The 55751-nt window shown below is 71.3% G+C and carries 54 protein-coding genes, 9 tRNA genes and 1 other RNA gene (2 of these 64 cut by a window edge); 29 read left to right on the forward strand and 35 right to left on the reverse strand.

The features are described from left to right. The 8 genes from IO24_RS0121465 to IO24_RS0121500 form a co-directional block, all read right to left on the reverse strand. Nucleotides 1-378 carry the beginning of an RNA polymerase sigma factor SigF gene (locus IO24_RS0121465; RefSeq protein WP_031137786.1) on the reverse strand. 525 nt of this gene lie to the left of the window's left edge, so the window shows 378 of its 903 coding nt (coding positions 1-378); its start codon is at nt 376-378; its stop codon lies off the left edge, out of view. A gap of 267 nt (nt 379-645) precedes the next feature. After that, nucleotides 646-1563, reverse strand: coding sequence for an RNA polymerase sigma factor SigF (locus tag IO24_RS0121470; protein WP_078899448.1), 918 nt, complete (start codon nt 1561-1563; stop codon nt 646-648). A 191-nt stretch (nt 1564-1754) separates the two neighbouring features. After that, on the reverse strand, nt 1755-2048 hold the full coding sequence (locus IO24_RS0121475) for a Dabb family protein (RefSeq protein ID WP_031137788.1): 294 nt from the start codon (nt 2046-2048) through the stop codon (nt 1755-1757). Continuing rightward, nucleotides 2048-2224 (reverse strand): hypothetical protein, encoded by a 177-nt coding sequence (locus IO24_RS44530; protein WP_031105388.1) that lies wholly within the window; start codon nt 2222-2224, stop codon nt 2048-2050. The genes IO24_RS0121475 and IO24_RS44530 overlap by 1 nt, the downstream gene beginning before the upstream one ends. A gap of 132 nt (nt 2225-2356) precedes the next feature. Continuing rightward, nucleotides 2357-2441: transfer RNA gene (locus tag IO24_RS0121485), tRNA-Ser, on the reverse strand. A gap of 45 nt (nt 2442-2486) precedes the next feature. Continuing rightward, nucleotides 2487-2918: a tRNA adenosine(34) deaminase TadA gene (gene tadA, locus IO24_RS0121490; RefSeq protein WP_031137789.1), complete on the reverse strand. Its 432-nt coding sequence runs from the start codon at nt 2916-2918 to the stop codon at nt 2487-2489. A gap of 56 nt (nt 2919-2974) precedes the next feature. Next, on the reverse strand, nt 2975-3520 hold the full coding sequence (locus IO24_RS0121495; protein WP_031137790.1) for a tRNA adenosine deaminase-associated protein: 546 nt from the start codon (nt 3518-3520) through the stop codon (nt 2975-2977). Between the two features lie 276 nt (nt 3521-3796). Continuing rightward, nucleotides 3797-4030, reverse strand: coding sequence for a hypothetical protein (locus tag IO24_RS0121500; protein WP_031137791.1), 234 nt, complete (start codon nt 4028-4030; stop codon nt 3797-3799). A gap of 132 nt (nt 4031-4162) precedes the next feature. On the opposite strand from IO24_RS0121500, the gene upp reads away from it, so the two are divergent. Then, nucleotides 4163-4798 carry a uracil phosphoribosyltransferase gene (gene upp, locus IO24_RS0121505; protein WP_031137792.1) on the forward strand — a complete coding sequence of 212 codons (636 nt, stop codon included), beginning with the start codon at nt 4163-4165 and terminating at the stop codon, nt 4796-4798. A 284-nt stretch (nt 4799-5082) separates the two neighbouring features. On the opposite strand, the gene IO24_RS0121510 is transcribed toward upp, so the two are convergent. Together IO24_RS0121510 and IO24_RS0121515 are read right to left on the reverse strand one after the other, a co-directional pair. Beyond that, complete coding sequence (locus IO24_RS0121510; protein ID WP_031137793.1) at nt 5083-5700, reverse strand: LytR C-terminal domain-containing protein; 618 nt, start codon at nt 5698-5700, stop codon at nt 5083-5085. Between the two features lie 121 nt (nt 5701-5821). Next, nucleotides 5822-6118, reverse strand: coding sequence for a type II toxin-antitoxin system VapB family antitoxin (locus IO24_RS0121515; RefSeq protein WP_003999914.1), 297 nt, complete (start codon nt 6116-6118; stop codon nt 5822-5824). A gap of 106 nt (nt 6119-6224) precedes the next feature. Here IO24_RS0121515 and IO24_RS0121520 point away from each other — a divergent pair, with 106 nt between their 5' ends. Then, the gene (locus IO24_RS0121520; RefSeq protein WP_031137794.1) at nt 6225-7826 is read left to right on the forward strand and encodes a helicase HerA-like domain-containing protein; all 1602 of its coding nucleotides are present in this window, start codon (nt 6225-6227) and stop codon (nt 7824-7826) included. A 109-nt stretch (nt 7827-7935) separates the two neighbouring features. Here the strand turns inward: IO24_RS0121520 and IO24_RS45725 are convergent, their stop codons facing one another. From IO24_RS45725 to IO24_RS0121535, 4 genes are all read right to left on the reverse strand, one after another. After that, on the reverse strand, nt 7936-8085 hold the full coding sequence (locus tag IO24_RS45725; RefSeq protein ID WP_167551630.1) for a hypothetical protein: 150 nt from the start codon (nt 8083-8085) through the stop codon (nt 7936-7938). A 73-nt stretch (nt 8086-8158) separates the two neighbouring features. After that, nucleotides 8159-8497: a hypothetical protein gene (locus IO24_RS0121525; RefSeq protein WP_167551631.1), complete on the reverse strand. Its 339-nt coding sequence runs from the start codon at nt 8495-8497 to the stop codon at nt 8159-8161. An 864-nt stretch (nt 8498-9361) separates the two neighbouring features. After that, nucleotides 9362-9955, reverse strand: a complete 594-nt coding sequence (locus IO24_RS0121530; RefSeq protein WP_031137796.1) for an HhH-GPD-type base excision DNA repair protein — start codon at nt 9953-9955, stop codon at nt 9362-9364. 58 nt (nt 9956-10013) lie between these two features. Beyond that, the gene (locus tag IO24_RS0121535; protein WP_031137797.1) at nt 10014-10736 is read right to left on the reverse strand and encodes a siderophore-interacting protein; all 723 of its coding nucleotides are present in this window, start codon (nt 10734-10736) and stop codon (nt 10014-10016) included. A 78-nt stretch (nt 10737-10814) separates the two neighbouring features. Between IO24_RS0121535 and IO24_RS0121540 the strand changes: the two genes are divergently transcribed. The 4 genes from IO24_RS0121540 to IO24_RS0121555 all read left to right on the forward strand — a co-directional run bounded on the left by IO24_RS0121540 (nt 10815) and on the right by IO24_RS0121555 (nt 15922). Next, the gene (locus tag IO24_RS0121540) at nt 10815-12902 is read left to right on the forward strand and encodes a penicillin acylase family protein (RefSeq protein ID WP_031137798.1); all 2088 of its coding nucleotides are present in this window, start codon (nt 10815-10817) and stop codon (nt 12900-12902) included. Continuing rightward, nucleotides 12895-13503: a GNAT family N-acetyltransferase gene (locus tag IO24_RS0121545; RefSeq protein WP_031137799.1), complete on the forward strand. Its 609-nt coding sequence runs from the start codon at nt 12895-12897 to the stop codon at nt 13501-13503. Before IO24_RS0121540 ends, IO24_RS0121545 begins: the two co-directional genes overlap by 8 nt. Further along, on the forward strand, nt 13500-13976 hold the full coding sequence (locus IO24_RS0121550) for a cupin domain-containing protein (protein ID WP_031137800.1): 477 nt from the start codon (nt 13500-13502) through the stop codon (nt 13974-13976). Before IO24_RS0121545 ends, IO24_RS0121550 begins: the two co-directional genes overlap by 4 nt. A 122-nt stretch (nt 13977-14098) precedes the next feature. Next, on the forward strand, nt 14099-15922 hold the full coding sequence (locus IO24_RS0121555) for a copper resistance CopC/CopD family protein (RefSeq protein ID WP_031137801.1): 1824 nt from the start codon (nt 14099-14101) through the stop codon (nt 15920-15922). Here IO24_RS0121555 and IO24_RS0121560 read toward each other — a convergent pair. Next, a complete protein-coding gene (locus tag IO24_RS0121560; protein ID WP_037668109.1) occupies nt 15822-16808 on the reverse strand; it encodes a DUF72 domain-containing protein in 987 nt (328 codons plus the stop codon). The genes IO24_RS0121555 and IO24_RS0121560 overlap by 101 nt on opposite strands. A gap of 148 nt (nt 16809-16956) precedes the next feature. On the opposite strand from IO24_RS0121560, the gene IO24_RS0121565 reads away from it, so the two are divergent. From IO24_RS0121565 to IO24_RS0121575, 3 genes are read left to right on the forward strand one after another with little or no spacing between them, the layout of a single operon-like run. Further along, nucleotides 16957-19437: a SpoIIE family protein phosphatase gene (locus tag IO24_RS0121565; RefSeq protein ID WP_031137803.1), complete on the forward strand. Its 2481-nt coding sequence runs from the start codon at nt 16957-16959 to the stop codon at nt 19435-19437. Nucleotides 19438-19450: 13 nt separating this feature from the next. Then, nucleotides 19451-19903 carry a DUF4383 domain-containing protein gene (locus IO24_RS0121570; protein ID WP_031137804.1) on the forward strand — a complete coding sequence of 151 codons (453 nt, stop codon included), beginning with the start codon at nt 19451-19453 and terminating at the stop codon, nt 19901-19903. Between the two features lie 17 nt (nt 19904-19920). Further along, nucleotides 19921-20406, forward strand: coding sequence for an MSMEG_6728 family protein (locus IO24_RS0121575; protein WP_031137805.1), 486 nt, complete (start codon nt 19921-19923; stop codon nt 20404-20406). 15 nt (nt 20407-20421) lie between these two features. Here IO24_RS0121575 and IO24_RS0121580 read toward each other — a convergent pair whose 3' ends face one another. Together IO24_RS0121580 and IO24_RS0121585 are read right to left on the reverse strand one after the other, a co-directional pair. Beyond that, nucleotides 20422-20580 (reverse strand): hypothetical protein, encoded by a 159-nt coding sequence (locus IO24_RS0121580; RefSeq protein ID WP_234335316.1) that lies wholly within the window; start codon nt 20578-20580, stop codon nt 20422-20424. Between the two features lie 93 nt (nt 20581-20673). Next, nucleotides 20674-20895, reverse strand: coding sequence for a hypothetical protein (locus IO24_RS0121585; RefSeq protein WP_031110278.1), 222 nt, complete (start codon nt 20893-20895; stop codon nt 20674-20676). Between the two features lie 123 nt (nt 20896-21018). Here IO24_RS0121585 and IO24_RS0121590 point away from each other — a divergent pair, with 123 nt between their 5' ends. From IO24_RS0121590 to IO24_RS0121600, 3 genes are all read left to right on the forward strand, one after another. Then, a complete protein-coding gene (locus IO24_RS0121590; RefSeq protein WP_031137807.1) occupies nt 21019-21252 on the forward strand; it encodes a hypothetical protein in 234 nt (77 codons plus the stop codon). Between the two features lie 44 nt (nt 21253-21296). After that, complete coding sequence (locus IO24_RS0121595) at nt 21297-21521, forward strand: ubiquitin-like domain-containing protein (RefSeq protein WP_031137808.1); 225 nt, start codon at nt 21297-21299, stop codon at nt 21519-21521. Between the two features lie 66 nt (nt 21522-21587). Continuing rightward, nucleotides 21588-21923, forward strand: a complete 336-nt coding sequence (locus tag IO24_RS0121600) for an amphi-Trp domain-containing protein (RefSeq protein WP_031137809.1) — start codon at nt 21588-21590, stop codon at nt 21921-21923. Between the two features lie 123 nt (nt 21924-22046). Here IO24_RS0121600 and IO24_RS0121605 read toward each other — a convergent pair. Further along, a tRNA-Ser gene (locus IO24_RS0121605) sits at nt 22047-22134 on the reverse strand. Between the two features lie 73 nt (nt 22135-22207). On the opposite strand from IO24_RS0121605, the gene ffs reads away from it, so the two are divergent. From ffs to IO24_RS0121630, 6 genes are all read left to right on the forward strand, one after another. Further along, nucleotides 22208-22302, forward strand: an RNA gene (gene ffs, locus IO24_RS42475) — signal recognition particle sRNA small type. Nucleotides 22303-22365: 63 nt separating this feature from the next. Beyond that, nucleotides 22366-24795, forward strand: a complete 2430-nt coding sequence (locus tag IO24_RS0121610) for a DNA polymerase III subunit gamma and tau (RefSeq protein ID WP_031137810.1) — start codon at nt 22366-22368, stop codon at nt 24793-24795. Between the two features lie 128 nt (nt 24796-24923). Next, nucleotides 24924-26174 carry a phosphoribosylamine--glycine ligase gene (purD, locus tag IO24_RS0121615; RefSeq protein ID WP_031137811.1) on the forward strand — a complete coding sequence of 417 codons (1251 nt, stop codon included), beginning with the start codon at nt 24924-24926 and terminating at the stop codon, nt 26172-26174. Between the two features lie 316 nt (nt 26175-26490). Continuing rightward, on the forward strand, nt 26491-28308 hold the full coding sequence (locus IO24_RS0121620) for a M48 family metalloprotease (RefSeq protein WP_031137812.1): 1818 nt from the start codon (nt 26491-26493) through the stop codon (nt 28306-28308). 218 nt (nt 28309-28526) lie between these two features. Beyond that, on the forward strand, nt 28527-30002 hold the full coding sequence (locus tag IO24_RS0121625; RefSeq protein ID WP_031137813.1) for a N,N-dimethylformamidase beta subunit family domain-containing protein: 1476 nt from the start codon (nt 28527-28529) through the stop codon (nt 30000-30002). A 122-nt stretch (nt 30003-30124) separates the two neighbouring features. Next, the gene (locus tag IO24_RS0121630) at nt 30125-31024 is read left to right on the forward strand and encodes a phosphoribosylaminoimidazolesuccinocarboxamide synthase (protein ID WP_031137814.1); all 900 of its coding nucleotides are present in this window, start codon (nt 30125-30127) and stop codon (nt 31022-31024) included. Between the two features lie 42 nt (nt 31025-31066). Here IO24_RS0121630 and IO24_RS0121635 read toward each other — a convergent pair. From IO24_RS0121635 to IO24_RS0121670, 8 genes are all read right to left on the reverse strand, one after another. Then, nucleotides 31067-31142, reverse strand: a tRNA-Gly gene (locus IO24_RS0121635). A 22-nt stretch (nt 31143-31164) separates the two neighbouring features. Continuing rightward, nucleotides 31165-31785, reverse strand: coding sequence for a response regulator transcription factor (locus tag IO24_RS0121640; RefSeq protein ID WP_031137815.1), 621 nt, complete (start codon nt 31783-31785; stop codon nt 31165-31167). Next, nucleotides 31782-33065, reverse strand: coding sequence for a sensor histidine kinase (locus IO24_RS0121645; RefSeq protein WP_031137816.1), 1284 nt, complete (start codon nt 33063-33065; stop codon nt 31782-31784). The genes IO24_RS0121640 and IO24_RS0121645 overlap by 4 nt, the downstream gene beginning before the upstream one ends. A gap of 22 nt (nt 33066-33087) precedes the next feature. Further along, nucleotides 33088-33891: an ABC transporter permease gene (locus tag IO24_RS0121650; protein WP_031137817.1), complete on the reverse strand. Its 804-nt coding sequence runs from the start codon at nt 33889-33891 to the stop codon at nt 33088-33090. Beyond that, complete coding sequence (locus IO24_RS0121655; protein WP_031137818.1) at nt 33888-34859, reverse strand: ABC transporter ATP-binding protein; 972 nt, start codon at nt 34857-34859, stop codon at nt 33888-33890. Before IO24_RS0121655 ends, IO24_RS0121650 begins: the two co-directional genes overlap by 4 nt. Before the next feature lie 132 nt (nt 34860-34991). Next, a tRNA-Gly gene (locus IO24_RS0121660) sits at nt 34992-35064 on the reverse strand. Between the two features lie 118 nt (nt 35065-35182). Beyond that, nucleotides 35183-35254 (reverse strand) — tRNA-Gly (locus IO24_RS0121665). A gap of 134 nt (nt 35255-35388) precedes the next feature. Beyond that, nucleotides 35389-35706 carry a histone-like nucleoid-structuring protein Lsr2 gene (locus IO24_RS0121670; RefSeq protein ID WP_031137819.1) on the reverse strand — a complete coding sequence of 106 codons (318 nt, stop codon included), beginning with the start codon at nt 35704-35706 and terminating at the stop codon, nt 35389-35391. 323 nt (nt 35707-36029) lie between these two features. Between IO24_RS0121670 and purS the strand changes: the two genes are divergently transcribed. The 9 genes from purS to purM all read left to right on the forward strand — a co-directional run bounded on the left by purS (nt 36030) and on the right by purM (nt 45031). Then, nucleotides 36030-36293, forward strand: coding sequence for a phosphoribosylformylglycinamidine synthase subunit PurS (purS, locus tag IO24_RS0121675; RefSeq protein WP_031137820.1), 264 nt, complete (start codon nt 36030-36032; stop codon nt 36291-36293). Continuing rightward, on the forward strand, nt 36290-36970 hold the full coding sequence (gene purQ, locus IO24_RS0121680; RefSeq protein ID WP_031137821.1) for a phosphoribosylformylglycinamidine synthase subunit PurQ: 681 nt from the start codon (nt 36290-36292) through the stop codon (nt 36968-36970). The genes purS and purQ overlap by 4 nt, the downstream gene beginning before the upstream one ends. Then, nucleotides 36967-39225 carry a phosphoribosylformylglycinamidine synthase subunit PurL gene (gene purL / locus IO24_RS40930; RefSeq protein WP_037668112.1) on the forward strand — a complete coding sequence of 753 codons (2259 nt, stop codon included), beginning with the start codon at nt 36967-36969 and terminating at the stop codon, nt 39223-39225. Before purQ ends, purL begins: the two co-directional genes overlap by 4 nt. 115 nt (nt 39226-39340) lie before the next feature. After that, entirely contained in the window at nt 39341-39841 is a 501-nt protein-coding gene (locus tag IO24_RS0121690; protein ID WP_031137822.1) for an ArsR/SmtB family transcription factor, read from the forward strand. A gap of 18 nt (nt 39842-39859) precedes the next feature. Next, nucleotides 39860-40696, forward strand: a complete 837-nt coding sequence (locus tag IO24_RS0121695) for a M23 family metallopeptidase (RefSeq protein WP_031137823.1) — start codon at nt 39860-39862, stop codon at nt 40694-40696. A 10-nt stretch (nt 40697-40706) separates the two neighbouring features. Continuing rightward, nucleotides 40707-41504, forward strand: coding sequence for a maleylpyruvate isomerase family mycothiol-dependent enzyme (locus IO24_RS0121700; protein ID WP_031137824.1), 798 nt, complete (start codon nt 40707-40709; stop codon nt 41502-41504). 37 nt (nt 41505-41541) lie between these two features. After that, the gene (locus tag IO24_RS0121705; RefSeq protein WP_031137825.1) at nt 41542-42315 is read left to right on the forward strand and encodes an META domain-containing protein; all 774 of its coding nucleotides are present in this window, start codon (nt 41542-41544) and stop codon (nt 42313-42315) included. A 63-nt stretch (nt 42316-42378) separates the two neighbouring features. After that, nucleotides 42379-43908, forward strand: coding sequence for an amidophosphoribosyltransferase (purF, locus tag IO24_RS0121710; RefSeq protein WP_031137826.1), 1530 nt, complete (start codon nt 42379-42381; stop codon nt 43906-43908). A 43-nt stretch (nt 43909-43951) separates the two neighbouring features. Beyond that, nucleotides 43952-45031: a phosphoribosylformylglycinamidine cyclo-ligase gene (purM, locus tag IO24_RS0121715; RefSeq protein WP_031137827.1), complete on the forward strand. Its 1080-nt coding sequence runs from the start codon at nt 43952-43954 to the stop codon at nt 45029-45031. A 90-nt stretch (nt 45032-45121) separates the two neighbouring features. On the opposite strand, the gene IO24_RS0121720 is transcribed toward purM, so the two are convergent. Together IO24_RS0121720 and IO24_RS0121725 are read right to left on the reverse strand one after the other, a co-directional pair. Next, on the reverse strand, nt 45122-45367 hold the full coding sequence (locus IO24_RS0121720; protein ID WP_030251636.1) for a DUF3073 domain-containing protein: 246 nt from the start codon (nt 45365-45367) through the stop codon (nt 45122-45124). Between the two features lie 307 nt (nt 45368-45674). Then, nucleotides 45675-46778, reverse strand: coding sequence for a Leu/Phe/Val dehydrogenase (locus IO24_RS0121725; protein ID WP_031137828.1), 1104 nt, complete (start codon nt 46776-46778; stop codon nt 45675-45677). Nucleotides 46779-47001: 223 nt separating this feature from the next. On the opposite strand from IO24_RS0121725, the gene IO24_RS0121730 reads away from it, so the two are divergent. Beyond that, complete coding sequence (locus IO24_RS0121730; protein WP_031137829.1) at nt 47002-47847, forward strand: DUF8083 family protein; 846 nt, start codon at nt 47002-47004, stop codon at nt 47845-47847. A 599-nt stretch (nt 47848-48446) separates the two neighbouring features. Continuing rightward, nucleotides 48447-48653 (forward strand): developmental transcriptional regulator BldC, encoded by a 207-nt coding sequence (bldC, locus tag IO24_RS0121735; RefSeq protein WP_003949541.1) that lies wholly within the window; start codon nt 48447-48449, stop codon nt 48651-48653. A 463-nt stretch (nt 48654-49116) separates the two neighbouring features. Here bldC and IO24_RS0121740 read toward each other — a convergent pair whose 3' ends face one another. The 7 genes from IO24_RS0121740 to IO24_RS0121770 all read right to left on the reverse strand — a co-directional run. After that, nucleotides 49117-49311, reverse strand: coding sequence for a DUF6274 family protein (locus tag IO24_RS0121740; protein WP_031137830.1), 195 nt, complete (start codon nt 49309-49311; stop codon nt 49117-49119). Nucleotides 49312-49584: 273 nt separating this feature from the next. After that, nucleotides 49585-49659: transfer RNA gene (locus IO24_RS0121745), tRNA-Asp, on the reverse strand. A 93-nt stretch (nt 49660-49752) separates the two neighbouring features. Beyond that, on the reverse strand, nt 49753-53697 hold the full coding sequence (hrpA, locus tag IO24_RS0121750) for an ATP-dependent RNA helicase HrpA (RefSeq protein ID WP_031137831.1): 3945 nt from the start codon (nt 53695-53697) through the stop codon (nt 49753-49755). Between the two features lie 183 nt (nt 53698-53880). After that, nucleotides 53881-53954, reverse strand: a tRNA-Phe gene (locus IO24_RS0121755). Between the two features lie 24 nt (nt 53955-53978). Continuing rightward, nucleotides 53979-54053, reverse strand: a tRNA-Asp gene (locus tag IO24_RS0121760). A gap of 35 nt (nt 54054-54088) precedes the next feature. After that, a tRNA-Glu gene (locus tag IO24_RS0121765) sits at nt 54089-54161 on the reverse strand. An 80-nt stretch (nt 54162-54241) separates the two neighbouring features. Beyond that, a protein-coding gene (locus tag IO24_RS0121770; RefSeq protein ID WP_031137832.1) for a metallophosphoesterase family protein crosses the window boundary here: on the reverse strand, nt 54242-55751 show its 3' portion. It continues 65 nt past the right edge of the window; 1510 of the gene's 1575 nt are visible here — the last part of the coding sequence; the start codon falls outside the window, past its right edge; its stop codon occupies nt 54242-54244.

Consider the following 55751-nt stretch of genomic DNA (forward strand, 5'->3'; position numbering starts at 1 on the left):
CTCCACGCCCCGTTCGCAGTCGAACCGGTCGATCGCCTTGATCAGCCCGATCGTGCCGACCTGGACGATGTCCTCCATCGGCTCGTTCCGGGACCGGAACCGCGCGGCGGCGTACCGCACCAGCGGGAGATTGAGCTCGATCAGCGTGTCACGGACGTACGCACGCTCGGGGCTGTCCTCGTCGAGCGCGGCCAGCCGCAGGAACAGGGAGCGGGACAGGGTGCGGGTGTCGATGGCGCCCGCAGTCGGAAGGACCGGGACGGGCTCGGCCGGGAGGGCCGGTACGTCATCGATGGAGCCGAGTGAGTCGAGAGCATGGGGAGCTGACTCGCTCTCCGCGAGCGTGAGCACCTTCGAGCTGCCCTGTTCTGCGGACATGCCACCCCCTTTGGGTCGCGGACGGTCGCGGCGGACGTCCCCGCCTGAGGAACGCAGCCTTCACCTGAATACCGGAGCCGAAGCTCCGGCAAACGCGCTTCCCGCAGAATGTCACATGTCGGCAACACGCTGTAGTGACATGTCGACATCTGAGACGCGAATACGCCCTGCAAACAAGGGGTCTGACGGCTTTTCGGCTCTTAAGCGTCGGCAACCGCCCTGGTGAGCGATTCCCTCCTCACGGTGACGTCTCGCCAGTGTTTGCGGTTACGCGTCGATGCGGTTCGCAGACCGCAACCTCTGGAAGCTACGCGCGAGTAGCCGCGAGACATGCATCTGCGAGACACCGAGTTCCGCGGAGATCTGGGATTGCGTCAGATTGCTGTAGTACCGCAGGAGAAGGATCCGTTGCTCCCGCTCGGGCAGCTGGACGAGCAGGTGCCGTACGAGATCCCGGTGCTCCACGCCGTCCAGCGCGGGATCCTCGTAGCCGAGCCGGTCCAGCAGCCCCGGCAGCCCGTCGCCCTCCTGTGCGGCCTCCAGGGAGGTCGCGTGGTACGACCGTCCGGCCTCGATGCAGGACAGCACCTCGTCCTCGGTGATGCGCAGCCGCTCGGCGATCTCCGCGGTGGTCGGGGTCCGCCCGAAGGAGGTCGTCAGGTCCTCCGTCGCGCTGTTGACCTGTACCCACAGCTCGTGCAGCCGGCGCGGCACATGGACGGTGCGGACGTTGTCACGGAAGTACCGCTTGATCTCGCCGACGACCGTGGGCATCGCGAACGTCGGGAACTGCACGCCCCGGTCCGGGTCGAAGCGGTCGATGGCGTTGATGAGCCCGATGGTGCCGACCTGGACGACATCCTCCATCGGCTCGTTGCGGGAGCGGAACCGGGCGGCCGCGTAGCGCACGAGCGGGAGGTTGGCCTCGATGAGCGCCCCGCGTACGCGGTCGTGCTCCGGGGTGCCCGGCTGGAGGTCCTTGAGCTGCGCGAAGAGCACCTGTGTGAGGGCCCGGGTGTCGGCACCACGGCTGCTCCGCTGGGGCGCGGCCGGAGCGGTTTCCGGGGGCGCGGCCTGCGCGGGCGCTGTCTGGGCGGGCGCGGCCTGAGGGGATGGTGGCTGGGGAGGTGGTGGCTGGGGGGACGGTGCCTGAGGTGCGGTACTGGCCAGCACGGTCAACTCCACCTCGTCATCGTCAACTCACCCGTCAACTCTTCCATCAAAAGCGGTCATAGCATCACAAGACATGTGCACTGTGTGCAAGCACCCCATAACTCCGTGTTGAGGGATGAAAGGCGCATAAATCAGCGCGGACAGCAGAAGAGCCCCCTGTCGGAGCGACAGGGGGCCCGGAGCGGCCGGTCTCGGAACCGGCCTCAGAAGTCGTAGTCGGCGATCACCCACGTGGCGAACTCCCGCCACAGGGCGACACCCGCCTGGTGGTCCGGGTGCTCCACGTACCGCCGCAGCGCGTCCGCGTCGTCGAAGGCCGAGTTGATGGCGAAGTCGTGGGCGATGGGGCGGTCGCTGACGTTCCAGCCGAGCTCCCAGAAGCGGATCTCGGGGATCGCACCCTCGAGCCCGCGGAAGGCCTCGACGCCCTTCACGACCCGGGGGTCGTCGCGCTCGACGCCCTCGTTGAGCTTGAAGAGCACCAGGTGGCGGATCATCACTTTCCTCCGTTGGCGACCCAGGTGGCGAAGTCGCCGAGGGCCTTGGCGGCGTCCGAAATGCCCTGGAAGCCTATCTGGACGTAATCGGCGGCCTTGGCCGGGTCCGTGATGATCACGTACAGCGCGAAGACCACGAGGGCGTAGACGGCGACCTTCTTCGCGTTCACCGCCATCGCGGCCTCCCCTGTCACTGGTGTCTCAAACAGCGCACATGATCGCACGAAGGACCGATCACACGAAGAGGCTGACCGCACGAGGGGCTGGTCGCACGAAGGGCCCCGTCTGACGACGAGGCCCTTCTCAAGCGGTAGCGGAGGGATTTGAACCCTCGGTGACTTGCGCCACACTCGCTTTCGAGGCGAGCTCCTTCGGCCGCTCGGACACGCTACCGAGGGAGACCTTACAGCAAGGTGCCGCATGCTTTGAAATCCGTATTCAGCGGCCCCGGAAGAACGCGGTGAGCAGCTCGGCGCACTCCTCGGCGAGCACACCCTCGATCACCTCGGGCCGGTGGTTGAGCCGCCGGTCACGGACGAGATCCCAGAGGGAGCCGGCCGCGCCGGCCTTCTCGTCGCGGGCACCGTAGACGAGCCGGTCGACGCGGGACTGCTGGATCGCGCCCGCGCACATCGTGCAGGGCTCCAGCGTCACCACGAGCGTGCAGTCGGCGAGCCGCCACGCGCCGAGGGCGGCCGCGGCCCGCCGCAGGGCGAGGAGCTCCGCGTGGGCCGTCGGGTCGCCGCCCGCCTCGCGTTCGTTGTGCCCGGCCGCGAGCACGGTCGTGCCGTCCGGGGCCAGGACGAGGGCGCCGACGGGGACGTCCCCGCCCCGGACGGCCTCGGCGGCCTCGTCCAGGGCGAGTCGCATCGCGGGACGCCAGGGGTCCCGGACCGGGTCCGGCGGCGCCGGCGTGGCACGACCGGTCAGCGGACGGTCTCCAGGGTCTCCGAGGCGCCCAGGGACTCGGCGATCTCGGTGACGGCGTCCGTCGACATCAGGCGCAGTTCCTTCTCGCTCACGCCGAGGTCGTCCAGGATCAGGGCGTCGCCGACCGGGCCGTGCGGCACGGACTCGGCGGAGCCGGCGGCCCCGGCACCCTCCTCGGCGTCGTCGTCGTCGTCCTCGTCGGAGTCGCCGTCCTCGGTGCCGTCGAGGTCGAGGGCGTCGAGGACGTCCCCGTCGTCCGGATCGCGGCCCAGCAGCTCGTCGGTGAGCAGGATCTCGCCGTAGCTGCTGCGGGCAGCGGCGGCGGCGTCCGAGACGTAGATGCGAGGGTCCTCCTCGCCGTCCAGGCGGACGACGCCGAACCAGGCGTCCTCCTGCTCGATGAGCACGAGCACCGTGTCCTCGTCGGGGGAGGCTTCACGGGCCAGGTCGGCCAGATCCGACAGGGTTTCCACATCGTCGAGCTCCGTGTCGCTCGCTTCCCACCCGTCTTCGGTGCGCGCGAGCAGTGCGGCGAAGTACACCGTGACTCTCCCACTGGTCATAGGCGTGCCGGTTGGGGGTCCCCCCGGCGGAGGTTACGGGCGGGGAGTGCTCGTCCGAGCCCCACCCACTCGGAATCGTGGCAGAAACAAGGCGTTCAGGGGACGTCTTCCGCTCCCTGTGTCCGGCAGTTCTGCTCGCACGCTCGTTGCCGCCACCTGCGGATCGTACGCGGATTTGCCCCGTTCCACGCACGGTCAACCGCGACAACCTCCGCGCGGTTCGTGATCTTCGCCGGAGGTTTCCTCAGCCGCTTCCTACCAGCGGAAGGTGCGCATGCGCATCGCGTGCCGCAGCCGGGCCGTCTTGGCGCGGCGCGGCTGTACACGGTCGCGCAGCTCCCGGGCCTCGGCCAGATCGCGCAGGAACCGGGCGCGACGCCGGCGGCGCTCGGCGTCGGACTCGTCGGTCCCGCTCGTCTGGTCGGGCTCCGGGCCCGCCCCCGTCCGTGTGCGCGGCGACGGATCATCTCGGAATTTCCGGTCGGGCATCAGGTTCACCACCCCCAGTCCGTCCTTCTCACGTTCCCCCGGACGGACTGTTTGACGCCAGCGACCGGGTGACGGCCGGGAGGCGGGCTTGCCGTGCGGTCGGGGGCACCCCGCCCGGTTAATGTTGTGGACATGCGTCTCCACGTCGTCGACCACCCTCTGGTCGCTCACAAGCTCACCACGCTGCGCGACCAGCGCACCGACTCCGCGACCTTCCGCCGTCTCGCCGACGAGCTGGTCACCCTGCTCGCCTACGAGGCCACGCGTGACGTGCGCACCGAACAGGTCGACATCCAGACGCCGGTCGCCCGGACCACGGGTGTCAAGCTGTCCCACCCGCGTCCGCTGGTGGTGCCGATCCTGCGGGCCGGGCTCGGGATGCTCGACGGCATGGTCCGGCTTCTGCCGACCGCCGAGGTGGGCTTCCTCGGCATGATCCGCAACGAGGAGACGCTCGAGGCCTCCACGTACGCGACGCGCATGCCGGAGGACCTGTCGGGCCGTCAGGTGTACGTGCTCGATCCGATGCTCGCCACCGGCGGCACGCTGGTCGCGGCGATCCAGGAGCTGATCCGGCGCGGCGCCGACGACGTGACCGCCGTGGTGCTGCTGGCCGCCCCGGAGGGCGTCGAGATCATGGAGCGCGAGCTGGCGGGCACGCCGGTGACGGTCGTGACCGCCTCGATCGACGAGCGGCTGAACGAGCACGGCTACATCGTGCCGGGCCTCGGAGACGCGGGCGACCGGATGTACGGGGCGGCCGAGTAGGACCACCGGGGCCTTACGGGCTCGCGCACCACGGCCTTGCCGCCCGCGCCCCGCGGCCTTGCGGTACAGACCCTGCGGGCTTGCCGGATATGGGTTTCCGGCCTTGCGGCACAGGCCCGCGGGCTTGCCGGGTACGGGCCTCCGGCCTCGCGGCACAGGCTCTGCGGGCTTGTCGGATGCGGCCGGCCCGCCGGGTCAAGGGCAGGGGCCGCCGGCCTTGCGGGTGCGGGCCCCGGGCACGTGGCACAGGCCTCAGGGCCTGCGGGCACGCCCTGGGGGCGTGCTCAGCAGCCCTTTTTCGTCGTCGGCGCCGGCTCGGGCCTGGTCAGCTTGGTCAGGGCCCGGTCGGCCTCCTGCCTCTTGGCCAGTTCCTTGAAGCCGTCCCCGATGACGAGGTCGACGGCAGCGCCCTTGCGGGCCGCCTCGGTGCGCCGTTCGGCGCCCGGGAGCTGGGTGCCCAGCACGGGCAGCGAGGTGTCGAGCGCGGCGGCCGGGCCGAGCAGCACTCCGGTGCCCTTGACCTTCTTGTCGTACTGCTTGGTCGCGTTGCCCACGTCGCCGATCTTGAAGCCGCGCTTCTTCAGCTCGTCGGCGGTCTTCTTCGCCAGGCCGCCGCGGGTGGTGGCGTTGAACACGTTGACGGTGACCGTGCGCGGCTCGGGCATGGCCTTGGTGCCGGGCGAGGGGCTCGCCTTGGTCTTGACGCCGCAGTCCGTCGCGTCACTGGCCGCCGAAGCCTTTCCGCCGCCACCGGTGAAGGCGTCGATGAGCTGCAGCGTGCCCCACCCGCCCACGCCGAGGACGACGACGGATGTGACAGTCAGGACGACGAGCCTGCCGCGCTGCCGGGGCCGGCGCATCTTGGGGTACTTGTTGCCCGTGATGCGGTATTTGCCGCCCATGCCGGGGGGAGTCAGCATGCTCATGAGCGCAGCGTAGTGCGCCCGGGCGACGATGCCTACTAGATGATCATTCGACGTCGCCCAGCGGAACCCGAAAGGGTCAACCCGCGACCGGCGGGGATCAGTCGAGCTCGAGCACGCGCGCGTGCAGCACCTGGCGCTGCTGGAGTGCCGCCCGCACCGCGCGGTGCAGTCCGTCCTCCAGGTACAGGTCGCCCTGCCACTTCACGACGTGCGCGAAGAGGTCGCCGTAGAACGTGGAGTCCTCGGCGAGCAGCGTTTCCAGATCGAGCTGACCCTTGGTCGTCACGAGCTGATCGAGGCGGACCGGGCGCGGCGCGACGTCCGCCCACTGCCGGGTGCTTTCCCGGCCGTGGTCGGGGTACGGCCGGCCGTTTCCGATGCGCTTGAAGATCACACGGAAAGCCTACCGGTCAAGACCTTCCGGGCGCAGCCATGGCGCCGTAGTGCGACGCTGAAAAAAAACCCACAAGGCGGTACGAACCGGGAACAGGGGCGTGAATATGCCGGACCGCGAGACCATGCCGTCGGCCCCCGCCCCGGAGGTGTCCGCACGCGCCGCCGCCCTCCCCCAGGAGGCCCTGCGGATCGCTTCCGGTTACGCCTTCTCCGGCCCGGCCCTGAATCTGGGCGCCCTGCTGTGGGACGGGCAGTGCCTGCCGGACGCGCAGGTCCGGGTGCCTCTGGCGATGCTCAACCGGCACGGGCTGGTCGCGGGCGCCACCGGTACCGGCAAGACCAGGACGCTCCAGCTCATCGCCGAGCAGCTGTCCGCCCAGGGCGTGCCCGTCTTCCTCGCCGACATCAAGGGCGACCTCTCCGGGATCGCCGCGCCGGGCCGCCCGGACGCCCGGGTCGAAGGCCGGGCCGCGGACGTCCACCAGCGCTGGACGGCGACCGGCTTCCCGGCCGAGTACTACGCCCTCGGCGGCATCGGGCGCGGCATCCCCGTCCGGGCCACGGTCACCGGCTTCGGCCCCGTGCTGCTGTCCAAGGTGCTGCGGCTGAACCGTACCCAGGAGCAGTCCCTCGCGCTGATCTTCCACTACGCCGACAGCAAGGGCCTGGAGCTGATCGACCTGAAGGACCTCCGGGCGGTCGTGACCTTCCTGACCTCGGACGAGGGCCGGGCGGAGCTGAAGACGGTCGGCGGCCTCTCGGCGGCCACGGCCGGGGTGATCCTGCGGTCCCTGACCGCCTTCGATGCGCAGGGCGCGTCCGGTTTCTTCGGGGAGCCGGAGTTCGACACGGGCGAGCTGCTGCGCACGGCCGAGGACGGGCGGGGCGTCGTCTCCGTCCTGGAGCTGAGCGCCGTACAGGAGCGGCCGCAGCTGTTCTCGACCTTCCTGATGTGGCTGCTCGCCGACCTCTTCCACGATCTGCCCGAGCTGGGCGACGCCGACAAGCCGCGACTGGTGTTCTTCCTGGACGAGGCGCACCTGCTGTTCGACGACGCCTCCGAGGCGTTCCTGGAGTCGATCACCCGGACCGTGCGCCTGATTCGCTCGAAAGGAGTCGGGGTCTTCTTCGTGACGCAGACCCCGAAGGACGTACCGGCGGACGTCCTCGCCCAGCTCGGCAACCGTGTCCAGCACGCGCTGCGCGCCTTCACCCCGGACGACCAGAAGGCTCTCGACGCCACGGTGAAGACCTTCCCGAAGTCGCCCTACGACCTCGAAGAGGTGCTGACCGGCCTCGGCACGGGCGAGGCGGTGGTGACGGTGCTGAGCGAGAAGGGCGCGCCGACCCCGGTCGCCGCGACCCGGCTGCGGGCGCCCGAGTCGCTGATGGGGCCGCTCGGGCAGGAGGCCCTGGAGCGGGCCGTCGCGCAGTCACCGCTGTACGAGCGGTACGCCCGGGCCGTGGACCGGGAGTCGGCGTACGAGCGGCTGGAGGACGGGCGCGGGGCGAAGGGGCCCGACGAGATGCGGGACGCCGTTCCCGGACGGCGTGGGCGGGCGGAGGAGCAGCCGTCCATGGCGGAGCGGGTGGTCGAGAGCGGCGTCTTCACGTCGCTGGCCCGGTCGGTGGGGACGCAGATCGGACGGGAGATCACGCGGTCGCTGTTCGGCACGGCACGGCGTTCGGGACGGCGGAGGCGGTAGGGACCGCGAGGCGGTGGGGACGGCGAGGCGGTGGGGACGGCGAGGCGGTGGGGACGGCGAGGCGGTGGGGACGGCGGAGGCGTCGGGGCGCCTCCGCCGCGCGGGAGGGTCAGCCGCGGCCCTGTGCCTGTCCCTGTCCCTGTCGCTTCGGGGGTTGCGGCGGCTTCCGCGTGTCCGGCTGGGAGTGGGGCTTGGGGGCGCTGCGGGCGGCCTCCGCGCGCAGGAGGGCGCGCAGGACCGCGTACGGGTCTTGAAGCATGGCTGGGTTCCTCGTCGTTCCTGGTTGTTCTCATTCCGTGCGGGACGGACGGACCGGGGCCGGGCCGGTCCTGTCAGCAGCGCAGGACCTCGGAACGCAGGGGGCGAGGGGCGTGCGGCGGGCTCGCCGGTACGGGCACGGGACGTTGTGCGGTGGACGCGGGCCCGGGGCCCGGGAGCGGGGCGGAGGCGGGCGGGACGGCGGTGCGGCGGGAGGCCCTGGCCGGCGGTCGCGGGGCGGTGTCGAGGAGGTCGCACTCGACGGTGGTGCTCTCCCCGGAGGCGGTGGCCGTCGGCCCCGTGTGGGCCTCGGCGTGTGCGCCCGGCACGAGGAGGGCGAGCAGCAGGACGAGCACCCGCGGCCAGGCGTGCCGGCGGGGGCCGCGGGGGACCGGCTGCGGTGCGGGGGTCACGGGAGGTCATTCCCCTCCGCGTCCACGCCGTTCATCCCGCCGGCTGCGAGATCCGCTCGCTCGGCCCATGCCGGCCCCGGACGCACAGGTCCGTGACGATCTCCACGAGGCCGACCGCCGGCAGGCAGCAAGGCGACGACGGTGACGATCCCGAGGAAGACCTGCCGGCCGATGCAGGGGGCCCTGGAATCCCGGCCCGGCCTCGGACACCACACCCGGGCGGCTCTCCCGGGGCGGGTGGTGACTCTCCGGGCCGGGTGGGGTGTGGCCGTGCCGTCCGGGGCTGTGCGGGCCGCCCGGGCCCGGGCCGTGGGGGACGTGGGGTTCCGGGCCCTGGGGTGGCCGGGGCGCGCGGTCGCGGGAGGCGTCGTGCTCCGGGTCCCAGGGGGAGCCGCTCGGTGGCTCGGTCATGGTCCATGCTGGGATCGGGCCGGAGACGCCCGCCACTTGGAGCAAGCCAGGAGACTGACACCCGCGCGACGGGTGCCCGCCATGTTCCGGGGCCTCTGGCGAGTCGGACGGTCTGCCAGGTGCCGAGACCCCTGGGCGAGCCGGGTGGCCCGCCCCGTGCCGGGACCCCCGGCGAGCCGGGCGGGCGGCGCCCCCGTCGGCCGCGCCCTACTCGCCCCGGCCTCGGGCGAGGGCGAGGGCGAGTCAGGACGAAAACGCCGGCGCCCGGCGGTGCCGGTGGCACTCGGACGAGTCGAAAGCGCCCGCGTCTTACCCACCGGCGGTCGCCGACGAGTCAGGACGACAACGCCCGCGCCCAGCGTGTCTGCAACCCCTCGACGAGTCAGGACGAAACGCCCGCCCCCCCCCGCGTACCGGCACCCCTGAGCGAGTCAGGGCGAAGACGCCCCGGCCCTACTTGCCGGAGGCCTTAGCCGCCTTGGCCGCCGCTTTCGCCTCCTGCTTGTGTGCCCTCACCTTGACCAGCGACTCGGGGCCGGTGATGTCGGCGACCGAGCGGAAGGAATCCGGTTCGCCGTAGGAGCCCGCCGCCTCCCGCCAGCCCGTCGGCCGCACCCCGAGCTGCTTGCCCAGCAGGGCGAGGAAGATCTGGGCCTTCTGCTTGCCGAAGCCCGGCAGTTCCGCGAGGCGCTTCAGCAGGTCCTTGCCGGTGCCGACGTCCTTCCAGACGGCCTCGGCGTCACCGTCGTAGTGCTCGACGAGGTACCGGCACAGCTGCTGGATCCGCTTGGCCATGGAGCCCGGGTAACGGTGCACCGCCGGCTTCTGGGACAGCAGCGCGGCGAAGGCCTCCGGCTCGTGCGCGGCGATCTCGTGCGCGTCCAGATCGTCCGTGCCGAGCCGCCGGGCGATCGTCGCAGGGCCCTTGAACGCCCACTCCATCGGCACCTGCTGGTCCAGCAGCATGCCGACCAGCGCGGCGAGCGGACTGCGGCCGAGCAGCGCGTCGGCCTCGGGATCCTGGGCGAGGTGCAGGGTGACGTCCATGCCCCGATCATCCCCCGGGGCGGGCCCGGCCGCGTCCGGAGCCCGGCCCGCTCGTTGCCTACGTCGCCCGCCAGTAGCCCAGCGCGTGCACCCGCTGCTTGGGCAGGACCAGTTCCTTGCGGACGTACGAGGCCAGGGTTCGGGTCGTCACCGTGTCGCAGGCGATCCAGACGTACGGGTCGGCCGTGCCCTGGAGCAGGCCGGGCAGGTCCGACTTCACGCGGTCGACCAGGTGGGCGCCGGAGTCCCGGCGCGGCACCTTGCGCAGCTCGTGCCGGGCCGGGTCGGTGCGGAACGGCAGGTCGTCGTCGCCGCCCTCGAACCAGACGGTGGCCGGGGCGGAACCCAGGGCGTCCAGGAGGGAGTTGATCGCCGGGAGCGAGGCCGGGTCGCCGACGGCGAAGACGTGCGAGGGCGCGGGGCTCGGGTGCTCGAAGCCGGTGCCCTGGACGGTCGCCTCGATGGCGTCGCCCGGCTTCGCCGCCCGGGCCCAGTCGCTGGCACACCCCTCGTGCAGGGCGAACTCCAGGCCGAAGGTGCCGGCCTCGGCGTCCGGGTCGACGAGGGTGTAGGCCCGCTGATGCGGCTTGCCCGCGTTGTCGAACCACAGCCGTACCCACATGGTGGGGTGTACTCCGGTCGCGGCCAGCAGACCGCCGTCGGTGAAGCGCAGCCGCCGGTAGTCCGGGGTGACGTCCTCGACGTCCGTCACCGTGAACTCGAAGTCCTTGCCGCGCATCAGTCTGAGGACCGCGCCCTCCCAACCCCGCCCCTGCCCCATCGCGTCCTCACCCTTCACGTACCATTCCGCCACGATTGACTTAGGTAAGCCTAACCTAAAGGAAAGAAGGGGCACAGCGTGGCCACCGAGATCTACCGTGATGCCTGGGGCATTCCGCATCTGCGCGCGGGCAGCGCGGCCGAACTCGCCCACGCGCAGGGCCTCGTCACCGCCCGGGACCGGGCCTGGCAGCTGGAGGTCGAGCGCCACCGGGCGCAGGGCACCTCCGCGTCCTTCCTCGGCGAGAGCGCCCTGTCCTGGGACCGGTTCGCGAGACGGGCCAGACTCGACGACACCGCGAGACGCTGCTTCGCGGACCTGGAGAGACGGGAACCCGAGACGGCGCGGTGGGTGCGGGCGTATGTCGACGGGGTCAACGCGGGGCTCGCCGACGGCACCGCCCCCGAATTCGCCCGCACCGGTCTCACCCCGGGCCGCTGGGAACCCTGGACGCCCCTCGGCGTCTGGCTCGCCACCCACATCCTCTTCGCCGGGTTCCCGGCCAAACTCTGGCGCGAGCAGGTCGCCGCCCACCTGGACGCGGACGCCATCGGCCTCTTCGCCACCGACGGCCCCGGCACCTCCGGCAGCAACGGCTGGCTGGTGAGCGGCGAGCGGACCGTCACCGGGCAGGCGGTCATCGCCGGCGACCCGCACCGCTGGATCGAGGACCCGGGCGTCTACCAGCAGATCCACCTGTCCTGCCCGGAGTTCGACGTCGTGGGCCTGGCCGTCCCCGGTGTCCCCGGCATCGCCCACTTCGGGCACACCGGCACGGTCGCCTGGGCCATCACCAACGCCATGGCCGACTACCAGGACCTCTACCGGGAGCGGCTGCGGCGCACCGGCGCCGGGGTGGAGGCCCTCGGCCCCGACGGGGTCTGGCGGCGGGCGGCCCGGCACACCGAGACCGTCGAGGTGGCCGGCGAGGACCCGGTCGAGGTCGAGGTGATCGAGACCGGCCGGGGCCCGGTGATCATCGGCGGGCCCGAAGGGCTCGACGGCGACCCGGGCGACCCCTCGGACGTGCCCGTGGCGATCAGCCTGCGTTACCCGCCCCGCGTCACCGGCGACCTCGGCTTCGGCGCCCTGCTGCCGCTGCTGCGGGCCCGCCGGGTCGCCGACGTGGACCGGGCCTTCGACCGCTGGGCCGAGCCGGTCAACGTCGTCCAGGCGGCCGACACCGAGGGCGATGTCCTGCACCGCGTGGCCGGGCGGGTGCCGCGGCGCGCCGCGGCCAACTCCCTCCGGGTGGTGCCCGCGTGGCAGCCCGGCCACGAGTGGCAGGGCTGCCACGTGTCACCGCGCGCCGGGCTCACCGACGGCGTCGCCGTCATGGCCAACCAGCGCGGCCCGTCCGGACCCCTCGGCGTCGAGTTCGCCCCGCCGCACCGAGCCGACCGCATCGCCGCGCTGCTCGCGGGCCGGGAGCGCTGGTCCGCCGCCGACATGCCCGCCCTCCACACGGACACCCACCTGGCCTCAGCGTCCCCCCTCCTGGACCACCTCGGCGCCCTCGACGACCTCACTCCCGAGGCCGCCGCCCTCCGGGACCGCCTCCTCGGCTGGGACCGCCGCATGGACGCCGGCAGCGCCGACGCGGCCCTCTACGCGGCCGTGCGTGCAGCGGTCGTACGCCGGCTCGCGGCCCACCCGGCGTTCGCCGGCCTCACCACACCACCGGCGTACCCGGAGGTCCTCCAGCCCTGGCTCGCCCTCGTCCCCCGGGTCGGCTTCGCCCTCGAACACCTGCTGCGGGCCGGGGAACTGTACGGAATCGACCGCCCGGCGGCTGTCCGCGCGGCGATCGAGGACGTGGCCCTGCGCCCGCCGGCAGGCGTCTGGGGCGACACCCACCGCCTCGCCCCCTGGCGGGCGCTGGAGCCGGAGCGGCCGTACGACGAACCGGGCCTGTCCGGCGACCACGACTGCGTGCTGTGCACCTCGGGCGTGCCGGGCCTCACCGACCGCGCCGCGCGGGGCCCGGCCGCCCGGTACGTCTGGGACCTGGCCCGGCGCGAGGACAGCCGCTGGGTGGTCCCGCTCGGCGCTTCGGGCGTCCCCGGCTCGCCCCACCACCGCGACCAGCTCCCCCTGTGGCTCGCGGGAGACCTCGTCCCGGTCGTGACCGACTGGGCCCGGCTGAAGAAGGAAACCGATGTCTGACCCGTACGCCTCCCGCACGCCCGTCCACGAGCAGACGGTCGACGGCTTCGGCACCGTCCGCGTACTGCCGCTGGACCCCGGGGCCGACGCCGCCTTGATCCACCACTGGGTCAGCCAGGAGCGGGCGGCCTTCTGGGGCATGACCGGGCTGACCGAAGACCAGGTCGCCGCGATCTACGCCCACATGGCCACGCTCGACACCCACCACGCCCACCTCGTCCTGCGGGACGGCGAGGCGGTCGCGCTCCTGCAGACCTACGAGCCGGGGGCCGACCGCGTCAGCGAGTGCTACGACGTCCGCCCCGGCGACATCGGCGTCCACCTGCTCCTCGCCCCCGCCGGCCCGGGCGGCGGACAGCCCGGCTGGACCGCCCGGCTGGTGGCCGCCATCGCCGCGTACGTCCTGCTCGGCCTGGACCGCCGGCGGGTCGTGGTCGACCCGGACGTGCGCAACGAGAAGGCGGTCGCCCGTTTCCTCGCCCTGGGCTTCGCCCCCGGGCCGGTGGTGGTCCTGCCGGAGATCGACCTCCCGGACGTGTACCTGCCGGAGAAGAAGGCCCAGCTCGCCTTCCTCGACCGGGAGATACTGTTCCCCGGGTGACGCCAGAGGACCTCATCGCCCACTACGGACTCGAGCCGATCCCGCGCGAGGGCGGCCTGTTCCGCCAGACCTGGGCCGGCCCCGGACGCCCCGACGGCAGGCCGGAGGGCACGGCGATCGTCGCGCTCCTGACAGCGGACGACTTCTCCGCCCTCCACCGCCTGCAGACGGACGAGATCTGGCACTTCTACCGGGGCGACCCCCTGGAGCTCCTCCTGCTCGCCCCGGACGGCAGCACGGGGACGGTGGTGCTCGGACCGGACGTCCTCCACGGCCAGCACGTCCAGTTCACCGTCCCGGCGGGGACGTGGATGGGAGGCCGGGTGACCGAGGGCGGCGCATGGACCCTCTTCGGCTGCACGATGGCTCCCGGCTTCACGTTCGAGGGCTACGAGCACGGCGACGCGGCAGAACTGACGGCCCGCTTCCCGGCGGAGGCGGACAAGATCCCCGGACTCTGCCGGTCCCGTTGAGCGCTGCACCGGCCCCATCCGTACGTAACCGGGAGCCGTCCAGCCCGACCCCGGAGAACCACGTGGACCAACGGCGGAACGAGGATCGCAATGCCGGACACCCCCGGCGATTCCAAGCCCTGGTGCTGCTGGGCACCGTGCTGGTCCTGCTCCTCTTCGGCGCAACCCCCGCCTCCGCCCACGCCGCGCTCCGCAGCACCGACCCCGACGACGGATCCGTCGTCCGGCAGGCCCCCCGCCACGTCACCCTGACCTTCACCGAGTCCGTGGGCCTGCTCGACGACTCCTTCCGCGTCTTCGGCCCCGACCAGCGCCGGGTCCACACCGACGAGGCCGCACACGCGGACGGCCGCTCCGAGACGGCCCGGGTCAGCCTGCCCGGCAAGCTCGCCCAGGGGACGTACACCGTGGCGTGGAGGGTCGTCTCCGCCGACAGTCACCCCGTCTCCGGCGCGTTCACCTTCTCCGTGGGGAAACGCTCCGCGACCACGGCCCTGGCCGACACGGGCCCGGCCGAGGACCCGCTCACCCGCGGCCTCTACGACGCCGCCCGCTACCTCGCCTACCTCGCCGCGGCGCTGCTCGTCGGCACGGCGGCGTTCGCGCTGCTGTGCCGGCCCGCGCACACCTCCCCGCTGCGCCGGCCGCTGGTGGCGGCCTGGTGGACGCTGCTGGGCTCGACGGCCGTCCTGCTCCTGCTGCGCGCCCCGTACGAGACGGGCGCGGGCCCGGCCACGGCCTTCGACACCTCCGCCCTCGGCCGCACCCTGACCGGCCGCCCGGGCCTGGCCCTGCTCGCCCGCCTGGCCGTCCTCCTGCCGACCGCCGCCTTCCTGCTACGGCTGTCCAGGCACCGCGACACCCGGGAGCGGCCCGTCACCCTGGCGATCGGCACGGCCCTGGCCGCCGCCCTGGCCCTGACCTGGGCGGCGGCCGAGCACGCCTCCGCCGGGATCCAGGTGCCGCTGGCGATGACGTCGTCCGTACTGCACCTGCTGGCGACCGGCGTCTGGCTCGGCGGCCTCGTGGCGCTGCTGCTGACCCTGCGCCGCTCGTCCGGGGAGGACCTGGCGGAGGTCGTGCCCCGTTTCTCGCGGATCGCCTTCGCCTCGGTGACCGTCCTGGCCGTCACGGGCGTCTACCAGTCCTGGCGCGGCCTCGGCTCCCTCTCCGCACTGACCGGCACGTCGTACGGCCGTCTGCTGCTCGCCAAACTGGCCGGGGTCTTCGTGCTGTTGCTGGTGGCCGGGTACTCGCGGCGCTGGACGGCGCGGATCGCGGCACCGGCGGCTCCGGCCCGGGCGGCCGTACCGGCACGGGTCCCGCAGCCGGTCGGCGCGCCGGCGGCAGGCCAAACCGCCGCGGAATCCGGGACGCGCGAACCGGAGACGCCCGGGGAGCCGGAGACGCCCGACGGCCCGGCGAAGCCGGGGAGTGGATCCGGCGACCCCGGCATCCGGCGCCGCCTGCGCCGCTCCGTCCTCGTCGAGGTCGCCGTCGCCGCCGCGGTGCTGATGATCACGACCGTGCTCACGGGAACCCTTCCGAGCCGGGCCCAGGCCGAGGCGGCCCAGCAGGCCCCGGTGGGCGCGCTGCCGCCCACGACCGAGATCACGGTGCCCTTCGACACGGGCACGGGATCCGTGACCGGAAGCGGCAAGGTGCAGGTCACCCTGGACCCGGCCCGCGTCGGCGACAACGGCGTACAGGCCATCGTCTTCGGCTCCGACACGTACCTGGTGGTGGTCCCCGAGGTCCGCATCACCTTCACCCTGCCCTCCGAGAAGGTCGGCCCGATCGACGCCGAACTCACCGACCGGGGCGGCTACTGGAGCACCAACTCCGTCAACCTGCCGCTCGCCGGGAACTGGACGATGAAGACGACCGTGCGGGTGTCGGACGTGGACCAGGTGTCGGTGGAACGCCAGGTGCGGGTCGAGCCCTAGGCAACCGCGCCGGCGTCGGCGGGGCGTCGTCCGTCGGCGGGACGTCGTCGAGGAGCCGTGTCATGGTCTCGGCGGCGCGGACGGCGGCGTCGCCGCAGCAGTTGTTGAACAGGACGTGGACCTGCTCGGTCCGCTCGGCCAGTCGGCGCACCCGGGGCAGCCACTCGGCGAGTTCGTCCTCGTCGTAGGCGTACCGGAACCGGTCCTCCTTGCTGCCGGTGCCCCAGGCGGTGCTGCGGCCGTGGAACCGGACGACGGACAGCTGGTGCGAGGTCACGGGAGTGACCGGCGGGACGGAGGAGGGGAGCGTCTGCGTCATGTCGACCGCGACCGCGGCCATGCCGTGCCGGCCGAGCAGCGCACCCGTAGCCTCGGCCTGCCCCGGCTCCCACCAGGAGGGGTGCCGGAACTCGACGGCGAGCCGCCAGCCTTCGGTCCGCTCCGCGCACTCCCCGAGGAACGTCTCCGCCCGCTGCCCGGGCCGGAACCAGGGCGGGAACTGGAACAGCACGCTCCCCAGCCGCCCGGCCTCCCACAGCGGCTCGATCCCGGCCGCGAACCGGGCCCACACCGCGTCGAGCACCGCCGGGTCCCGGTGCTCGGCCGGCAGCCCGTCCGGCATCACCGCCGACCGGGTGGGATGCCCGGTGAGCAGCGAGAAGGCCTTCACGTCGAACACGAACCCGTCCGGTGTCCGCTCGGCCCACAACCGGCTGTTCCGCTCGCTCGGCAGCGCGTAGTACGAGGCGTCGACCTCGACGACCGGGAACCGTTCGGCGTAGTGCCGTAACCGCCCCTCGGCGTCCCGTCGCCCCGGGGGGTACCAGCCGCTGCCGACCAGCGCCCGGTCGGTCCAGGAACACGTGCCCACCAGGATCTGACCCATGGGGGAGCGGTTACCCGGGCCGGGCGGCGGCAGGCTCCGCTTCTGGGCCCGGCGTCACGGTGAGACTCGCCACAATCGGGGTAAGCAGGTCATAGCTGTACATATCCGGGGTCACGGCTGATTCTCTCCGAGAGTGAGATGACCGATCATGGAGCAGCCCGTCACCGTCGGCCGGGCCACCCGGTCGTCCGGAGAAGAACCCGAAGCCCTCGAAGCACTCGTCGGCACCTCCCTCACGGCCCGTGTCACCCTCGACGAACACGGCACCGTGACCGGCTGGAACGCGGGCGCCGAGCGGCTCCTCGGGTACTCGGCCGGGCAGCTGACCGGCCGCCGCGCCGCGGATCTGCTGGCCGAGCCGATCCCGGTGCGGGGTGGCCTTCCCACCCTCGCCGGACTGCCTCGCTGGAACGGTGACGTCGCGCTGCGGCACCGTGACGGCCGGACGCTGACGGTGCGGATCCTCGCTCACCACAGGCCGCCCGGCGCCGACGCCCCCGCCTGGCTCCTCGTCTCCGCCCTGACCGGCCGGCAGCCCTCGGCCGGTCTCGACGAATCTCTCGTGAGCTGGAGCTTCGCGCAGTCCCCGTGCTGCGCCCAGGCGATCTACGACACCCGGCTCCGGCTGCGCCGGGCCAACGCCGACATGGAGCGTTCCACAGCGCTCACCGAGGAGGAGATGCGAGGGCTGCGCGTGTCCGAGATCTCCGACTCCGACGCCGGCCGACGGGCGGAACGCAGCATGGCCCGGGTGCTGCGCACCGGCGAGCCGGAGTACGAGGAGAACTACCTGCGCGCCTCGGGCGAGAGCCATGAGCACGCCTGGTCGGTCTTCATGTCCGCGCTGCGCGACCACGAGGGCACCATCCAGGGCGTCTGCCTGTCCGCGCACGACATGACGGAGCAGTTCTGGGCCCGCAAGCGCCTCCAGCTGATCGCCGAGGCCGGCCGGCGCATCGGCAGCACGCTCGATGTGACGCGCACGGCCCAGGAACTGGCGGACGTGACCGTCCCGGCCCTGGCCGACTTCGTCGGCGTCGATCTGCTGGCCGCGCTGGACGACGCGCCCGAGCCGCCCCCGCGTGCGGTTCCGGCGGACGGGCCGCTGCTGCTGCGCCGGGCCGCGCTGCGGTCGGTGACCCCGGGCGCCCCGGAGTCGGTTGTGGCGGCCGGGGCGGTGGACTCCTACCCGGCGGGCTCGGTGCCCTTCGAGAGCCTGCGCACCGGACGCCCCACCCTGCACCGAGTGAGCGACCCGGCGTTCGCCGCCTGGCTGGCCCGCGACCCGGCCCGGGCCGGCCGGGTCCGGGCGTTCGGCATCCACTCCGTGATGGCCGTGCCGCTGGTGGCCCGCGGCACCACCCTGGGCGTCGCCTTCTTCGTCCGGCACCGCAACCAGGAGACCTTCCGGCACGACGATGTGGTCCTGGCCGGAGAGCTGGCCGCCCGGGCCGCGGTCAGCATCGACAACGCCCGCCGCTACACCCGCGAGCGGGCCACGGCGGTCACGCTCCAGCGCAGTCTGCTGCCGCAGCGGCTGCCCCGCCAGGCGGCCGTCGAGGTCGCCTCCCGCTACCTACCGGCGGGCGGGCACGCCGGGGTCGGCGGGGACTGGTTCGACGTCATCCCCCTCTCGGGCGCGCGGGTGGCGCTGGTCGTCGGGGACGTGGTCGGCCACGGCCTGGTCGCGTCGGCGACCATGGGGCGGCTGCGGACGGCGGTCCGCACGCTGGCCGACATCGACCTGCCCTGCGACGAGCTGCTGACCCACCTCGACGATCTGGTCGCCCGTCTCAACACGGAGGAGGAGAGCGAGGACGAGCGGAGGGCGGCAGGCTCCGCGGAGACCTCCGGCGATGTCGGGGCCACCTGCCTGTACGCCGTCTACGACCCGGTGACGCGGCGCTGCTGCCTGGCCGGGGCCGGGCACCCCGTGCCGGCCGTGATCAGCCCCGAGGGCACCGTCGACCTCCTCGAGCTCCCGGCCGCGCCCCCGCTCGGCGTGGGCGGCCTGCCGTACGAGGCCACCGAGGTCGTCCTCCCCGAGGGCAGCCTGCTCGTCCTCTACACCAACGGCCTGATCGAGACTCCCGACCGGGACCTCGACACCGGCCTGCACCGGCTGCGGGAGGCCCTGGCCCGCCCGGCGGCCTCCCTGGACGCCCTGTGCGACACGGTCCTCGCCGACCTGCTGCCGCAGCGCCCGGCCGACGACGTGGCCCTGCTCATAGCCCGTACCCGGGCGCTCGACACGCGGCAGGTCGCCACCTGGGCGGTGCCCGCCGACCCGTCCGCGGTCGCGCAGACCCGCAAGGACGTGGTGGCGCAACTGGAGCGGTGGGGGCTTCCCGACGCCGTGTTCGTCACGGAACTGGTCGTCAGCGAGCTCGTCACCAACGCCATCCGGCACGCCGAGCCGCCCGTCCAGCTCCGCCTGATCCACGACACGTCCCTGATCTGCGAGGTCTCCGACGGCGGCAGCACCGCTCCCCACCTGCGGCGCGCCCGCACCTATGACGAGGGCGGCCGCGGGCTGCTCCTCGTCGCCCAGCTGACCGAGCGCTGGGGCACCCGCCAGAGCGCCACGGGCAAGACCATCTGGGCGGAACAGAACCTGTCCCTCGCGTGAGGAGCCACCGGCCATGACCACACCCATGTCCCACCGGGCCGCCCGCACCCCCGTCCAGCAGGCCGCCCTGCTGTTCGGCCTCGTCTTCCTGCTGGTCGGCGTGCTGGGCTTCATCCCCGGAATCACCACCGACTACGGCTCGCTGGAGTTCGCGTCCCATGACTCGGGTGCCGAACTGTTCGGCCTGTTCCAGGTCTCGATCCTGCACAACCTCGTGCACCTGGCCTACGGCCTCGCCGGTCTGATCCTCGCCGGCACGGCCTCCGGGGCGTACTCGTACCTGCTGGTCGGGGGCGCCGTCTACCTGGTGCTGTGGGTGTACGGCCTGTCCGTCGGCCACGACAGCGACGCCAACTTCGTCCCGCTGAACACCGCGGACGACTGGCTCCACTTCGTCCTGGGCATCGCCATGATCGGCCTGGCCCTCGCCCTCAGGCGGCGCGGAGCGCGCACCGACGCACGGTAAGGATCACCGACGACGGCATGCAGACCTTTCTGCCCTACCCCGACTTCCGCACCACGGCCCTGGCCCTCGACCGCCGACGCCTCGGCAAACAACGGGTCGAGGCTCTGCAGGTCCTGCGCGGCCTGGTCGTCCCCGGCTACGGGTGGCGCCGCCACCCGGCCGTGAAGATGTGGCTCGGCTACGAGGAGGCGCTGGTCCGCTACGGCCTGGAGATCTGCCGCGTCTGGCGCGAACAGGGCCACCAGGACACCTGCGCGGCGACGCTCGTGGCCGACGTCGCGGCGACCCGCCCTCACGCCCCGATCCGCGACCAGCACCGGCTGGCCGCCGAGGGCGAACTCCCGCCCTGGCTCGGCGACGACCCCTTCCACGAGAGCCACCGCTCGGCGTTGGTCCGCAAGGACCCCACGACCTACGCGACGCTCTTCCCGGGCGTCCCCGACGACCTGCCGTACGTCTGGCCGACGTCGGACCGCACGGGCGAACAGGCCTCCCGGAACTGACGGGTCCCTGGGGGACTAGGCCGCCCTGCGGCGCGCCGGGCGCCCGGTCGCGGCGGGCTGCTCCGTCACGTCCTCGAGCGGGAAGGTCTCGTCCTCCCCGAAGTCCGGGGCCTGGAAGGGGTTGGTCGCCGGAGTGGGCGACGCCGCGCTGGAACGGCGGGGTTGCCCTTCCACAGCGGAGAACAGCGAAGTCGGTTCGATGAGAGGTCTCTTTTCCGTTACTGGCCCAGGGGAGGGCCAGGCGCGCCCTGACCGGGCACGGAGGTCCTACAGCTTGGTCATCTTGGCGTAGGGACTCAGAATCCGCATTTGCGCCGAACCGAAGTCGACGAGCGCGGCGATTCCGTCCTCGATGCCGATGACCCGGCCGAGCCCATACATGTCGTGCGTGACCTGGTCACCCACGGCGAAGTGCTTCGGAGCGGGCGCGACCGGAGCCTTGAAGGGGCTGGTAGGCAAGTGACGCTTAGGAGCAGCAGGCTTTGTCATTGACTTCAGTATGCGCCTACTCGGGCCTCTCGCGCTGCTCCCGGCGACGTCCGGTGCCCGAACCGAGACGTAAGAGAGGCGCTGCGGTGGCCCGGAAATTCGAACACATGATTGAATTCGGCCATGCGAACGTTTCCCGACGATCTCGTCCGGGCGCAACGGGAGTGGAGTGCCACCTACCGGCAGCTCGCCGATCGGCCCGGCCGCACCGAGCTGCGCCGGCGTCTGTACCGGCTGTCGGTTCAGACGTTCTTCCACCCCTGCTGGCAGCGGCGACGGCCGAGTCCCGCGGCGTGGTGGGAGCTGCGGGAGCCGGGCCGGACCGCCCGGGATGCGAGCGAGCGGCTCCACCGGTGACGCGCCGGCCTGCGGGACCGTACGTCCCGGACGATCCTGAAGGCATGGCCGGACCGATTCGTGTGACCGTGCATCCGCCGTCGCCCTCGGGCGGCCGGCGCGTCCGCGTGGACGGCGAGATCCTCGGGCTCGCCCACAGCGCCACCGACGTCGCGGAGTTCCTCCGCCGTGCCGGCCTGGAGATCGACCCGGCGGACGTGGCCCACGTGTCGTGGATCGACTGGCGCGGAGTGGGGCCCGAGCACTGGGGCCCGGAGACGGGTCGCTGACGCGCGAGTCCACACATCGCGCCAAAATGTGTTTATCCACTCTTTTGCGCCACAACGGAGGGCCCCATGAAGGACCTCAAGTTCGAGCAGAAGCGCTCGCTGTCCCGCCAAGAGGCCGCTGACCAGCTCACGGCACTCGCGGACGCGCTGAGGGAAGGCGGGGACGCGGAGCTGGAACTCGGCTCCGCGACGCTGGGTCTGCGCATCCCCGACGACCTCCACAGCGAGATGGAGGTCGAGATCGGCGACGGCGAGATCGAGCTGGAGATCGAGCTGAAGTGGCCGACCGCACCGAAGCGGGCGACGCCGCCGCGGAAGAACACGCCGGCCGGCACGGCCCGAAGGAGCAAGGGCGCCGCCAGAACCAAGACCGCGAAGCGGTCCGCTGCCAAATCCCCTTGAGCTGACGCCCGAGGGCCGGACGGCTTTCGCGGTGCGGCCCTCGGGGACGGCGGAGGTGACGGAACCGTCGAAGGGCCCCACCGCAAGCGGTGGGGCCCTTCGACATCGTGCCCGGTGAGGCACTGGCGGAGGATACGAGATTCGAACTCGTGAGGGGTTGCCCCCAACACGCTTTCCAAGCGTGCGCCCTAGGCCTCTAGGCGAATCCTCCGCCAGGAACATTACATGACCGAGAGGAGTGCTCGCGAACTCGTTCCCGGCCCCTGACATCAGGTAGCCTTGGCGCAGCCCCTCACGCGGCGCTATCTGACTGAACTCCCCCAGGGCCGGAAGGCAGCAAGGGTAGGTCGGCTCTGGCGGGTGCGTGGGGGGCGTCTGCGTTCCCGGACCCGGATCTCCTCGCCGGGGCCCGATGTCAGTGGGCGCCTATAACCTCGTATGCGTGTCGTCTCTCGCTCTGTACCGCCGCTACCGCCCGGAGACCTTCGCCGAGGTCATCGGGCAGGAGCATGTCACCGACCCGTTGCAGCAGGCGCTGCGGAACAACCGGGTCAACCACGCGTACCTGTTCAGCGGGCCGCGCGGCTGCGGCAAGACGACCAGCGCCCGCATCCTGGCCCGCTGCCTGAACTGCGAGCAGGGACCCACACCGACGCCCTGCGGTGAGTGCCAGTCCTGTCAGGACCTCGCGCGCAACGGTCCCGGTTCCATCGACGTCATCGAGATCGACGCCGCTTCCCACGGTGGCGTGGACGACGCCCGTGACCTGCGTGAAAAGGCCTTCTTCGGGCCGGCCGGCAGCCGGTACAAGATCTACATCATCGACGAGGCCCACATGGTCACGTCGGCCGGCTTCAACGCGCTGCTGAAGGTCGTCGAGGAGCCGCCGGAGCACCTCAAGTTCATCTTCGCGACCACCGAGCCCGAGAAGGTCATCGGGACGATCCGCTCCCGGACCCACCACTACCCCTTCCGGCTCGTCCCCCCCGGCACCCTCCGGGAGTACCTCGGGCAGGTGTGCCAGAAGGAGGCCATCCCGGTCGAGGACGGCGTGCTCCCGCTCGTGGTGCGGGCCGGCGGCGGGTCCGTGCGTGACTCCATGTCCGTCATGGACCAGCTCCTCGCCGGCGCCGCCGCGGACGGTGTGACATACGCCATGGCCACCGCCCTGCTCGGATACACCGACGGCTCCCTCCTCGACTCCGTCGTCGAGGCCTTCGCCACCGGTGACGGAGCGGCGGCCTTCGAGGTCGTCGACCATGTGATCGAGGGCGGGAACGACCCACGGCGCTTCGTCGCCGACCTCCTGGAGCGGCTGCGCGACCTGGTGATCCTCGCCGCCGTCCCGGACGCGGCGGAGAAGGGGCTCATCGACGCCCCCGCCGACGTGATCGAGCGCATGCAGGCCCAGGCCGGCACCTTCGGCCCCGCCGAGCTGGGCCGGGCCGCCGACCTGGTCAACGAGGGCCTGACCGAGATGCGCGGCGCCCACTCGCCCCGTCTCCAGCTCGAGCTGATCTGCGCCCGCGTCCTGCTCCCCGCCGCCTACGGCGACGAGCGCTCCGTCATGGCCCGCCTCGACCGGATCGAGCGCGGCGTGAACTACTCCGCGGGCCCGTCCGGCATGCCCGCCATGGGATACGTGCCCGGACCGGAGGGCCACGGGGGAGCGGCGGCCGCTCCGGTCCAGGCGGGTGGCGGCGGTCCGGTGCCGGCGGGCAGTGGCCCGGCCGCGGCCCGTGCGGCGGTCCGGGCGTCCGGAGCACCGGGCAACGGCGACGCCGCGACCGGCAGCAGTGGCGGCCACACGCCGGCCGCGGCCGGCTCCGCCCCTCCTGCCCCCGCGTCCGCCCCGGCGGCGGCTCAGGGCGCGTCGCAGCCCTCGCCGGGCCAGAGCGCGCCGCCGTCGGCACCGCCCACGCCCCCGGGGCATGCTCCTGCTCCCGGCGCCCGGGGCGGCCCCGGCGCCCCCGAAGCCCCGGCAGAAGCCCCGGCTCCCGGCCACGAGCCCCAGTCCGCCCCGGCCCAGCCCGCCCCCGGCGCCTGGCCCACCGCCGCCCCCGCCGGCAGCGGCGGCCGTCGCCCCGGTGGCTGGCCCACGGCCGCCCCGGGCGGGCCCGCCTCGAACACCCCACCGGCGAACACCTCGCCGAGCACCCCCGCCCCCAGCACCCCACCGACGGCCCAGCCCCCGGCTCCGGCCCCGACCGCCCCGGCTCCGGCCTCCGCTTCCACGGGCGGCGGCGGTGTCGACCCCCGCATGCTCTGGCCGAACATCCTGGAGGCGGTCAAGAACCGCCGGCGCTTCACCTGGATCCTGCTCAGCCAGAACGCCCAGGTGACCGGCTTCGACGGCACGACACTCCAGCTCGGATTCGTCAACGCGGGCGCGCGGGACAACTTCCTGAGCAGCGGAAGCGAGGACGTGCTGCGGCAGGCGCTGGGTGAGCAGTTCAACGTCCAGTGGAAGATCGAGGCGATCGTCGACCCTTCGGGCGGCTCCGCGCCCCCGGCACCGGGCGGCCCCTCCGGTTTCGGCGGCGGTGGCGGCCACAACACCGGCGGTGGTGGCGGGTACAACGCAGGCGGCGGTACGGCGACGGCCCAGCGCCCCGCCCCCTCCCAGCCGGCTGCCCCGGCCGCCCCCGCCCAGCAGTCGAGCAGCCGAGCAGCCGCCACCGCCTCCGCCCGGGCCTCCGCGCCTGCCGCCTCCGTCCCCCAGCCCTCGGCCCCGCAGCCGCGGCACGTCTCCGTCGAGGAGGACACCCCCGAGGACGACGACCCCGATCTCGACGAGTCGGCCCTCTCCGGCCAGGAGCTGATCGTCCGGGAGCTGGGAGCGACGGTGGTCGAGGAGTTCACGAACGAATAGCCGATTTCCGACGGCGGGCCCTTCGCAGGAAGGCGCGCCCCTTCTTGGAGGAAACTCCAGCTCGAGTTCCCCCCTCCGTTCGGAAGCCCGCACAAGGGGAACCCGGAGTCTCCCGTTAGGCTGACCCCGTGAAGGTCCTCGTCATCGGCAGCGGCGCCCGCGAACACGCCCTGTGCCACTCCCTGTCCCACGACCCCGATGTCACCGCGCTGCACTGCGCCCCCGGCAACGCCGGCATCGCCGAGGTCGCCGAGCTGCACCAGGTCGACGCCCTGGACGGCGCCGCCGTCACCGCGCTGGCCACCCGCCTCGGCGCGGAGCTCGTGGTCGTCGGCCCGGAGGCCCCGCTGGTCGCCGGTGTCGCCGACGCCGTGCGCGACGCCGGCATCCCGGTCTTCGGCCCGTCCGGCCGGGCCGCGCAGCTCGAAGGCTCGAAGGCCTTCGCGAAGGACGTCATGGCTGTGGCCGAGGTGCCCACGGCCCGGTCGTACGTCTGCACGACACCGGAGGAGGCCGCCACGGCCCTCGACGCCTTCGGCGCTCCGTACGTCGTCAAGGACGACGGGCTCGCCGCCGGCAAGGGTGTCGTCGTCACCGACGATCTCGAAGCGGCCCGGGCCCACGCGGCGGCCTGCGAGCGCGTGGTCATCGAGGAGTACCTCGACGGCCCCGAGGTCTCGCTGTTCGCCGTCACCGACGGCGAGACGGTCGTCCCCCTCCAGCCCGCCCAGGACTTCAAGCGCGCGCTGGACGGCGACGAGGGCCCGAACACCGGCGGCATGGGTGCGTACTCCCCGCTGCCGTGGGCCGACCCGAAGCTGGTCGACGAAGTGCTGCAGACCGTGCTGCAGCCGACCGTGGACGAGATGCAGCGGCGCGGCACGCCGTTCTCCGGTCTGCTCTACGCCGGTCTCGCGATCACCTCGCGCGGTGTCCGCGTGATCGAGTTCAACGCCCGGTTCGGCGACCCCGAGACCCAGGTCGTCCTGGCCCGGCTCAAGACGCCGCTCGCCGGTCTGCTGATGGCCGCCGCCACCGGCAACCTCGCGCACCTGGAACCGCTGCGCTGGAGCGACGACGCGGCCGTGACCGTGGTCGTCGCCTCGCACAACTACCCCGGCACCCCGCGCACCGGCGACCCCATCACCGGTCTTGACGAGGTCGCCGCCCAGGACGCCCCGCACGCGTACGTGCTGCACGCCGGCACCCGGCAGGAGGGTGACGCCGTCGTCAGCGCGGGCGGCCGCGTCCTGTCCGTGACGGCCACCGGCAAGGACCTCGCCGAGGCCCGCGACCGCGCCTACACGGCCGTCGGCCGTATCCGCCTCGACGGCTCCCAGCACCGCACGGACATCGCCGCGAAGGCGGCGGGCGCGTAACCGGCCCACGCGGAGTGGGAAATCATCTCCGCCGCCGATGAACCCCGCAGGCCCCGGATCCGTCTCAGGATCCGGGGCCTGACGTATGCGGGAGGCGGGGGCCTGATGCGCTCTGTCCGTCATCCACCTCTCCCCAAAGCCATTCCATCGAGTGACCGATGCCCTATCCGGCTGACGGAGGGCGGAGCCCCAACTAGGGTGCGGCGCAAGCGTTCCGGCACTTGGCCCACCGGCATTGCGATGTCAGTGGCTGGTGCCACAGTGGGGGAGTGAGCAAGGGCAGCGTCAGGTCAACGGGGAGGGGGTGAGGTCGGTAGTGACCGGATTGGGTGTGGAAGCAGGCGCGCAGGCCGCGCGGGCACGGGCACTGGCCGTGCTGCGGATCCGCAGCCGCGCACTGGCCGTCGCCCTGCTGCCGGCGGCCGTCGCCGTGATCCTGCTCGCGGGCGCCGCCGGCGACCGCCTCGAGGGCCCCGGCTGGGACTCGGCCCGTTGGATCCTGACACCGGTCGCCGTTCTCGTGCTGCTCGCCGCCGCCGGGATCGCCCTGGTCGTCGCCCGGGCCCGGCCCGCGATGAGCCCGACCGTCCCGGTCACCGAGGAGGCGGCTCCCGACCTGTACCGGATGGTGCGCGATCTCGCCGACCGCCTCGACGTCCCCGCGCCCTCCGCGATAGCGCTCACCCCGGACTGCGACAGCTGGCTGGAGGACCGCACGCACCCGGCCCACGGGCCGCCTCCGGCTGAGGAGCACCACGACATAGCGGGAGCGGGCAGGCAGGCGCACCGCCCGCACCCCGTCGCGCCGGTCCTCGTCATCGGCTCCCCGTTCCTGTGGTGGATGCGGGTCGGCGAGCTGCGCGCGGTCCTCGCCCCGGTCATCGCCGGTACGGGCCCCTCGGCCCACCCGGACATAGCCGCCGCCCGGCGCTTCGTCCGGGGCCTGGACGCCGCGGTGGCCGTGGCCTCGGCGCCCCGCCGCGATCCGGTGTCGCGGGCGGTGCTGGCCGGGGTCGGCTGGGTGGCCCGGCTCCTGCTGCGCGGTTGCCGCGGCCATGCCGCCGAGATGGAGCGAGGCGTGGCGGCAGCGGCCGCGGAGCGTGCACAGGCTGTGGATTACGGGCTGCGGATCGTCGCCCAGGAGCAGGTGGGCCTGGCGTACGCGGGCTGGGACCGGCTGCTGACCCGGGTCGCGCTGCCCGCCTGGCGGATGGGCCGCTGGCCCTCCCGGCTGGACGCCGGTGTGGTCGCGGCGCTCACGGAGCTGTCCCGGCGCGACCGCCTGGCCGAGGGCTTCGCGTCCCGGCTCGGTGAGCGGCCCGCCTGCGATCTGCTGGAGGAGCCGGGCGCGGTCGACGAGGCCGCCTCCCTGCTCGCCGCCCGCCTCTTCCACGGCGGCCCCGCCGGGCCCGGGCCCGACTGGTCGCCGGTGGCCTGGAGCGAGTATCCGGAAGAGGTCGTGGACCGCAAGTGGCGTCTCGACGCGGCCCGGCTCCACCGCGTCCTGGACGCGATGGGCGTCCGCCCCGCGCCCGGCCCCACGGCCCCCGCCACCGGCGCCCCGACCCTGTCCCGCGTCCTCGACCACCTCACGGACACGGGATCCGCATGGACGGCCGAGAGCGCCGCGGCCGACAGCCCCGCAGGAGACCCGCCCGGCTCCGGACCGGACACCGCCCCGGCCCGCACGCCCGGCGCAGCGGACCCCCTCGACGACGAGGACCTCTCCGGCACGACGGCCCCGAGCGCCACCCTCGCCGCCCGGCTCAGCGCCGAACTGGCCCGTGAGGAGGCCGCCCCCTCCCCGGCGACCCCGTCGCCCCCCTCGTCCGACCCCGCGGCGCTCTGGGACGACCGGGCCCTCCCCCTCTTCCCCCTCCAGCCCCCGCGCACGGCCAGAGAACTGCTCGCCGACCACCTCACCGCGATGGTCTGCTGCGCTGCGATGGACACCGCCGGCGCCACCCCCGGCCTGGACTGGCTGGACGGCCCGACCCTCCTGATCGAGGGTGAGCGTACGGCCGATCTGGCGCCCAAGGTCCTCACCCTCATCGAGGACGGCGACGCCGCCCCCCTGCGGGTCTGGCTCTCCCAGCTCGGCATACGCCCGGAGAAGCCGGTCCGCCTCGGCTGAAAACCAACGGAGCGCCCGCTTCCGGTTCTGGCCAATTCGAAACGAACAGTGACGAAGCGCGCGCGTTATGTGATGTGCTTGGACCGTTCGCGTGCATGGCAAGGGCGTGCGACATACGACAAGCACATGAGCACGAAGGCGTCGCGGATACCGCAGAACACCGCACACACCACACCGGCATGGCACCACCACGGGGGCGAAGGGGAGGGGAAGCAACCATGGGTTCGGAGCAGATCCGCCGCTGGGAGTCGGGAGCGCTGGCGCACGCCGTGACGGATCCCTTCGGGCAGGGCCCCGTCCCATGGCTGCGCGGCAACGTGACGTACTTCGGCGACTCGGGCCAGGTCGTCCCCTGGTACGTGGACCAGGACGCCCCCCACCCGTCGAGGAAGGGCAGCCGTTCGGGCGGCCCCCGCGCTGCCGACGACGTCCACCGCCAGATCAAGGGCTTCACCTCCACCGGCGCGGTCTCGCCCGGCGGGGCCGTCGACTTCCACATCACCGTCGACCCGCCGCAGCAGTTCGCCGTCGACATCTACCGCATCGGCCACTACGGCGGCGACGGCGCCGCGAAGATCACCACCAGCCCGCGCCTGTCCGGCATCGTCCAGCCCACGCCGCTCACCGCGGACCGTACGGTCTCCTGCCACCACTGGTGGCTGTCCTGGCGGCTCCAGGTCCCGTCGTACTGGAACATCGGCGCCTATGTCGCCGTCCTCACCACCGCCGACGGCTACCGCTCCCACATCCCCTTCACGGTCCGGCACGACCAGCCCGCCGACCTGCTGCTCGTGCTGCCCGACGTGACCTGGCAGGCGTACAACCTCTACCCGGAGGACGGCCGCACCGGCGCCAGTCTCTACCACGCCTGGGACGAGAAGGGCCGTCTGCTGGGCGAGTCCGAGGCCGCCACGACGGTCTCCTTCGACCGCCCGTACGCGGGAGCCGGCCTCCCCCTCCATGTCGGTCACGCCTACGACTTCATCCGCTGGGCCGAGCGCTACGGCTACGACGTGGCCTACGCCGACGCCGGCGACCTGCACGCGGGCCGCGTCGACCCCACCCGTTACCGCGGCCTGGTCTTCCCGGGCCACGACGAGTACTGGTCGGCCGCCATGCGCGCCACCGTGGAGCTCGCCCGCGACACCGGCACCTCGCTGGTCTTCCTCTCGGCCAACTCCATGTACTGGCAGGTGGAGCTGGGCCCCTCCCCCTCCGGCGTCCCCGACCGGCTGCTGACCTGCCGCAAGCGCCGGGGCCCGGGCAAGCCGGTGCTGTGGCGGGAGATCGACCGGGCGGAGCAGCAGATCCTGGGCATCCAGTACGCCGGGCCCGTCCCCGAGCCGCACCCGCTGATCGTGCGCAACGCCGGGCACTGGCTCTGGGAGGCGACCGGGGCGCACGAGGGCGACGAGATCGAGAACCTGGTGGCGGGCGAGGCCGACCGCTACTTCCCGCGCACCCCGCTGCCCGAACACGAGGAGCGCATGCTGCTCGCCCACTCGCCGTACGCGGACAAGGAGGGCGCCCCGCGCCACCAGGAGACGTCCCTGTACCGAGCCCCCTCCGGCGCCTGGGTCTTCGCAGCAGGAACGTTCGCCTGGTCCCCGGCCCTGGACCGCCCGGGGCACGTCGACCCGCGCATCCAGCGCGCCACCGCGAATCTCCTGGACCGCATCTGCAAACACGACTGACCCGCTGTCGGTGATCAAGGCCGCATACGGGAGAATCGAGCCACTTGGGCCCGCCCGTCGCCCACCGCCGCCCTGTCCGGGCCCTACGGGCGCCCCTTTGTTTCCAACCACGGGGAGGAACCGTGTCCGGATTCGTCGAAAAGCCGGAGCCGATCCAGGTTCCGGGCCTGGTGCATCTGCACACCGGCAAGGTGCGCGAGCTGTACCGGAACGAGGCGGGCGACCTCGTGATGGTCGCCAGCGACCGCATGTCCGCCTACGACTGGGTGCTGCCGACCGAGATCCCCGACAAGGGCCGGATTCTCACCCAGCTGTCCCTGTGGTGGTTCGACCGGCTCGCCGACCTGGTCCCGAACCACGTCCTGAGCACGGAACTGCCCGCGGGCGCCCCCGCCGACTGGGCGGGCCGCACGCTGATCTGCAGGTCGCTCCGGATGGTCCCCGTGGAGTGCGTGGCCCGCGGCTACCTCACCGGCTCGGGCCTCGCCGAGTACAACGAGACCCGCACGGTCTGCGGCCTCGCCCTGCCGGAGGGCCTGACCGACGGCAGCGAACTGCCCGCGCCGATCTTCACCCCGGCCACCAAGGCAGCCGTCGGCGAGCACGACGAGAACGTCTCCTACGAGGAGGTCGCCCGCCAGGTCGGCGCGGAGACCGCCGCGCAACTGCGCCAGGCGACCCTCGCCGTCTACTCCCGGGGCCGGGACATCGCCCGGGAGCGGGGCATCATCCTCGCGGACACGAAGTTCGAGTTCGGCTTCGACGGCGACGGCCTGGTCCTCGCGGACGAGGTCCTCACCGCGGACTCCTCCCGCTTCTGGCCGGCCGACCAGTGGCAGCCGGGCCGCGCGCAGCCCTCGTACGACAAGCAGTTCGTCCGGGACTGGCTGACCTCGGCGGAGTCCGGCTGGGACCGCGCGAGCGAGCAGCCCCCGCCCGCCCTGCCCCAGCAGGTCGTCGACGCCACCCGCGCCAAGTATGTGGAGGCGTACGAGCGCCTGACCGGCACGACCTGGTCATAGGACACGAAGAAGCCCCCCGGCCGGAACCGGGGGGCTTCTCGATGGAGCGAACGACGAGGTTCGAACTCGCGACCTCAACCTTGGCAAGGTTGCGCTCTACCAACTGAGCTACGTTCGCATGCGCCGTGGCGCGGGAACCACTATACCCAACCTTGCTCCCGCGCGAGCCGCACCGCCGCATGCCGGTTCTCCGCACCGAGCTTCGACACGGCAGACGACAGATAGTTCCGCACGGTTCCCTGTGACAGCGCGGCCCGTTCGGCGATCTCCGCGACGGGCGCTCCGTCGGCGGCCAGTTCCAGGACCTCGGCCTCCCGCGCGGTCAGCGGCGAGTCCCCGGCGGCGATCGCGTCGGCGGCCAACTCCGGGTCGACGTAACGGTTCCCGGCGTGCACCGTACGGATGAGCTCCGCGAGCCGCTGCGCGCTCACGGTCTTCGGCACGAACCCCCGCACCCCCGCCTCCAGCGCCCGCTTCAGATGCCCGGGCCGCCCGTGGCTGGTGACGATGAGCACCCTGCAGCCGGGCAGTTCGGCCCGCAGGGATGTGGCGACCTTCACACCGTCGGCGCCGGGCATCTGAAGATCCAGTACGGCGACATCGGGCTTGTGCGCCCGGGCCATCGCCATCGCCTCGGGCCCGGTGGCCGCCTCGGCGACGACGACGAGGTCGTCCTCCAGCGACAGCAGCGCGGCGAGCGCCCCGCGGATGAGGTGCTCGTCATCGGCGAGCAGCAGCCGGACCGGCTCCGTGGCCGTCATGATGTGACCTCACTCATGGAACGCACCGCAACGGCGGCAGGCACATCGCCGGAAGGGGCGGACCGCGACGGCAGTGGAACCTCCGCCGTCAGCCGGAACAGCCCTTGCCCCGCCGGCCCGGCCTCCAGCGTCCCGTCGATCTCCGCCAGGCGTTCGCGCAGCCCGGCGAGCCCCGAGCCGGCCGGCCCGGCCCCGGACTCCGCCCCGGCCTCGCTCACCCCGTCGTTCTCCACGGACAACACCACCCGTCCCTCCAGCACCCGCAGTCGCACGGCACACCGCCGCGCGTCCCCATGCCGCAGGACGTTCGTCGCGGCCTCCCGCACCACCCACCCCAGGGCGGACTGCACCGGGGCCGGCAGCCCGGCCGCCGTGGCCCCACCGACCGTGCAGTCGATGCCGGCCGCCGCCAGCACCCCTTGCGCACCGGCGAGTTCCGATCCGAGGTCGGCCTCCCGGTAGCCGCGCACGACCTCCCGCACCTCCCGCTGCGACTCCTGCGCGAGCCGCTGCACCTCGACCATCTGCGTCACTGCCTCCGGCCGCCCCCGCTGGGCCAGCTGCACGGCCAGCTCGCTCTTGAGGGCGATCACGGCGAGGTTGCGCCCCATCACGTCGTGCAGATCCCGCCCGAACCTCAGCCGCTCCTCGGCCACGGCGAGCCGGGCCCGGGTCTCGCGGGCTTCGTCGAGTTCGTAGACGGCGTTCATCAGCCACACCGAGAAGACGGCCGTGAAGGCGATGAACACGCCGCCGACCAGCACGATCAGTGCGGTGAAGAGCGCCGTGAGCGCGGCGGCTCCGAGCGCGAACGCCACGATCCAGGTGCCTGCCGCGAAGCCGCCCGCGATGCCGAACGCGCGCCGCCGGTCGCGGACGCCGAGCGCGATGATGCCGGGACCGAAGACCAGGATCACCCCGAAGACGCCACCGGCGGCGGTGTCGACCCGCTCGCCCTTAGGTCCGAGCTCGGCGAGGCCGATCGCGGCGGCGGCGATGGCTGCGGTGACGGCGGCCAGTGTCCACAGCAGCGCGGTGGGCTGGGGCCTGCGGCCCCGCGTCCAGTCGATCGCCCGTGACACGGTCACGAAGCAGAGGGTGGCGTGCACGGCCACCACCAGCATGACGGCAGTGCCCAGCCGCGCCCCGAGCGGGGCCACGGACGTGAGCCCGACGGAGAAGAACTCCATCACCGCGAAGAAGTGGAACGACCACCGCGTGTACGTCTCGACCTTCTCCGGCGTGCTCTTGTGCCGCCACCACCTGCCCGGCGTGCGCATCGGCCCGTCACTCCCCCTCCGGTCAGCGTCGCGGTTCCCAGCGGAACCGCCGCCGTACAGCAAACACCCCGATGAGGATCCAGGCCATGGCGGTCGCGAGCGTGCCCAGTGCCTCGTACCCGGAGAGGTCCCCGGTCCAGCCGCCGCGCACCAGCGTGACGACGGGGGTCAGCGGCAGCAACTCGCAGACGGAGGCCACCCGGTCCGGCAGCAGTTCCAGCGGCACGAACATGCCCGAGCCGATCATCGAGACCATCAGCAGCGGCATGGGCGTGACCTGGGCGCTCTCGCCGGTCCGGGTGAAGCTCGCGGTGGCCGCGGCGAGGGCGGCGCACATCACGAGCCCCAGGAGCAGGCCGAGGACGACCAGATGGGGCGCCGACGGCGCGGACAGGTCCAGCAGCGCGACGCAGCCCGCCGCCAGCAGCAGGCACTGCACGAGCCCGGTGAGGACGGCCGGCAGCGCGGAGCCGGCCAGGATCTCGACGTCCCGCAGCTCACCGGTGCGCAGCCGCTTGAGGACGAGCTCCTCACGCCGGACGACGAACGAGCCGACGAGCACGGAGTAGACGGCGAACAGCAGGGAGAAGCCGACCGCGGCGGGCAGCACCAGGGTGCCGGTGTTCAGCCCGGCTTCGGCGAGGTCCATGTCCTTGGCCGCCGCCCGCACGCTGACCGGCATCAGCAGCGGCACGAGCAGGGCGGCGACGAGTGCGCCTCTGGTGCGCCCCAGCAGGGTCAGTTCGGCGCGGGCGAGGGCCGTCATCCGGCTCAGCGGGGTGGTCGCCGCCGCTGCCGGGCGGGGCGTCGTGTGCGTGGCGGTCATGCCGCGTACTCCTTCGTCGTCATCCCGGTGGCCTGCTCCGCGGAGGCGTTCCTGGCGATCCCGAGGAACGCCTCTTCCAGGGAGGCCGAGCGCACGTCCAGGCGGCGCAGCTCGACCCGGGCCTGCGCGGCCCACGTCAGCAGCGCGGTGGCGGTGCGCTGCAGTTCATGGGTGCGCAACCGGACGGCCCGGCCGTCGGTCTCGTGCCCGGCCACGCCCAGCTCGCCGAGCGGCGGAAGGTCGCCGACGAAGTAACCGTCGGGCAGTTCGAAGGAGATCCGCGACGGCTCGGCGGCGGTCACCTCGGCCGGTGTCCCGGTGGTGGCGATACGGCCCTCGTGCATGATCGCGAGCCGGTCGGCGAGGTTCTCGGCCTCCTCCAGGTAGTGCGTGGTCAGCAGCACCGTCGTCCCGCCGTCGCGCAGCGCGCTCACCAGCTCCCAGGTGGCCCGGCGGCCTTCGGCGTCCAGTCCGGTGGAGGGTTCGTCGAGGAAGAGCACCTCGGGATCGCCGAGCAGGGCGAGCGCGAGGTCGAGGCGGCGCCGCTGGCCGCCGGACAGCTGCTTGACCCGGGTGCCGGCCTTCGACTCCAGGCCGACCAGCGCCAGTACCTCGGCGGGCGGCCGGGCCCCGCTCACGCAGCCCGCCCACATCCGCGCGGTCTCGGCGACGGTGAGCTCGGAGGGGAAGCCGCCTTCCTGGAGCATCACGCCGGTGCGTGGCCGGACGGCGGCCCGGTCGGTGTACGGGTCGTGCCCGAGGACCCGCACCCGTCCGCCGGCGGGCTGCGCGAGTCCCTCCAGGAGTTCGACGGTCGAGGTCTTGCCCGCGCCGTTGGTGCCGAGCAGCGCGAAAATCTCGCCGCGTCGGACGGAGAAACTGATTCCGCGTACCGCCTCGAACCCGCCCCCGTACACACGTCGCAGGTCAGTGACCTCAATCACGTGTTCGTGTCCGTTGGTTTCCATGCCTTCAGCGTTCCGCCCCGACAGCCCCGAGAGCAGTGCGCGCTGTCATCACTCGGCATGACAAATGTCAGAAGGAGAGGGCGCAACACGACGAAGGCCCCGGTCCTGATGGACCGGGGCCTTCATTCCCTGAGCGGACGACGAGGTTCGAACTCGCGACCTCAACCTTGGCAAGGTTGCGCTCTACCAGCTGAGCTACGTCCGCATTGCTCCCGACCGGCTTTCACCGATCGGTGCGGGCACCAGCCTACCTGATCCTCCCCCAAGCTCTCGACTAGCTCGAGCAGGGGGTTCCCCCATGAGTGGCCGGTACGGCGATGCAGAGCGGGTGACAGGAATCGCACACTGCGCCTTCCCCCTGGAAGGGGGATGTTCTACTACTGAACTACACCCGCATGTTCCGGTGAGCTGGGCCTTTCGGCCTCGCCCCTCGGCGTGCTCCAGACTCTAGCTGATCAGCCGGGGTGCTGCGCAAGTCGGTTGCCGCGAGGGGCGGGTGGCCGGGGATCGGCCCGGGCTCGACGGGCCGTCACCGAGCGGCGGTGAACGCCTCGTAGACCTTCTTGGGGATGCGCCCGCGCGCGGGGACCTCCATCTTGTTGGCCTGAGCCCAGGCGCGCACGGCCGACGGGTCGGGGGCGACCTCCGTCTGCCGGTACGCCTTGCCCGAGCGGGACCGCTTGCGGCCGGCCTCCACGTAGGGCGCGAGCGCCTTCCGCAGTTCTCCGGCGTTGACTTCGCTCAGGTCGATCTCGTACGACTTGCCGTCCAGTCCGAAGGCGATCGTTTCCGCCGCTTCCGAGCCGTCGATGTCGTCAAAGAGAGTGACCACGACCTTCTGCGCCACGAATATAGGTCCCTTCATGCGGCACTTTGTCAATTCATTTGTACAGTGCCTGGCAATACATTGTGAAGCCCGACTAAATCCTTCCGCGTGTCCAAAATCAAGAGGGAGCGGACTGACTTCGTTGGAAGGGTGGTCGCGGGAGGCGGGCGGGCGCAATAGGTATCGGGTGTCGATCCGGAATCTTTCCCGAAGATTTTCGCGCGTGGGTCCGTCGATGCGGGATCGTGATGACGGTCACGTAGTTTCCTACAAGTCAACGCGCGTAGAATTTTTGTGCGGGTAGTCTGAAGGGACCTGCTCAGCACCACACACCGGGAGTGCCAGTGGCACGCGTCGTAGTCGACGTCATGCTCAAGCCGGAGATCCTCGACCCCCAGGGCCAGGCGGTGCAGCGCGCACTGCCGCGGCTGGGTTTCGACGGGATCTCGGACGTCCGCCAGGGAAAGCGTTTCGAACTGGAAGTTGACGGGCCGGTCGACGAGGCCGCCCTCGCCCGCATTCATGATCTTGCGGAGTCCTTCCTCGCGAACACCGTGATCGAGGACTTCACGATCCGGGTCGAGGAAGTCGCGGAGGCCGCGAAGTGACCGCTCGTATTGGCGTCGTCACTTTTCCCGGCAGCCTGGACGACCGTGACACCCAGCGCGCGATCCGCGTCGCGGGTGCCGAGCCGGTCGCTCTCTGGCACAAGGACAAGGACCTCAAGCAGGTCGACGCCGTGGTGCTGTGCGGTGGTTTCTCCTATGGCGACTATCTGCGCGCCGGGGCCATCGCCCGTTTCTCGCCGGTGATGGAGTCCCTGCTGGAGCAGGCGAAGGCCGGTCTGCCGGTGCTCGGCATCTGCAACGGCTTCCAGATCCTCACCGAGGCCCATCTGCTGCCGGGCACGATGCTCCGCAACAACCACCTGCACTTCATCTGCCGCGACCAGAAGCTGCGGGTGGAGAACGCCGGGACCGCCTGGACCACCGATTACTCGGCCGGCCAGGAGATCCACATCCCGCTGAAGAACAACGACGGGCAGTACGTCGCCGACGCCTACACGCTCGACAAGCTGGAGGCCGAGGGCCGCGTCGCCTTCCGGTATGTGGACTTCAACCCCAACGGCTCCCAGCGGGACATCGCCGGTGTCAGCAACGAGGCCGGAAATGTGGTCGGCCTCATGCCGCACCCGGAGCACGCCGTGGAGCCGCTGATCGGTACGGGTCGTACCGACGGTCTGCCGTTCTTCACCTCGATCCTCAAGAAGCTGGTCAACGCATGAGCCGGACGCCTCTGGACACGGTCGAGCACGCGGCCGCGACCCCCGACGTCGAGCTGCCCTGGGCCGAACTGGGCCTGAAGAAGGACGAGTACGAGCGCGTGGTCGAGATCCTCGGCCGCCGGCCCACCGGTGCCGAGCTCGCCATGTACTCGGTGATGTGGTCGGAGCACTGCTCGTACAAGAGCAGCAAGGTGCACCTGCGCCAGTTCGGCGAGAAGGCCCCCGAGTCCGACGCGATGCTCGTCGGCATCGGCGAGAACGCCGGTGTCGTGGACGTCGGCCAGGGCTACGCGGTCACCTTCAAGGTCGAGTCGCACAACCACCCGTCGTACGTCGAGCCCTACCAGGGCGCGGCCACCGGTGTCGGCGGCATCGTCCGCGACATCATCGCCATGGGCGCCCGCCCGGTCGCGGTCGTCGACCCGCTGCGGTTCGGCGCGGCCGACCACCCCGACACCAAGCGCGTCCTGCCGGGCGTCGTCGCGGGTATCGGCGGCTACGGCAACTGCCTGGGCCTGCCCAACATCGGCGGCGAGGTCGTCTTCGACGCCTGCTACCAGGGCAACCCGCTGGTCAACGCCGGTGCCATCGGCGTCATGCGGCACGAGGACATCCATCTCGCGAAGGCCTCCGGCGCCGGCAACAAGGTCATCCTCTACGGGGCCCGGACCGGCGGCGACGGCATCGGCGGCGCCTCGATCCTGGCTTCGGAGACCTTCGACGACGCCAAGCCGTCGAAGCGCCCGGCCGTGCAGGTCGGCGACCCCTTCCAGGAGAAGCTCCTCATCGAGTGCACCCTGGAGGCCTTCAAGGAGAAGCTGGTCGTCGGCATCCAGGACCTGGGCGCGGCGGGCCTGTCCTGCGCGACCAGCGAGCTCGCCTCGAACGGCTCCGGCGGCATGCGCGTGACGCTGGACGACGTCCCCCTGCGCGACTCGACGCTCTCGCCCGAGGAGATCCTCATGAGCGAGTCGCAGGAGCGCATGTGCGCGGTCGTCGAGCCGGAGAAGGTCGACCGCTTCCTGGAGATCTGCGAGAAGTGGGACGTCATCGCCACCGTCATCGGTGAGGTGACCGACGGCGACCGCCTGGAGATCTACTGGCACGGCGGCAAGATCGTCGACGTCGACCCGCGCACGGTCGCCCACGAAGGTCCGGTCTACGAGCGTCCGTACGCCCGCCCGTCCTGGCAGGACGAGCTCCAGGCGGACGACGCGAACAAGCTGCCGCGGCCGGCGACCTCGGAGGAGCTGAAGGACCAGGTCCTGAAGCTGGTCGGCTCCCCGAACCAGGCCTCCAAGTCCTGGATCACCTCGCAGTACGACCGCTTCGTGCAGGGCAACACCGTCCTCGCCCAGCCCGAGGACTCCGGCATGATCCGGATCGACGAGGAGACCGGTCTCGGCGTGGCCATCGCCACGGACGGCAACGGCCGGTACGCCAAGCTGGACCCGTACCACGGCGCCCAGCTGGCGCTGGCGGAGGCGTACCGCAACGTGGCCACCACCGGCGCCAAGCCGCTGGCCGTCTCCGACTGCCTCAACTTCGGCTCGCCCGAGGACCCGGCCGTGATGTGGCAGTTCGCGGAGGCCGTGCGCGGTCTGGCGGACGCCTGCCAGCAGCTGGGCACCCCGGTGACCGGCGGCAACGTCTCCCTGTACAACCAGACCGGCGAGGCGGCCATCCACCCCACGCCGGTGGTCGCGGTCCTCGGCGTGATCGACGACGTGGCCCGCCGCACGCCCGTCGCCTTCCAGGAGGAGGGCCAGCTGCTCTATCTCCTCGGTGACACGCGCGAGGAGTTCGGCGGCTCGGCCTGGTCGCAGGTCGTGCACGACCACCTCGGCGGTCTGCCGCCCGAGGTCGACCTGGAGCGCGAGCGGCTGCTCGCCGAGATCCTGATCTCCGCCTCCCGCGACGGCATGATCGACTCGGCGCACGACCTGTCCGACGGCGGTCTGATCCAGGCGGTCGTCGAGTCGGCGCTGCTCGGCGGCAAGGGTGCGCGTCTGATCGTCCCGGACGGTCTGGACGCCTTCACCTTCCTGTTCTCCGAGTCGGCGGGCCGCGCGGTCGTGGCCGTGCCGCGCTCGGAGGAGGTCCGCTTCAACGACATGTGCGGTGCGCGGGGTCTGCCGGCCACCCGTATCGGTGTCGTGGACGGAGACACCGTGGACGTCCAGGGCGAGTTCGCGCTCACCCTGGCCGAGCTGCGCGAGACGCACGAGGGCACGATCCCGGCGCTGCTGGCGTAGGCGACGCGCTCCGAAGCCCCCGTCCGGTCCGCCCGGGCGGGGGCTTCGCCGTGTCCGGACACGCCGGCGCGGTCCCACTCTTGTACGGAATTACGTAGTTCCGTAATATCGAGGCGTGGAACTGGAACAGCGCGTCGCCGCCCTCGAACACCGTCTGTCGGCCCTGGAAGGCGCCCAGCGCACCGGCCCCCGTCTCGACGGGAGCGACTTCTGGGCCCTGAACGGGCTGAGGGAGCAGCTGTCCGAGGCCGGGGCAGCCGACGGCGGTGTGCTCTACACCGGCTCCGTGCGCCTGCCGACGGGCGAGGCGTACTCCTGGCAGATGGCCGCTCTCACGGAGGGCCTGCTGGAGGACGACTGGACGACGGCCGCCGAGTCGTTCGCCGCGCTCGGACACCCGGTCCGGATCCGCCTGCTCCGCGAGATCCTCGGCGGCCGGCGCACCGCCGCCGAACTGGCCGGGCTGGACGAGGTCGGCACGACCGGCCAGATCTACCACCACCTGCGCCAGCTCACCGGCACGGGCTGGCTGCACACGACCGGCCGGGGCCGCTACGAGGTGCCCCCGGGGCGGGTCGTACCCCTGCTGGTGGCGCTGGCGACCACCCGCCCGTAGACGAACCGGAGGAGTCGGATGTCCGCACGCAAACTCGGCATGGTGGCCTACCGCGTCCTGTGGCTGGTCTTCATCGGCCTGATAACCGCCGACCTGGTCTTCGGCCTGTCGGCCGGTCCCTGGTGGTGGAACTTCGCGCCTGTGCTCCTGGCGTACGCCGTCCTCCTCCTGGTGAACCGGCGGGGCGGTGCCCCGGACACGCCGCGCGCGGCCCGCGAACCCGTCGAGGTCGCCCCGCCCGTGACCGGCCGCTGGTCCGCCCTGAACAGCCCGGCCGACGGCACACCCAGCCACGGCGTGCACAGCTACGGCCAGACCTTCGCCATCGACATCCTCGCCGAGCCCGAGCCGGGAGCCCGCCCCGCCTTCCGCTGGCTGTGGCCGCTCGCCCGCCGCCCCCAGGACTTCCCGGCCTTCGGCGCCCCGATCCTCGCGGTCGCCGACGCCACGGTCGTACGGGCCGCAGACGGCCAGCGCGACCACCTCAGCCGCACCTCGCTGCTCGGGCTGCTCTACCTGCTGCTGGTCGAGGGCTCCGTGCGCGACATCTCCGGAGTGCGCCGCCTCCTCGGCAACCACCTCGTCCTCGACCTCGGCAACGGCACCCACGCCGCCTACGCCCACCTCCAGCGCGGCTCCCTCACCGTCCGCGAGGGCGACCGGGTGCGGGCCGGGCAGGTGCTCGCCCGCTGCGGCAACTCCGGCAACTCCTCCGAGCCGCACCTGCACTTCCAGCTGATGGACGGCCCGGACCCGGACGCGGCCCGGGGCGTCCCCTTCACCTGGCAGGGCATCGGCGTGCCCCGCAACGGCGACATCTTCCAGGCACCTCCGGCTGTCACAGGCCGCGCCTAGGCTGACTCCCATGCCACCGGCCAAGAAGCGCACCCGCAGCTACGACCCCGCCAAGATCCGCGCAGCCGTGCTCGCCCAGTTCGGGCACGTACGGCAGGCCGTCCACACCCTCACCCCCGGGCAACTGGCGCTGCCGGCCGGGCTCGGCGACTGGACCGTCCGGGAGCTCGCGGCCCACGTGACCATGGCCGTGGAGACCGTCAGCCGCAACCTCGACCGCGAGGAGCCGGCGAAACCGGAGCTCACCCTCCTCGACTGGCCCTTCGCCACCGCCGCCCGAGCCGCCGACATCGACGACGGCACCCGGCAGCTCGCCGAGGCCAACCCCGACCTCGACGCCCTGTACGCCGAGACCGGGGAGCGCCTGGCCGGGAAACTCGCGGACGCCTCCGGCACCCGCGTCCTCGCCGCCCGGACGGGCGCCATGACCCTCGCCGACTACCTGGTCACCCGCACCGTCGAACTCGTCGTCCACACCGACGACCTCAACACCGCCGTCCCCGGCCTGGACATCCCCTACGACCGTCAGGCCCTGGCCGCCTGCACCCGGCTGCTGGCCGACGCGCTCGCCGCGAAGGCGCCCGGCGGCTCGACGGAGGTACGGGTGCCGCCGTACGCGGTGGTGCAGTGCGTGGAGGGGCCGAGGCACACCCGGGGCACACCGCCCAGCGTCGTCGAGACGGATCCGCTGACCTGGATCCGGCTGGCGACCGGGCGGGTGGAATGGGCGCGGGCACTCCAGGACGCCAAGGTCAGCGCGAGCGGGGAGCGGGCGGACCTTTCTGCCTGCCTGCCCCTCATGAAATAAGGGGAACCGATCCCCCCGGGTCGTCCGTCGAAGTGGCATGGACAGGCAGAAGCAGCGCATGACTCTGACGGCCGCCGCCATGCTCGTCCCGCTCATGGCGGCCTGCGGCAGCGAGAAGGCGGACAGCGGCAGCGGCTCCGTCGGTGCCGACAAGCCGGTCACCGGCGTGCGGTGGAGCGTGGACAGCGTCACCGCGGACGGCAGGACGCAGAAGGCCCCCACCGGCGCCCACGTGACCATCGACAAGGGCCGGGCCGAGGGCAGCCTCGGCTGCAACAACTTCAGCGCCGAGGCCACCGTCGACGGCGACCGCATCCGGCTGGGCAAGACCAGGTCCACCGAGATGGCCTGCGAGAACAAGCCCATGGAGTTCGAGACGACTCTCGCGCGGGCCTTCTCCGACCAGGAGCTGAAGGCGAAGGTGGACGACGACCGCCTCACCCTCACCACCGACGGGGGCGACACCGTCCACCTGACCAAGGCGAAGGACGCCCCGCTGGCCGGCACCAGGTGGACCGTCACGACCCCGAACGCCGACGGCCGCGCCCACCTCACCTTCGACGAGAGGAAGGGCACCGTCTCCGGCAGCCTCGGCTGCAACAAGGTGAACGCCAAGGCCACGGTCCGCGACGGCCATATCACCCTCGGCCCCCCGGCCACGACCCGAATGATGTGCGAAGACTCACTCATGACCGGCGAGAAGACCCTGCTGCGTCTTTTCGACGGAAGGCTGACGTACGGAGTCGATCACCAAACCCTCACGCTGACCAGCGAAAACGGTACGAGTGTGCGGGCCGTCGCCGAGCGGTGATCCACCGGAAAGTCCGGTATCCCCAATTCGGACCAGTGGTCGACCTCGCCTACACTCGGAGGCGTGCCACGTGGTGACGGACGACTCAACCACGACCTGCTCCCCGGTGAGAAGGGCCCCCAGGACGCTTGTGGCGTCTTCGGTGTCTGGGCTCCGGGCGAAGAGGTCGCCAAGCTCACGTACTTCGGGCTCTACGCCCTCCAGCATCGAGGCCAGGAATCCGCGGGAATCGCGGTCAGTAACGGCTCACAGATCCTCGTCTTCAAGGACATGGGCCTGGTTTCCCAGGTCTTCGACGAGACCTCCCTCGGTTCGCTCCAGGGTCACATCGCGGTCGGACACGCCCGCTACTCGACCACCGGTGCCTCCGTCTGGGAGAACGCCCAGCCGACCTTCCGCGCGACCGGACACGGATCCATCGCGCTCGGCCACAACGGCAACCTCGTCAACACCGCCCAGCTCGCCGAGATGGTCGCCGACCTGCCCAAGCAGGAAGGCGGCCGCACCCCGCGCGTCGCGGCGACCAACGACACCGACCTGCTCACCGCGCTCCTCGCGGCCCAGGTCGACGAGGACGGCAAGCCGCTGACCATCGAGGAGGCCGCCCACAGCGTCCTCCCGCAGGTCAAGGGCGCCTTCTCGCTCGTCTTCATGGACGAGAACACCCTGTACGCGGCCCGCGACCCGCAGGGCATCCGCCCGCTGGTCCTCGGCCGTCTGGAGCGCGGCTGGGTCGTCGCCTCCGAGTCCGCCGCCCTCGACATCTGCGGCGCCTCCTACGTCCGCGAGATCGAGCCAGGCGAATTCATCGCCGTCGACGAGAACGGCCTGCGCAGCTCCCGATTCGCGGATGCGAAGCCCAAGGGCTGTGTCTTCGAGTACGTGTACCTGGCCCGCCCGGACACCGACATCGCCGGCCGCAACGTCTACCTCTCCCGCGTGGAGATGGGCCGCAAGCTGGCGAAGGAAGCACCGGCCGACGCCGACCTCGTCATAGCGACTCCGGAGTCCGGCACGCCCGCGGCGATCGGCTACGCGGAGGCCTCCGGCATCCCGTTCGGCGCCGGCCTGGTCAAGAACGCGTACGTCGGCAGGACCTTCATCCAGCCCTCGCAGACCATCCGCCAGCTGGGCATCCGCCTGAAGCTGAACCCGCTGAAGGAAGTCATCAAGGGCAAGCGCCTGGTCGTCGTCGACGACTCGATCGTGCGCGGCAACACCCAGCGGGCCCTGGTCCGCATGCTCCGCGAGGCGGGCGCCGCCGAGGTCCACATCCGGATCTCCTCGCCGCCCGTGAAGTGGCCCTGCTTCTTCGGCATCGACTTCGCCACCCGCGCCGAGCTCATCGCCAACGGCATGACCATCGACGAGATCGGCACCTCCCTGGGCGCCGACTCCCTGGCCTACATCTCCATCGACGGCATGATCGAGGCGACCACCATCGCCAAGCCGAACCTCTGCCGCGCCTGCTTCGACGGCGAGTACCCGATGGACCTCCCGGACCCCGAGCTGCTCGGCAAGCAGCTGCTGGAGACGGAGCTGGCCGCCGGCCCGGCCGCCACGGCCGCCGCCGACGCGATCCGCCGCCCGTAGACGGCTCGTCACACCTGCCGTACGAACGAAGGTTCTCTTAGCCATGTCCGAGCAACCCCATGCCGAGGGCGGCGCCAGCTACGCAGCCGCGGGCGTCGACATCGAAGCGGGCGACCGCGCCGTCGAACTGATGAAGGAGTGGGTGAAGAAGGCCCAGCGCCCCGAGGTCCTCGGCGGCCTCGGCGGCTTCGCCGGCCTCTTCGACGCCTCCGCCCTGAAGAACTACGAGCGACCCCTGCTCGCCTCCGCCACGGACGGCGTCGGCACCAAGGTCGACATCGCCCGCCAGCTGGGCGTCTACGACAGCATCGGCCACGACCTGGTCGCCATGGTCATGGACGACATCGTGGTGTGCGGCGCCGAGCCGCTGTTCATGACCGACTACATCTGCGTCGGCAAGGTCCACCCCGAGCGGGTCGCCGCCATCGTCAAGGGCATCGCCGAGGGCTGTGTGCTCGCCGGCTGCGCCCTGGTCGGCGGCGAGACGGCCGAGCACCCGGGCCTGCTGGGCGAGGACGACTTCGACGTCGCCGGCGCCGGTACGGGCGTCGTGGAGGCCGACCGGCTGCTCGGCGCGGATCGCATCCGGACGGGTGACGCGGTGATCGCCATGGCGTCCTCCGGTCTTCACTCGAACGGGTACTCCCTCGTCCGTCACGTCCTGCTGAACCAGGCGGGCCTGGCGCTGGACGCGCACATCGAGGAGCTCGGCCGCACCCTCGGCGAGGAGCTGCTGGAGCCGACGAAGATCTACTCGCTGGACTGCCTGGCCCTGATGCGCACCACCGAGGTGCACGCCTTCAGCCACATCACCGGCGGCGGACTCGCGGCCAACCTCGCCCGGGTGATCCCGGACGAGCTGCACGCGATCGTCGACCGCTCCACCTGGGCGCCGGCTCCGATCTTCGACCTCGTCGGCCGCACGGGCAGCGTCGAGCGCCTGGAGCTCGAGAAGACCCTGAACATGGGTGTCGGCATGATCGCGATCGTGCCGCAGGAGTCCACGGATGTGGCCCTGGCGACGCTCGCCGACCGCGGCGTGGACGCCTGGGTCGCCGGAGAGATCACGGACCGGGGCGAGCACACCACTGGTGCCGCCCTGATCGGTGACTACGCGAGCTGAGGCACGGGGGTCGTGACCCCTCACCCTGCAGGCAGCACAGAACCCGGTCGGTGACCGAAGTCACCGACCGGGTGAGTGCTCAGTGCAGGGTCAAGCGCCGCGACGATGCTGCGAGGACTGGTCGTCCTCGTCGTCGTCGTCCTCGTAGAGGTCGGCGTACCGTGCGTACAGGTCGTCGTCCTCATCGTCTTCGAACGGCTCGCCGTTAGGCGGCTGCGGATTCGAAGGCGATGCACCCAGCTCCTCGGCCAGGCGTGAGAGATCAGTCCCACCGCTGTTGTACTTCAGCTGGCGGGCGACCTTCGTCTGCTTGGCCTTGGCCCGGCCGCGCCCCATGGCTCGACCCCCTCAACGACGGGGCTCGACGGCCCCAGAGTCTTGACACGCGTTCATGGTCCGGCACGGACTCTCCGCAGAGAGACCGGTCCGTAGGGCTTCCACGGTACCTGAGCCCGCGCCCATACGGTACGTCGCCCGCATGACGTGCCCGCGCCCAGGACCTTCGAGGCGCCCCGTCCTCGCTGGTCAACCGCGATTTTAACCACTTATCGGCGGCCGACCCGCCGGTAGAAGTGAGAGTTCTCTCTAACTGCCCACCGACGGGTACCGGCCAAACGTGCGAGGCGCCGGTACGGCCCGGGGGTCAGCGCGCCCGGCGGGCCCGGGCCGCGTCGTGCATCCGCTGCTCGGCGATCCGGTCGGCCGCGGCGGCCGGCGGAATGCCGTCCTCCTTCGCACGTGCGAATATGGCCAGCGTGGTGTCGAAGATCTTCGACGCCTTCGCCTTGCACCGCTCGAAGTCGAAGCCGTGCAGCTCGTCGGCGACCTGGATGACACCGCCGGCGTTCACCACGTAGTCCGGCGCGTAGAGGATCCCGCGGTCGGCGAGGTCCTTCTCCACGCCCGGGTGGGCGAGCTGGTTGTTGGCGGCGCCGCAGACCACCTCGGCGGTGAGCACTGGCACCGTCTCGTCGTTCAGGGCCCCGCCGAGCGCGCAGGGGGCGTAGATGCCCAGACCGTCGACGCGGATCAGCTCGTCGGTGTCCTTGACGGCGATGACGTCCCGGTGCCGCTCGGTGATCCGCCGCACGGCGTCCTCGCGCACGTCCGTGACGAACACCTCCGCGCCCTCCTTCACCAGGTGCTCCACCAGGTGGTGGCCGACCTTGCCGACGCCGGCGATGCCGACCCGCTTCGCGCGCAGCGAGGGGTCGCCCCACAGGTGCTGCGCGGAGGCGCGCATGCCCTGGTAGACGCCGTAGGCGGTGAGGACGGAGGAGTCCCCGGCGCCGCCGTTCTCGGGGGAGCGGCCGGTCGTCCAGCGGCACTCGCGGGCCACGACGTCCATGTCGGCGACGTACGTACCGACATCGCACGCGGTGACGTAGCGGCCGCCGAGGGAGGCGACGAAGCGGCCGTAGGCGAGGAGCAGCTCCTCGGTCTTGATGCGCTCCGGATCCCCGATGATCACGGCCTTGCCGCCGCCGTGGTCGAGACCGGCCATGGCGTTCTTGTACGACATGCCGCGGGCGAGGTTCAGCGCGTCGGCGACGGCCTCGGCCTCGTTCGCGTACGGGTAGAAGCGCGTACCGCCGAGCGCGGGGCCCAGGGCGGTGGAGTGGAGGGCGATGACGGCCTTGAGACCGCTCGCGCGGTCCTGGCAGAGCACGACCTGCTCATGTCCTCCCTGGTCCGAGTGGAACAGGGTGTGCAGTACATCAGCAGGTGCGCCGGTTACGTCGGTCACTGTGGTGACTCCTGAGTAAGTTGCGGCGGGTGGAGACCAGCTCCCGTGCGGGTGGCGGGGACTGTTGAGCATGAGATTAGAGCCTGGTGGGCCCGCCGGCCGCACCGTGCACAGGATCACCTCCGACCGGAGTACACCCGTGCGACGATTTGCATAGATTTCCCGCGCGATCGTGAGCGGGTTCCGCAGGTTTTCGCGGCCGTGCGCGGGGGAGGGAGCAGGCGTGCCCAAGGTGACCTCGGTGATCGTCCCCTACGCGACCTACCTGCGCGTGTACGAACCGCTGGCCGCCTTCCCCGAACCGGAGCGCAGCCACTGGGCCCACTACGCCCACCGGACGGACCGCCCCTCGTACCAGGACGAGCTCCGGCGCGCCCTGGCCGATCTGGCCCCCACGCCGCCGGTTCTGGTGCCGGTGCACGAGAGCGAGGACGCCTTCGTGCTCGACGTCGACGGCGTCGTCTGCGTCTGCCCCTGGCGCACCCGGCTGCGCGGCTGGCTGGCTCTGGACGAGCTCGACGAGGAGCTGCCCCCGCCGGTCACGGACGCGGTCCTGCCGCCCGTCCTGCGGCGCCAGGCGGCCCAGGACTACGAGCGCTGGCTGGCGATCAACCCGGACGCCCGGCCGTGGATCCGTACAGCCACCTGGCAGGTGCCGATCAACTGGTTCGTGCTGGTCTCCGACGAGGAGCGCGAGTACGACAAGGGCGCCTCGGTCGGCAGCCCGCCCGTGCTGCGCTACCGCACCCCCATGGTCCAGGCCCGGCGGCGGGTGGCCCGGGGCCTGCGCGCCCTGCGGGAGGCCATGGACGAGGGGCCGCTGATCGACGGCCTGGTGGACGTCGGGCGCTGGCTGGAGGAGTTCCACCCGCGCTCGCTCGTGGAGCTGGACTACGGCGGCCTGGTGCACGCGGTGCCGGCCGGGACGCTGGAGGACGACCACTCGGCGGCGGACGTGGCCGCGGGCATCGCCGCGCTGCGCAGGGGCGACGGGGCCGCCGCGGGGGAGGCGTACGCCCGGCTCGTGGAGCGGTGGCGTTCCGTACGGAATCTGCGGTCGGCCAACTGACCCCTGACCTTGATGTCCGTACAGACCGCTCGCAACCCGTCACGAACTGACGTTTGACGAACCGCCCGATTTGGGGTTTCGTCCTCGCACCGAGTTCCTGAAGCTGGCTGCGCGTTTCCTGAGGCTGTGTCAACAAGGGACGTAGGGCCCGATCCGGGCAGACCTCTCAAGTAGACCAAGCGTGACGGACTACACGTACGAGGCTCTTGCGTCCCTTGCCCCTCCTCATGCCAAAATAGGACAAGGAGCCCGGGGAGGGCTCCTTCCGTCCTGTGGTGTTGCACTATGGGCGGAATCTCAGCATTGCACGCTTTGGGGGGTCTGATGACTTCCTGATCACCCTGTGACTGATCGTCACAGCGGTGTGACTGTCCGCTATGGCATGGTCCATCGGCTTCCGTCGCTGATGAACACCTGGAGGGGCAATTCCATCGGTTTGGCCGACGCGGCTGGACAGATGGTGTAGTTGTAGTGCCGAGGACAAGCCGTTCGTCCTATAACCGACTCGACTCGCGTCCGCCATTTCGGGCAACGCGGGTCAAGGTGCAGAATTTAGAGGAAAGAACCGAGAAGGTTCGGTTCTCCCGAGGAGGCCGCTCATGACCGCTCGCACCCCTGATGCCGAGCCGCTGCTGACCCCGGCTGAGGTCGCCACGATGTTCCGCGTCGACCCCAAGACGGTCACGCGGTGGGCGAAGGCCGGCAAGCTCACGTCGATCCGCACGCTCGGCGGGCATCGGCGCTACCGCGAGGCCGAGGTCCGCGCTCTGCTCGCGGGCATCCCGCAGCAGCGCAGCGAGGCCTGAACAACTGAATAACCGGGCAAACCGGCTGGTTCCCCCAACTGGCCACGGCGTCCGGAACCACAGCTCCACACGACGCGGGTCCTGCCCCAACAGGCCCCATGCCCAAGCCGATCAGAGCTTTCCAGGCATATAACAGGGCGCGTCGTCGATCGCGCTGGACTCCGCCGGGTCCAGCGCGATCTTTTTTGTGCGTCCACGGCGGGTCTGTCCGCCCTGCTGTGAGCGGCCTTGTAGGAGCCTGGGGAGGGGTGTCGGATCCCCTGTGTACGGCACCTCGGACAGGGTGCAATTGCACATATTAAATTGACCCTTTGTAGGTGGGGCGTAAGTACCGCACTTTTCGAAACTCATGCGGTGACACCCGTCACATACCAAGCGGCTTGTTAGCTCTGCCGCAGGTACGGTAGAGAAGCCTCCGCCTCCAGCAGCCCACATCCGCACGGGTGTTGAGGCCACTCGTGGATCATGCGGACGCCGGGCTCTCGCCCTCCCGGACCGACGCCGGGGCCTGGGCCTCGGCGGCACGCGGCGCCGGCTCCATCGCCAGCCGCAGCAGGCGATGGCATACCGGGCAGTGCCGTGTCAGATGCCGGTACGACGACGCGGCCGACAGGTGCGCGCGCAGCAGCGCCCGCGTCTCGTGCCTGGCCGCCGCCATACGCCACCTCCAGGAGGCCGCACGGGGAACGGCCCTGGTTCTGGGGTACCCACGAAATGAGGGGCCGTCAAGACGGCGTGAGGGGCCCCGGGGAGCCTGCGCAGAGGTCAGGACGCACAAAAGAGCCCGGATCCGAAGGTCCGGGCTCTTCCACTGCGGTCCTGACGTGATCTGCTGTGTCTGATAGCGGCTCCGCCGCGGGCGCGGCCTCCGTCTGGTCACAGGGCGCGGACGACAAAGAGCCCGGATCCGAAGATCCGGGCCCTTTCACTGCGGTCCTGACGGGATTTGAACCCGCGGCCTCCACCTTGACAGGGTGGCGAGCACTCCAAACTGCTCCACAGGACCAGGTTTCGCGGCGCCATCCGTGCGTTGCGCTGCGAGAAGAGACTCTACAGGAGGGTGAGCCCATGGTCGAACTCACCCTGCGTGCGGCCGCCGTTACGGCGCCGCCGCGTCGATCGCCTTCACGATCCGCTTGTCCGAGACGGGATACGCCGTACCGAGCGCGTGAGCGAAGTAGCTGACCCGGAGCTCCTCGATCATCCAGCGGATGTCCAGGACCGACGACGGCACCGGACGGCCCTGCGGCATCTGCTCCAGAAGCCAGGCGTACTCGTCCTGCATCTCGTGGACCTTCTGCATCCGCGTGGTGTCCCGCTGCACGTTCGTCGCCATCTGCTGCAGACGACGGTCGGCCGCCACCAGGTAGCGCATCAGATCCGGCATGCGCCGCAGCCCCGCCTCCGTCACGAAACCCGGCTTCACCAGGGCGTCCAGCTGCCCCCGCACGTCCTGGAGGTTCGACAGCAGCACGGGACTGCGCACCCCCTTCAGACGCCGCTCACAGGCCTGCCACGCGGCCAGGACCTGCTGCACCTGCCCCACCGTGCGGACGGTCGTGTCGACGATCTCGGCGCGCACCTTGTCGAACAGCTTGCGGTACGACTCCTCGTCCCACGCCGGACCGCCGAAGTCCCCGATCAGCTTGTCGGCGGCCGCCATCGCACAGTCGTCGAACAGCGCCTGCATCGAGCCGTGCGGATTCGCCGACAGCGCCAGCTTCTGCGCGTTCGTCAGCTTCCCGGAGGCGAACTTCGCCGGATTCACCGGGATGTTGCGCAGAATCAGCCGGCGCGTGCCCTTCCACATGGCCTGCGCCTGCTCCGCCTCCGTGTCGAACAGACGCACGGAAACCGTGTCGCCGTCGTCGACCAGCGCCGGGTACGCCTTCACCGGCTGGCCGGCCCGCCGGGTCTCGAAGACACGCGTGAGCCCACCGATCGTCCAGTCGGTCAGACCCGTGCGCTCCAGGGACTCGCCGCCGGAGCGCTCGGTGGTCGCCGCGGCCGCCTGGGAGAGCGCCTTACGGGCCTTCGGACGCAACGAGAGCTTCAGCGCCTCCAGGTCCTTGTCCTCCGCCAGCTTGCGGCGCCGCTCGTCGACGATCCGGAACGTGACCTTCAAATGGTCGGGGACCCTGGACAGATCGAAGTCGTCCGCCTCGAAGGGCACACCCACCATGAGCCGCAGCTCGCGGGTCATGGTCGTGGTGAGAGGCTCCTGAAGGGGGACGGCCCGGTCCAGGAACGCCTTCGCGAAATTCGGCGCGGGCACGTAGTTCCGGCGGATCGGCTTGGGCAACGACCGGATCAGCTCCGTCACCAGCTCCTCGCGCAGACCCGGGATCTGCCAGTCGAAGCCCTCGTCCGTGACCTGGTTGAGCACCTGGAGCGGAATGTGGACCGTCACGCCGTCGGCATCCGCCCCCGGCTCGAACTGGTACGTCACCCGGAACTTCAGGTTCCCCTGACGCCAGGAGTCCGGATAGTCCGCCTTGGTGACCTCGCCCGCCTTCTCGTTGATGAGCATCTCGCGCTCAAAATCGAGAAAATCGGGCTGCTCCTGCCGCTTGTGCTTCCACCAGGAGTCGAAGTGCGCCCCGGAGACCACGTGCTCGGGGATCCGCTGCTCGTAGAAGTCGTACAACGTCTCGTCGTCGACCAGAATGTCCCGGCGCCGGGCCCGGTGCTCCAGCTCCTCCACCTCGGTGAGGAGACGGCGGTTGTCCGAGAAGAACTTGTGGTGCGTGCGCCAGTCCCCCTCGACCAGCGCGTTCCGGATGAACAGCTCGCGACTGACCTCCGGATCGATCCGCCCGTAGTTGACCTTCCGCTGCGCCACGATCGGCACGCCGTAGAGCGTGACCTTCTCGTACGCCATCACCGCGGCCTGGTCCTTCTCCCAGTGCGGCTCGCTGTACGTGCGCTTGACGAGATGCGCCGCGAGGGGCTCCACCCACTCGGGCTCGATCCTGGCATTGACGCGGGCCCACAGCCGGGACGTCTCCACCAGCTCGGCGGACATCACGAAACGCGGAGGCTTCTTGAAGAGGGCCGAGCCGGGGAACACCGCGAACTTCGCGTTCCGCGCCCCCAGATACTCGTTCTTCGCACCTTCCTTCACGTCCTTCATGCCGATGTGCGACAGCAGGCCGGCCAGGAGAGACAGATGGATGCGGTCGGCCGGGGCGTCGTCCTCGTTGAGATGGATCCCCATCTGCTTCGCGACCGTGCGCAACTGCGTATAGATATCCTGCCATTCACGGATGCGAAGGAAGTTCAGATACTCCTGCTTGCACATCCGGCGGAAGGACGACGACCCCCGCTCCTTCTGCTGCTCACGCAGATAGCGCCAAAGGTTCAGATAGGCCAGAAAGTCGCTGGTCTCGTCCCTGAAACGGGCATGCTGCTGATCGGCCTGAGCCTGCTTGTCGGCAGGCCGCTCGCGCGGATCCTGGATGGACAACGCGGCGGCTATGACCATGACCTCACGCGCACAGCCGTTCCTGTCCGCCTCCAGCACCATCCGCGCCAGCCGGGGGTCGACGGGCAACTGGGCCAGCTTCCGGCCCGTGTCCGTGAGCCGCTTGCGGGGATCCTTCTGCGCCGGATCGAGGGCGTTCAACTCCTGCAGCAGCTGCACACCGTCGCGGATGTTCCGATGATCCGGCGGATCGATGAAAGGGAACTTCTCGATATCACCGAGACCGGCCGCCGTCATCTGCAGGATCACCGAGGCGAGATTCGTCCGGAGGATCTCCGCATCCGTGAACTCCGGACGGGCGTTGAAATCGTCCTCGCTGTACAGCCGGATGCAGATACCGTCCGACGTACGGCCGCAGCGGCCCTTGCGCTGATTGGCACTCGCCTGCGAGACCGGCTCGATGGGCAGCCGCTGCACCTTCGTGCGGTGGCTGTAACGGGAGATCCGGGCGAAGCCGGGATCGATGACGTACTTGATCCCCGGAACGGTCAGCGACGTCTCGGCCACGTTCGTGGCCAGAACGATCCTGCGACCGGTGTGCGGCTGGAAGACCCGATGCTGCTCCGCATGGGAGAGCCGGGCATAGAGCGGAAGAACCTCCGTGAAGCGGTAGCTCTTCTTGGTCAGCGCGTCCGCCGTGTCACGGATCTCCCGTTCACCGGAGAGGAACACGAGGATGTCCCCCTTGCCCTCCCTCTGCAGCTCCTCCACCGCATCGGTGATCGCCGTGATCTGATCGCGGTCGGCGTCGTCACCGTCCTCCTCCAGCAGCGGCCGGTAACGGACCTCCACCGGATACGTACGGCCACTGACCTCGACGATCGGGGCGTCGCCGAAATGCCGCGAGAAACGCTCGGGGTCGATCGTGGCCGAGGTGATGACGACCTTCAGGTCCGGGCGCCTCGGCAGCAACTGGGCGAGATAACCCAGCAGGAAGTCGATGTTGAGAGACCGCTCGTGAGCCTCGTCGATGATGATCGTGTCGTACGCGCGCAGCTCACGGTCGGTCTGGATCTCGGCGAGCAGAATGCCGTCCGTCATGAGCTTGACGAAAGTGGCGTCCGGATCCACCTGATCGGTGAAGCGGACCTTCCAGCCCACCGCCTCGCCCAGCGGAGTGTCCAGCTCCTCCGCGACCCGCTCGGCAACCGTACGCGCGGCGATCCTGCGCGGCTGCGTGTGCCCGATCATGCCGCGCACGCCACGCCCGAGCTCCAGACAGATCTTGGGAATCTGCGTCGTCTTGCCGGAACCGGTCTCACCGGCGACGATCACCACCTGGTGGTCGCGGATGGCCTCGGCGATCGCATCCTTCTTCTGGCTGACCGGCAGCTGCTCCGGGTACCTGACCTCGGGCACGAGGGCACGCCGCCCGGCCATCCGCTCCTCGGCCTTGCCCACCTCCGCCTCGATCTCGGCGAGCACGGCGGCCCGGGCCTCCGGCTTACGGATCTTGCGCGCACCTTCGAGCCTGCGCCCGAGCCGGTGCGCATCGCGCAGCGACAGCTCGGTCAGGCGGGGGGCGAGGGCGCCGAGGGCGGGAGCGGGGTGCGTAGACATACGGGATCCAGGATCTCATCCCCGGGAAATTCGTGGCTAACGCTTTTGCCCGCGGTGGCCGGGGGCGGGTGCCCAGGGCCTCCTGCGCGGGGTGAGGGCGTACGGGCGGGCGGGTACGCGGAGGCGTGGTACGCGAGGGCAAAGACGAAGCCCCCGTCGATTTCTCGACAGGGGCTTCTGTTGTGGCTGGGGCCGGGGTCGAACCGGCGACCTTCCGATTTTCAGTCGGACGCTCGTACCAACTGAGCTACCCAGCCAAGAGGTTTCACGTGAAACCTCAGCGGTCCTGACGGGATTTGAACCCGCGGCCTCCACCTTGACAGGGTGGCGAGCACTCCAAACTGCTCCACAGGACCAAGCTTCGTACGACAGTGTCGCACAGGGTGGTGCGTGCCCCCAACGGGATTCGAACCCGTGCTACCGCCTTGAAAGGGCGGCGTCCTAGGCCGCTAGACGATGAGGGCTATCGGCCCGCCTGGGCGCTTCTCAGCGCGTCGGGGACGTGAGAAGCATATGGGATGGCGGGAGCTATCGCCAAAACGGTTTAGGAGGAGGGGGAGGGAGTGCCCTCCGGTGGGGTGCTGGGGGACTGGGTCGCGCCGGGCTGGTTCTCCTTCGGGAGGTGGCGGCTGACCTCCGCCGTCGTGAGGCCGAGGCCGCCCAGTTCGATCTCGTCCCAGGCCTGGAGATGGCGGGTGTCCCGGTCGAAGTAGAGGATCGACGCCTCGATGGGGTCGGGGTGCTTGCCCTCGATGGCGCGCAGGCCGCTGCCGCCCGTGGAGCCCTCGATGCGGAGCCGGGTGCCATAGGGCAGGTCCTCCATCTCGTCGTGGTGGAGATGGCCGGCCAGGACCAGGGGGACCTCGCCGTCGACCTCGCGGGCGGCGGAGGGCTCGTGGGCGATGGCGATGTCCACCGGGGTGCCGGCCGTGCTCTGGTCGCGCAGGGCTGTGGCCAGGCGGGCGCCGGCCAGTTCCTGGGACTGCTCGGCGCCGGTCTGCTGGGAGCGGTCGGGGGTGAACTGTGGGTCGCCGATGCCGGCGAAGCGCAGGCCCTTGATCGTTTTGGCTTTGCCGTCGTCCAGGACGTGGACGTTCTTCAGGTTTTCCATGTAGCGCTGGGTGATCATCGAGTCGTGGTTGCCGCGGACCCAGACGTAGGGGGCCCCGAGGTCCTCGATGGGGTCCAGGAAGCCGTTCTCGGCGGCCGTGCCGTGGTCCATCGTGTCGCCCGAGTCGACGATCACGTCGACCTTGTACTGGTCCACGAGTGAGGCGATGATCTTCCAGCTCGCCGGGTTCAGGTGGATGTCGGAGACGTGCAGGACGCGGATGGTGGAGGGGTCGGGCGCGTAGGCGGGGAGGGTCGAGGTGGCGTCGTAGAGCTTGGTGACGTTGGTGACCAGGCGGGCGAGTTCCTTCTGGTAGACGTCGAATTCGGTGACGATGCTGCGTGCGTTGCCGACCAGGGAGGGGGCCGAGGTGAGCAGGCCGGAGAACTTGGGTTCCAGGACGGAGTCGGGGCGCCAGGTGGCGTAGGCGGTGCCGCCGGAGGCGGCGAGGAGGGTGAGGGCGAGGCCGCCGGCGGCCAGGGCGCGGCGGGGGCGGCGGTAGACGGCGAGGCCGAGGGCGGTGGCTCCGGCGACGACGGCGACGCCGGAGCGGACGGCCAGGTCGAGGGTGCCGCGGCTTACGTCCTGGGTGACTTCGTCTTGGAGGCCGGAGAGGCGTTCGGGGTGGTCGACGAGGGCTTGTGAGCGGTCGGGGTCCAGTTGGTCGACGTTCACGTCGAGGCGGACGGGGGCGATGTGGCTGTTGAGTTCCAGGGCGCCCAGGGGCGAGATGTTGATCTTGGTGCCGCCGGTGAAGGAGGGGCGCAGGGTCATGGTGGTGTTCATGGGGCCGACCGGGACCCGGACGTTGCCCACGACCAGCAGTCCGAGCCAGGCGCCTAGGAGGACGACGGTGACGAGTCCCACCGCGCGGGTCCAGGGGTGCGGCTGTGCCACGAGTTCGATGGTGGTGGGTGCCTGGCGGGCGCGGTAGTGGCGGGCC

The organism is Streptomyces flavovariabilis (assembly GCF_000725785.1).
Classification (GTDB): Bacteria; Actinomycetota; Actinomycetes; order Streptomycetales; family Streptomycetaceae; genus Streptomyces; species Streptomyces hawaiiensis.

What these genes read in the sequence shown, in the direction of transcription:
- IO24_RS0121645 (WP_031137816.1), bottom strand. Translation starts at nt 33,065, where the DNA reads ATGCGCACGCCGGGCAGGTGGTGGCGGCACAAGAGCACGCCGGAGAAG.
- IO24_RS0121545 (WP_031137799.1), top strand. Translation starts at nt 12,895, where the DNA reads ATGTCTGACCCGTACGCCTCCCGCACGCCCGTCCACGAGCAGACGGTC.
- hrpA (WP_031137831.1), bottom strand. Translation starts at nt 53,697, where the DNA reads ATGTCTACGCACCCCGCTCCCGCCCTCGGCGCCCTCGCCCCCCGCCTG.
- IO24_RS0121585 (WP_031110278.1), bottom strand. Translation starts at nt 20,895, where the DNA reads ATGACAAAGCCTGCTGCTCCTAAGCGTCACTTGCCTACCAGCCCCTTC.
- IO24_RS0121720 (WP_030251636.1), bottom strand. Translation starts at nt 45,367, where the DNA reads ATGGGGCGCGGCCGGGCCAAGGCCAAGCAGACGAAGGTCGCCCGCCAG.
- purL (WP_037668112.1), top strand. Translation starts at nt 36,967, where the DNA reads ATGAGCCGGACGCCTCTGGACACGGTCGAGCACGCGGCCGCGACCCCC.
- IO24_RS0121655 (WP_031137818.1), bottom strand. Translation starts at nt 34,859, where the DNA reads ATGGAAACCAACGGACACGAACACGTGATTGAGGTCACTGACCTGCGA.
- IO24_RS0121595 (WP_031137808.1), top strand. Translation starts at nt 21,297, where the DNA reads ATGGCCGGACCGATTCGTGTGACCGTGCATCCGCCGTCGCCCTCGGGC.
- IO24_RS0121530 (WP_031137796.1), bottom strand. Translation starts at nt 9,955, where the DNA reads ATGGACGTCACCCTGCACCTCGCCCAGGATCCCGAGGCCGACGCGCTG.
- tadA (WP_031137789.1), bottom strand. Translation starts at nt 2,918, where the DNA reads ATGCGACTCGCCCTGGACGAGGCCGCCGAGGCCGTCCGGGGCGGGGAC.
- IO24_RS0121565 (WP_031137803.1), top strand. Translation starts at nt 16,957, where the DNA reads ATGGAGCAGCCCGTCACCGTCGGCCGGGCCACCCGGTCGTCCGGAGAA.
- IO24_RS0121705 (WP_031137825.1), top strand. Translation starts at nt 41,542, where the DNA reads ATGGACAGGCAGAAGCAGCGCATGACTCTGACGGCCGCCGCCATGCTC.
- IO24_RS0121520 (WP_031137794.1), top strand. Translation starts at nt 6,225, where the DNA reads ATGCCGGACCGCGAGACCATGCCGTCGGCCCCCGCCCCGGAGGTGTCC.
- IO24_RS0121500 (WP_031137791.1), bottom strand. Translation starts at nt 4,030, where the DNA reads ATGCCCGACCGGAAATTCCGAGATGATCCGTCGCCGCGCACACGGACG.
- upp (WP_031137792.1), top strand. Translation starts at nt 4,163, where the DNA reads ATGCGTCTCCACGTCGTCGACCACCCTCTGGTCGCTCACAAGCTCACC.
- IO24_RS0121600 (WP_031137809.1), top strand. Translation starts at nt 21,588, where the DNA reads ATGAAGGACCTCAAGTTCGAGCAGAAGCGCTCGCTGTCCCGCCAAGAG.
- bldC (WP_003949541.1), top strand. Translation starts at nt 48,447, where the DNA reads ATGACCGCTCGCACCCCTGATGCCGAGCCGCTGCTGACCCCGGCTGAG.
- IO24_RS0121510 (WP_031137793.1), bottom strand. Translation starts at nt 5,700, where the DNA reads ATGGGCGGCAAATACCGCATCACGGGCAACAAGTACCCCAAGATGCGC.
- IO24_RS0121640 (WP_031137815.1), bottom strand. Translation starts at nt 31,785, where the DNA reads ATGACGGCCACGGAGCCGGTCCGGCTGCTGCTCGCCGATGACGAGCAC.
- IO24_RS0121575 (WP_031137805.1), top strand. Translation starts at nt 19,921, where the DNA reads ATGCAGACCTTTCTGCCCTACCCCGACTTCCGCACCACGGCCCTGGCC.
- IO24_RS0121570 (WP_031137804.1), top strand. Translation starts at nt 19,451, where the DNA reads ATGACCACACCCATGTCCCACCGGGCCGCCCGCACCCCCGTCCAGCAG.
- IO24_RS0121560 (WP_037668109.1), bottom strand. Translation starts at nt 16,808, where the DNA reads ATGGGTCAGATCCTGGTGGGCACGTGTTCCTGGACCGACCGGGCGCTG.
- IO24_RS45725 (WP_167551630.1), bottom strand. Translation starts at nt 8,085, where the DNA reads ATGCTTCAAGACCCGTACGCGGTCCTGCGCGCCCTCCTGCGCGCGGAG.
- IO24_RS0121475 (WP_031137788.1), bottom strand. Translation starts at nt 2,048, where the DNA reads ATGATCCGCCACCTGGTGCTCTTCAAGCTCAACGAGGGCGTCGAGCGC.
- IO24_RS0121650 (WP_031137817.1), bottom strand. Translation starts at nt 33,891, where the DNA reads ATGACCGCCACGCACACGACGCCCCGCCCGGCAGCGGCGGCGACCACC.
- IO24_RS0121590 (WP_031137807.1), top strand. Translation starts at nt 21,019, where the DNA reads ATGCGAACGTTTCCCGACGATCTCGTCCGGGCGCAACGGGAGTGGAGT.
- purM (WP_031137827.1), top strand. Translation starts at nt 43,952, where the DNA reads ATGTCCGAGCAACCCCATGCCGAGGGCGGCGCCAGCTACGCAGCCGCG.
- IO24_RS0121740 (WP_031137830.1), bottom strand. Translation starts at nt 49,311, where the DNA reads ATGGCGGCGGCCAGGCACGAGACGCGGGCGCTGCTGCGCGCGCACCTG.
- IO24_RS0121695 (WP_031137823.1), top strand. Translation starts at nt 39,860, where the DNA reads ATGTCCGCACGCAAACTCGGCATGGTGGCCTACCGCGTCCTGTGGCTG.
- IO24_RS44530 (WP_031105388.1), bottom strand. Translation starts at nt 2,224, where the DNA reads ATGGCGGTGAACGCGAAGAAGGTCGCCGTCTACGCCCTCGTGGTCTTC.
- IO24_RS0121535 (WP_031137797.1), bottom strand. Translation starts at nt 10,736, where the DNA reads ATGGGGCAGGGGCGGGGTTGGGAGGGCGCGGTCCTCAGACTGATGCGC.
- IO24_RS0121700 (WP_031137824.1), top strand. Translation starts at nt 40,707, where the DNA reads ATGCCACCGGCCAAGAAGCGCACCCGCAGCTACGACCCCGCCAAGATC.
- IO24_RS0121625 (WP_031137813.1), top strand. Translation starts at nt 28,527, where the DNA reads ATGGGTTCGGAGCAGATCCGCCGCTGGGAGTCGGGAGCGCTGGCGCAC.